The sequence below is a fragment of the Castellaniella sp. genome (assembly GCF_049673105.1).
Classification (GTDB): Bacteria; Pseudomonadota; Gammaproteobacteria; order Burkholderiales; family Burkholderiaceae_B; genus Castellaniella.
The window spans coordinates 1-57,671 of the sequence record NZ_JBATXG010000026.1; the positions used below are offsets into that span (position 1 = coordinate 1).

48 protein-coding genes and 1 tRNA gene (1 of these 49 running past the window's edge) are annotated in these 57,671 nt (G+C 64.0%); 25 read left to right on the forward strand and 24 right to left on the reverse strand.

What is annotated here, in order from left to right; translation table 11 throughout:
• Positions 1 to 178: 178 nt before the first annotated feature.
• Positions 179 to 253 (reverse strand) — tRNA-Arg (locus tag WBF69_RS10650).
• A gap of 205 nt (positions 254 to 458) precedes the next feature.
• Between WBF69_RS10650 and WBF69_RS10655 the strand changes: the two genes are divergently transcribed.
• The 4 genes from WBF69_RS10655 (at position 459) to WBF69_RS10670 (ending at position 3,676) form a co-directional block, all read left to right on the forward strand.
• Positions 459 to 1,361, forward strand: coding sequence for a c-type cytochrome (locus WBF69_RS10655; protein WP_424263955.1), 903 nt, complete (start codon positions 459 to 461; stop codon positions 1,359 to 1,361).
• Positions 1,362 to 1,520: 159 nt separating this feature from the next.
• Positions 1,521 to 2,498 (forward strand): NAD(P)H-dependent flavin oxidoreductase, encoded by a 978-nt coding sequence (locus WBF69_RS10660; RefSeq protein ID WP_424263957.1) that lies wholly within the window; start codon positions 1,521 to 1,523, stop codon positions 2,496 to 2,498.
• A complete protein-coding gene (locus WBF69_RS10665) occupies positions 2,489 to 3,226 on the forward strand; it encodes an enoyl-CoA hydratase/isomerase family protein (RefSeq protein ID WP_424264078.1) in 738 nt (245 codons plus the stop codon). Before WBF69_RS10660 ends, WBF69_RS10665 begins: the two co-directional genes overlap by 10 nt.
• Before the next feature lie 216 nt (positions 3,227 to 3,442).
• A complete protein-coding gene (locus WBF69_RS10670) occupies positions 3,443 to 3,676 on the forward strand; it encodes a hypothetical protein (protein WP_424263959.1) in 234 nt (77 codons plus the stop codon).
• 81 nt (positions 3,677 to 3,757) lie between these two features.
• Here the strand turns inward: WBF69_RS10670 and WBF69_RS10675 are convergent, their stop codons facing one another.
• From WBF69_RS10675 to hemE, 3 genes are all read right to left on the reverse strand, one after another.
• The gene (locus WBF69_RS10675; RefSeq protein ID WP_424263961.1) at positions 3,758 to 5,944 is read right to left on the reverse strand and encodes a UvrD-helicase domain-containing protein; all 2,187 of its coding nucleotides are present in this window, start codon (positions 5,942 to 5,944) and stop codon (positions 3,758 to 3,760) included.
• 1 nt (position 5,945) lies between these two features.
• Positions 5,946 to 8,048, reverse strand: coding sequence for a primosomal protein N' (locus WBF69_RS10680; protein WP_424263963.1), 2,103 nt, complete (start codon positions 8,046 to 8,048; stop codon positions 5,946 to 5,948).
• Between the two features lie 253 nt (positions 8,049 to 8,301).
• Entirely contained in the window at positions 8,302 to 9,369 is a 1,068-nt protein-coding gene (gene hemE / locus WBF69_RS10685) for a uroporphyrinogen decarboxylase (RefSeq protein ID WP_424263965.1), read from the reverse strand.
• Between the two features lie 261 nt (positions 9,370 to 9,630).
• Between hemE and WBF69_RS10690 the strand changes: the two genes are divergently transcribed.
• The 4 genes from WBF69_RS10690 to WBF69_RS10705 all read left to right on the forward strand — a co-directional run bounded on the left by WBF69_RS10690 (position 9,631) and on the right by WBF69_RS10705 (position 16,246).
• Positions 9,631 to 12,912: a TonB-dependent receptor domain-containing protein gene (locus WBF69_RS10690; RefSeq protein ID WP_424263967.1), complete on the forward strand. Its 3,282-nt coding sequence runs from the start codon at positions 9,631 to 9,633 to the stop codon at positions 12,910 to 12,912.
• 75 nt (positions 12,913 to 12,987) lie between these two features.
• On the forward strand, positions 12,988 to 13,866 hold the full coding sequence (locus tag WBF69_RS10695; protein WP_424263969.1) for a Slam-dependent surface lipoprotein: 879 nt from the start codon (positions 12,988 to 12,990) through the stop codon (positions 13,864 to 13,866).
• A gap of 20 nt (positions 13,867 to 13,886) precedes the next feature.
• A complete protein-coding gene (locus WBF69_RS10700; RefSeq protein ID WP_424263971.1) occupies positions 13,887 to 15,377 on the forward strand; it encodes a surface lipoprotein assembly modifier in 1,491 nt (496 codons plus the stop codon).
• A gap of 107 nt (positions 15,378 to 15,484) precedes the next feature.
• Positions 15,485 to 16,246, forward strand: coding sequence for a Crp/Fnr family transcriptional regulator (locus WBF69_RS10705; RefSeq protein WP_424263973.1), 762 nt, complete (start codon positions 15,485 to 15,487; stop codon positions 16,244 to 16,246).
• A gap of 7 nt (positions 16,247 to 16,253) precedes the next feature.
• Here WBF69_RS10705 and WBF69_RS10710 read toward each other — a convergent pair whose 3' ends face one another.
• The 5 genes from WBF69_RS10710 to WBF69_RS10730 all read right to left on the reverse strand — a co-directional run bounded on the left by WBF69_RS10710 (position 16,254) and on the right by WBF69_RS10730 (position 20,990).
• Positions 16,254 to 17,537 (reverse strand): NnrS family protein, encoded by a 1,284-nt coding sequence (locus WBF69_RS10710; RefSeq protein WP_424263975.1) that lies wholly within the window; start codon positions 17,535 to 17,537, stop codon positions 16,254 to 16,256.
• The gene (locus tag WBF69_RS10715; RefSeq protein WP_424263977.1) at positions 17,534 to 18,295 is read right to left on the reverse strand and encodes an ABC transporter ATP-binding protein; all 762 of its coding nucleotides are present in this window, start codon (positions 18,293 to 18,295) and stop codon (positions 17,534 to 17,536) included. The genes WBF69_RS10710 and WBF69_RS10715 overlap by 4 nt, the downstream gene beginning before the upstream one ends.
• Positions 18,292 to 19,098: an ABC transporter permease gene (locus WBF69_RS10720; RefSeq protein ID WP_424263979.1), complete on the reverse strand. Its 807-nt coding sequence runs from the start codon at positions 19,096 to 19,098 to the stop codon at positions 18,292 to 18,294. The genes WBF69_RS10715 and WBF69_RS10720 overlap by 4 nt, the downstream gene beginning before the upstream one ends.
• Complete coding sequence (locus tag WBF69_RS10725; protein ID WP_424263981.1) at positions 19,082 to 20,146, reverse strand: ABC transporter substrate-binding protein; 1,065 nt, start codon at positions 20,144 to 20,146, stop codon at positions 19,082 to 19,084. The genes WBF69_RS10720 and WBF69_RS10725 overlap by 17 nt, the downstream gene beginning before the upstream one ends.
• A gap of 79 nt (positions 20,147 to 20,225) precedes the next feature.
• A complete protein-coding gene (locus WBF69_RS10730) occupies positions 20,226 to 20,990 on the reverse strand; it encodes a helix-turn-helix domain-containing protein (protein WP_424263983.1) in 765 nt (254 codons plus the stop codon).
• 294 nt (positions 20,991 to 21,284) lie between these two features.
• On the opposite strand from WBF69_RS10730, the gene WBF69_RS10735 reads away from it, so the two are divergent.
• Complete coding sequence (locus WBF69_RS10735) at positions 21,285 to 22,604, forward strand: alanine/glycine:cation symporter family protein (protein ID WP_424264079.1); 1,320 nt, start codon at positions 21,285 to 21,287, stop codon at positions 22,602 to 22,604.
• 57 nt (positions 22,605 to 22,661) lie between these two features.
• On the opposite strand, the gene WBF69_RS10740 is transcribed toward WBF69_RS10735, so the two are convergent.
• The 9 genes from WBF69_RS10740 to WBF69_RS10780 all read right to left on the reverse strand — a co-directional run bounded on the left by WBF69_RS10740 (position 22,662) and on the right by WBF69_RS10780 (position 34,278).
• On the reverse strand, positions 22,662 to 23,714 hold the full coding sequence (locus tag WBF69_RS10740; RefSeq protein WP_424263985.1) for an ABC transporter ATP-binding protein: 1,053 nt from the start codon (positions 23,712 to 23,714) through the stop codon (positions 22,662 to 22,664).
• Complete coding sequence (locus WBF69_RS10745; protein WP_424263987.1) at positions 23,711 to 24,751, reverse strand: ABC transporter ATP-binding protein; 1,041 nt, start codon at positions 24,749 to 24,751, stop codon at positions 23,711 to 23,713. Before WBF69_RS10745 ends, WBF69_RS10740 begins: the two co-directional genes overlap by 4 nt.
• Entirely contained in the window at positions 24,748 to 25,581 is an 834-nt protein-coding gene (gene ddpC / locus WBF69_RS10750) for a D,D-dipeptide ABC transporter permease (RefSeq protein WP_424263989.1), read from the reverse strand. Before ddpC ends, WBF69_RS10745 begins: the two co-directional genes overlap by 4 nt.
• A complete protein-coding gene (locus WBF69_RS10755) occupies positions 25,578 to 26,600 on the reverse strand; it encodes an ABC transporter permease (RefSeq protein WP_424263991.1) in 1,023 nt (340 codons plus the stop codon). The genes ddpC and WBF69_RS10755 overlap by 4 nt, the downstream gene beginning before the upstream one ends.
• A gap of 58 nt (positions 26,601 to 26,658) precedes the next feature.
• Positions 26,659 to 28,221, reverse strand: coding sequence for an ABC transporter substrate-binding protein (locus tag WBF69_RS10760; RefSeq protein WP_424263993.1), 1,563 nt, complete (start codon positions 28,219 to 28,221; stop codon positions 26,659 to 26,661).
• Between the two features lie 37 nt (positions 28,222 to 28,258).
• Positions 28,259 to 28,819 (reverse strand): D-alanyl-D-alanine dipeptidase, encoded by a 561-nt coding sequence (gene ddpX / locus WBF69_RS10765; protein WP_424263995.1) that lies wholly within the window; start codon positions 28,817 to 28,819, stop codon positions 28,259 to 28,261.
• Positions 28,820 to 28,880: 61 nt separating this feature from the next.
• Positions 28,881 to 30,458: a glucose-6-phosphate isomerase gene (gene pgi / locus WBF69_RS10770; RefSeq protein WP_424263997.1), complete on the reverse strand. Its 1,578-nt coding sequence runs from the start codon at positions 30,456 to 30,458 to the stop codon at positions 28,881 to 28,883.
• A gap of 188 nt (positions 30,459 to 30,646) precedes the next feature.
• Positions 30,647 to 31,843: an acetyl-CoA C-acyltransferase gene (locus WBF69_RS10775; protein ID WP_424263999.1), complete on the reverse strand. Its 1,197-nt coding sequence runs from the start codon at positions 31,841 to 31,843 to the stop codon at positions 30,647 to 30,649.
• Between the two features lie 11 nt (positions 31,844 to 31,854).
• Complete coding sequence (locus WBF69_RS10780) at positions 31,855 to 34,278, reverse strand: 3-hydroxyacyl-CoA dehydrogenase/enoyl-CoA hydratase family protein (protein ID WP_424264001.1); 2,424 nt, start codon at positions 34,276 to 34,278, stop codon at positions 31,855 to 31,857.
• 231 nt (positions 34,279 to 34,509) lie between these two features.
• Between WBF69_RS10780 and WBF69_RS10785 the strand changes: the two genes are divergently transcribed.
• Positions 34,510 to 35,280: a hypothetical protein gene (locus tag WBF69_RS10785; protein WP_424264003.1), complete on the forward strand. Its 771-nt coding sequence runs from the start codon at positions 34,510 to 34,512 to the stop codon at positions 35,278 to 35,280.
• Positions 35,255 to 35,626, forward strand: a complete 372-nt coding sequence (locus WBF69_RS10790) for a DUF3597 domain-containing protein (RefSeq protein ID WP_424264005.1) — start codon at positions 35,255 to 35,257, stop codon at positions 35,624 to 35,626. Before WBF69_RS10785 ends, WBF69_RS10790 begins: the two co-directional genes overlap by 26 nt.
• A gap of 110 nt (positions 35,627 to 35,736) precedes the next feature.
• Here the strand turns inward: WBF69_RS10790 and WBF69_RS10795 are convergent, their stop codons facing one another.
• The gene (locus tag WBF69_RS10795) at positions 35,737 to 38,040 is read right to left on the reverse strand and encodes a TonB-dependent siderophore receptor (RefSeq protein WP_424264007.1); all 2,304 of its coding nucleotides are present in this window, start codon (positions 38,038 to 38,040) and stop codon (positions 35,737 to 35,739) included.
• Positions 38,041 to 38,123: 83 nt separating this feature from the next.
• Positions 38,124 to 39,005, reverse strand: a complete 882-nt coding sequence (locus tag WBF69_RS10800; RefSeq protein ID WP_424264009.1) for an alpha/beta hydrolase — start codon at positions 39,003 to 39,005, stop codon at positions 38,124 to 38,126.
• A gap of 54 nt (positions 39,006 to 39,059) precedes the next feature.
• Here WBF69_RS10800 and WBF69_RS10805 point away from each other — a divergent pair, with 54 nt between their 5' ends.
• The 5 genes from WBF69_RS10805 (at position 39,060) to WBF69_RS10825 (ending at position 48,623) form a co-directional block, all read left to right on the forward strand.
• Positions 39,060 to 40,115: a FecCD family ABC transporter permease gene (locus WBF69_RS10805; protein WP_424264011.1), complete on the forward strand. Its 1,056-nt coding sequence runs from the start codon at positions 39,060 to 39,062 to the stop codon at positions 40,113 to 40,115.
• Positions 40,116 to 40,133: 18 nt separating this feature from the next.
• On the forward strand, positions 40,134 to 40,916 hold the full coding sequence (locus WBF69_RS10810; protein ID WP_424264013.1) for an ABC transporter ATP-binding protein: 783 nt from the start codon (positions 40,134 to 40,136) through the stop codon (positions 40,914 to 40,916).
• A gap of 35 nt (positions 40,917 to 40,951) precedes the next feature.
• Positions 40,952 to 42,145, forward strand: coding sequence for an ABC transporter substrate-binding protein (locus WBF69_RS10815; protein ID WP_424264015.1), 1,194 nt, complete (start codon positions 40,952 to 40,954; stop codon positions 42,143 to 42,145).
• A gap of 305 nt (positions 42,146 to 42,450) precedes the next feature.
• Positions 42,451 to 47,145, forward strand: a complete 4,695-nt coding sequence (locus tag WBF69_RS10820; RefSeq protein WP_424264017.1) for a glutamate synthase-related protein — start codon at positions 42,451 to 42,453, stop codon at positions 47,143 to 47,145.
• A 14-nt stretch (positions 47,146 to 47,159) separates the two neighbouring features.
• Positions 47,160 to 48,623, forward strand: a complete 1,464-nt coding sequence (locus WBF69_RS10825) for a glutamate synthase subunit beta (protein ID WP_424264019.1) — start codon at positions 47,160 to 47,162, stop codon at positions 48,621 to 48,623.
• Positions 48,624 to 48,648: 25 nt separating this feature from the next.
• Here WBF69_RS10825 and WBF69_RS10830 read toward each other — a convergent pair whose 3' ends face one another.
• From WBF69_RS10830 to WBF69_RS10845, 4 genes are all read right to left on the reverse strand, one after another.
• Positions 48,649 to 49,140, reverse strand: a complete 492-nt coding sequence (locus WBF69_RS10830) for a hypothetical protein (RefSeq protein ID WP_424264021.1) — start codon at positions 49,138 to 49,140, stop codon at positions 48,649 to 48,651.
• Between the two features lie 143 nt (positions 49,141 to 49,283).
• The gene (locus WBF69_RS10835) at positions 49,284 to 49,742 is read right to left on the reverse strand and encodes a Spy/CpxP family protein refolding chaperone (protein ID WP_424264023.1); all 459 of its coding nucleotides are present in this window, start codon (positions 49,740 to 49,742) and stop codon (positions 49,284 to 49,286) included.
• Positions 49,739 to 50,185, reverse strand: a complete 447-nt coding sequence (locus WBF69_RS10840) for an anti-sigma factor family protein (protein WP_424264025.1) — start codon at positions 50,183 to 50,185, stop codon at positions 49,739 to 49,741. Before WBF69_RS10840 ends, WBF69_RS10835 begins: the two co-directional genes overlap by 4 nt.
• 9 nt (positions 50,186 to 50,194) lie before the next feature.
• Positions 50,195 to 50,740, reverse strand: a complete 546-nt coding sequence (locus WBF69_RS10845; protein WP_424264027.1) for an RNA polymerase sigma factor — start codon at positions 50,738 to 50,740, stop codon at positions 50,195 to 50,197.
• Positions 50,741 to 50,926: 186 nt separating this feature from the next.
• Between WBF69_RS10845 and WBF69_RS10850 the strand changes: the two genes are divergently transcribed.
• The 9 genes from WBF69_RS10850 to murA form a co-directional block, all read left to right on the forward strand.
• Positions 50,927 to 51,748 (forward strand): ABC transporter ATP-binding protein, encoded by an 822-nt coding sequence (locus WBF69_RS10850; protein ID WP_424264029.1) that lies wholly within the window; start codon positions 50,927 to 50,929, stop codon positions 51,746 to 51,748.
• Positions 51,745 to 52,533 carry a lipid asymmetry maintenance ABC transporter permease subunit MlaE gene (gene mlaE / locus WBF69_RS10855; protein WP_424264031.1) on the forward strand — a complete coding sequence of 263 codons (789 nt, stop codon included), beginning with the start codon at positions 51,745 to 51,747 and terminating at the stop codon, positions 52,531 to 52,533. Before WBF69_RS10850 ends, mlaE begins: the two co-directional genes overlap by 4 nt.
• 10 nt (positions 52,534 to 52,543) lie before the next feature.
• Entirely contained in the window at positions 52,544 to 53,038 is a 495-nt protein-coding gene (gene mlaD / locus WBF69_RS10860; RefSeq protein WP_424264033.1) for an outer membrane lipid asymmetry maintenance protein MlaD, read from the forward strand.
• A gap of 129 nt (positions 53,039 to 53,167) precedes the next feature.
• Positions 53,168 to 54,001 carry an MlaA family lipoprotein gene (locus tag WBF69_RS10865; protein ID WP_424264035.1) on the forward strand — a complete coding sequence of 278 codons (834 nt, stop codon included), beginning with the start codon at positions 53,168 to 53,170 and terminating at the stop codon, positions 53,999 to 54,001.
• Between the two features lie 91 nt (positions 54,002 to 54,092).
• Positions 54,093 to 54,743: an MlaC/ttg2D family ABC transporter substrate-binding protein gene (locus tag WBF69_RS10870; RefSeq protein ID WP_424264037.1), complete on the forward strand. Its 651-nt coding sequence runs from the start codon at positions 54,093 to 54,095 to the stop codon at positions 54,741 to 54,743.
• An 89-nt stretch (positions 54,744 to 54,832) separates the two neighbouring features.
• Complete coding sequence (locus WBF69_RS10875) at positions 54,833 to 55,624, forward strand: ABC transporter ATP-binding protein (protein ID WP_424264039.1); 792 nt, start codon at positions 54,833 to 54,835, stop codon at positions 55,622 to 55,624.
• A complete protein-coding gene (locus WBF69_RS10880; protein WP_424264041.1) occupies positions 55,621 to 56,412 on the forward strand; it encodes an ABC transporter permease in 792 nt (263 codons plus the stop codon). The genes WBF69_RS10875 and WBF69_RS10880 overlap by 4 nt, the downstream gene beginning before the upstream one ends.
• 6 nt (positions 56,413 to 56,418) lie before the next feature.
• Positions 56,419 to 56,673: a BolA family protein gene (locus tag WBF69_RS10885; RefSeq protein ID WP_424264043.1), complete on the forward strand. Its 255-nt coding sequence runs from the start codon at positions 56,419 to 56,421 to the stop codon at positions 56,671 to 56,673.
• A protein-coding gene (murA, locus tag WBF69_RS10890) for a UDP-N-acetylglucosamine 1-carboxyvinyltransferase (RefSeq protein WP_424264045.1) crosses the window boundary here: on the forward strand, positions 56,666 to 57,671 show its 5' portion. 248 nt of this gene lie beyond the right edge of the window; 1,006 of the gene's 1,254 nt are visible here — the first part of the coding sequence; it begins with the start codon at positions 56,666 to 56,668; its stop codon lies beyond the right edge, outside the window. The genes WBF69_RS10885 and murA overlap by 8 nt, the downstream gene beginning before the upstream one ends.

The window sequence follows — 57,671 nt, forward strand, 5'->3', positions numbered from 1 at the left end:
TCGCGTAGGGCCTACGGCTTCAGAAACTTTGAGAATTACCGCATGAGGGTCTTGGCTCAATGCGGCTGGAACGGTGTCATCAACCGTGTCTGATGGATGCCCATCCCCCGTTAATGGGGTAGAGCCCCTTGAGGCAGTCAGGCAGACGGCCTGGAGGCTACTTCATTTAATCAAGAACTGGCGCGCCCGACAGGAATCGAACCTGTATCAGAAGCTTCGGAAACTCCTATTCTATCCATTGAACTACAGGCGCCAGTACCATCGGCTAAGCAGCCGACACCCCCATATCGTTGCAATCCGGGAGGCTCGACATTGTAGCGGGTTTATCCCATCCCTGCAGTGTGCCGGGGCTGTCGCTATAATCGAAGGTTGAGGCCTGTAACAGAACCCGCCAGGCGGCACGACACTGTCTGCAGTCCAATGGCCGCACTCTATTATCCCAGGACCAGGAACTCATCATGAGCCTTCAAGAACACTCCGAACACGGGCACGGGCACGAAAGTCCCATCAAGACACCAAAACAGCTGCTGATCACGGTCGTGCTTGCCTTTGTGGTGCCGATCGCGGTCATCATCCTGCTGGTGAACCTGGTGGGCTCGTCGATCCGCACGGGTTACGGATCCGACAGCCAAACCGAAGAATCCATCGCCAAGCGCATCCAGCCTATTGCCGGATTCAAGCTGGTCGATGCCGATGCTCCCAAGGTCTTCAAGACCGGCGAACAAGTCTTCCAATCCACCTGTGCCGCCTGCCACAGCAGCGGTGTGGCCGGTGCGCCGAAATTCGGCGACAAAGACGCCTGGGCTCCCTTCATCAAACAGGGTTTCGAAGACCTGCTCAAGAACGCCATTCACGGGATCGGCGCGATGCCTCCCAAAGGCGGCAACTCCTCGCTGGACGACTTTGAAGTCGCCCGTGCGGTGGTCTACATGACCAACCAGTCCGGCGCCGACTTCCCCGAACCCACGGAACCTGCTGCTGGTGACCAGGCAGCCGCGTCGGCGCCCGCCGCCGCTGCGCCTGCCGCTGCCGCCCCGGCGGCTGCTCCTGCGCCGGCTGCTGCCCCCGCTGCCGAGAAACCCGCAGAACAAGCCGCTGCGCCTAAAGCCGAAGCCACCCAGGTATCCGTGGGCGAAAAAGTCTACAAGTCCGTCTGCATCACCTGCCACAGCACTGGCGTGGCCGGGGCGCCGAAATTTGGCGACAAAGCCGCTTGGGACCCCTTCATCAAGACCGGTTTGGACAGCATGCTGGCCAAGGCGATTTCCGGTGTAGGCGCCATGCCGCCGCGCGGCGGCTCGCAGGCGACCGACGACGAACTCAAAGCGGCCATCGAATACATGGTGGACGCGGCCAAATAAGCCCCACCTGACTTCACACCCAAACCCCTCGGCCTCCGCACGGACCCGAGGGGTTTTTCTTGCCCTGCGTAAAGACAAGGACACACTAGGGATACCCCGCATGATTCAAACGATCGTTTGAATTAGAATGAACGGATTACTCAGCAGGAGACCCTCCTCATGCCTCACCCCCTAGCGACCTCGCTGCATCAGAACATGACCCTGCCCGTCATGGCGGCGCCGATGTTCATCGTCTCCGGCCCCGAACTGGTCATCGCGCAATGCGCCAGCGGCATCATCGGTTCCATGCCGGCCCTGAATGCCCGCCCTCAGGAAAAATTGGACGCCTGGCTGACTCAAATCGAAGAGGGTCTGGCTGCCTTGCGGGCGGCGGAACCCGACCGGCCCATTCCGCCCTACGCCATCAACCACATCATCCACCAGTCCAATGACCGCCTGCAGGCGGATCTTGAAACCTGCGCACAGCACCGCGTACCGCTGATCATCACCAGCTTGCGCGCGCCCAACCAGGTCGTAGACGCAGTACACAGCTGGGGCGGCAAGGTCTTTCATGACGTGACGACGCTGCGGCATGCGCAAAAGGCCATCGAAGCCGGCGTGGACGGTCTGATTCTGGTGTGCGCCGGCGCGGGCGGCCATGCCGGGACCTTGTCGCCGTTTGCTCTGCTGGGTGAAGTCCGGCGCATCTTCGACGGCCCCATCTGCCTGTCGGGCGCCATCAGCCGGGGCCAGGATATCCTGGCCGCGCGCGCCATGGGCGCGGACTTCGCCTACCTGGGCACCCGCTTCATCGCCAGTACCGAAGCCAATGCCCAGGCGGAGTACAAACAGATGATCGTCGACACCGCTGCCGCCGACATCGTCTACACCCCCTATTTCACCGGCATCCCTGGCAACTATCTAAAACCCTGCGTGCGCAATATCGGCCTGGACCCCGACCAACTGCCGGCGGCGCAGGGCACGAATTTCGGCAGCGACAGCAAAAAAGCCTGGCGCGACATCTGGGGGGCGGGCCAAGGCGTAGGCAACATCGACTCCGTGCTGCCCACGGCGGATATCGTCGCCCGCCTGCGCGAAGAATATCAACAAGCCGCCCTGTCCGTGCGGGATGGCTTTCTCACGGAGACCTGCGCATGATCCGCCTGGAACATAATGGCCCGACCCTGGAAATCCTGATTGATCGGCCCGAAAGGCGCAACGCGCTGACCGACGCCATGTACCGCGAAATCGACCAGGCCTTGCAGGCCGCCGATGCGGATCCCACCTGCTCCGCCGTCATCCTGCACGGCGCGGGCGGACACTTCACGGCGGGCAATGATCTGGCGGAATTCCAGATGCCGCAAAATAGCCGCGACGTAGGCTCGATCGCCTTTCTGCACACGCTGGCCAGCGTCAATGTGCCGGTCATCGCCGCCGTCCAAGGCCAAGCGGTCGGCGTGGGCGTCACCTTGCTGGCGCACTGCGATGCCGTCTATGCTGATCGCAGTGCGGTTTTCCGCCTGCCCTTTGTATCGCTGGGCCTATGCCCGGAAGGCGCATCCAGCTATCTGCTGCCACGCCTGGCAGGCCCACGCCGCGCCGCCCGGTGGCTGCTGCAGGCCCAGCCCTTTGATGCAGAGGAAGCACTGGCCGGTCAGTTGCTCAGCGACATCCAGGATGATCCCCTGGCCGCTGCGCGCGCCTGCGCTCAGGCGCTGGCCGCACAACCCGTACAAGCCGTGCGCGCCAGCAAACAGCTGTTGCGCGCGCCGGATCGTGACACCGTGCACCAGGTGCTGGATGCCGAAGCAACCGTCTTCTTCGAGCGCCTGAAATCCGCCGAGGCTCAGGCAGCCTTCCAGCGGTTCTTTGCCCGCAAGGGGTAAAGAAAGTCCTTCCACCGGGGCGTGCAAGAAGACAACGCACGCCCCGACAGACATCCCATAAAAACTTGAAAGTTCACAGGATTGGTGGTTTTCACCACACTTTTCCATCTTTTTGCGCTCTAAAACAAGTGTTAGGGTTTACCCCTATCTTTATCCTAGGGTTTACCCTATAATGAACTTGTCGAAAATCTGAAGCTTCTGAAACAGGAGTCAGTTATGAGCTACACCTACACCACCACCCCGAACCTGATGTCTGACGCGCTGGAGCGCGCCTACGCCAATACGGTCCTGACTGAATCGCGACCGTTGTCCCTGATGAAGGGTCTGCGCAGCACGGGTCGTGCTCTGCGCCGGGGAGCCAAGGCTGTTGGGCGCGGCATCACCGCCGTCCTGAATGCCCAAGCCGAAGCGCGTGCACGCAACATGCTGTACAACCGCTCGCCCTGGTAATCGGGATGTGGACCGCCAGTCAGGCGGTCCTGATACGAATTCTCCGTAGGGCCGCATCGTCTTTGTGACGGTGCGGCTTTTTCATCGCTTGAGCAGGTTTTTCAGACTGCTCAGGGCGCGGTCGGGGTCCATTTCGGCGGCGCCCGGCACCGAGCCGTCCGCCTGTGTCTGCAAACCCATTTCAGCGATAAAGCGCGACGGCTCGCACATCGTGTCCTCGCGCCCCCGTCGGCGTTTGCGGCACCAGCTGATCTGCAGGGTGCGCTGAGCCCGCGTGATGCCGACATACATCAGGCGACGTTCTTCCTGGATACGGCGCAGTCGAGCAGCCACCGCCGCCTCGCTGACATCGCCCTCGTCGTCCCCGCCGCGATGCGGCAATAGGCCTTCTTCCACGCCGATCAGATAGACATGGGGGAACTCCAGGCCTTTGGAGGCATGCAAGGTGGAGAGTTTGACGGCATCGGGCTCATCGTCGTCCGAGCGCTCGAGCATGGTGACCAGCGCCACGTGCTGCACCAGTTCGAGCAAGGTCATGTCGTCCTCGTCGGCCTTGCGCTTGAGCCATTCCAGCAATTCCAGCACATTGGTCCAGCGTGTCTGGGCCTGGCGCTCGTCGAGCGTATCGTAGAGATGACGCTCGTAGCCCATAGCCGCCAACAGGTCATCAAGCACCCTGGCGGCATCGTCTCCGCGCAAACCATCGATGCCCACCGCCGCGCCGTCCAGGCCGACCGATGTCTGCGGCGCCAGCTGATTGTCCGGCGCGCCGAATTCCGCCCCGGCGGTCGACGGCGCAGGGTCGGGATCGAAAGCCAGCAGATCCCCCTGGACCGCCGCCCCCGGCAAAGCAGGCACCGCCCCGCCGCGCCGCGCCGCGCGCGCCTGGAAATGCTGAATAAGATGCACAAAACCGAGCACTGCCTCGCGCTGGCGAGCAGCGGGCAGCAAGGCCTCGGTCGCTTCGGCAGCGACGGCATACAGCGACACCCCCTGCCGCGCCGCCTCGCTGCCCAGGGCCTGCAAGGTGCCCTGCCCGATGCCCCGCCGGGGCGTGGTCGCCGCGCGAATGAAAGCGGGGTCTTCGTCTTCGTTGGCGATCAGCCGCAGCCAGGCCAGCACGTCGCGGATTTCCGCTTTGTCGAAAAAGCTCTGGCCACCCGATACCGTATAGGGGATACGCAGGGTGCGTAAGGCTTGTTCCATGATCCGCGCCTGGTGATTGCCCCGATACAGCACGGCGAAATCCTTCCATTGTGCCTGACGCTCGAAGCGGGATGCCGACAACCGCATCGCGATGGATTCCGCCTCGATCAGGTCCGAATCCATCGGCGTGACGCCAATCGGATCGCCCACCCCCAGGTCGGACCACAGGGTCTTGTCGAAGGTCTTGGGGTTGTGACTGATCACCTGGTTGGCAGCCTGCAGGATGCGCTGCACCGAACGGTAGTTCTGTTCCAGCTTGATCACTCGCAGCTGCGGGTAGTCGCGCTCCAACTGGGCCAGGTTTTCCACCGTGGCGCCACGCCAGGCGTAGATGGCCTGATCATCGTCGCCCACGGCGGTGAGCATGGCCCGGTCGCCGCACAGCAGGCGCACCAGCTGGTACTGGCAGGCGTTGGTGTCCTGATATTCATCCACCAACAAATACTGTACCCGCGCCTGCCAGCGCTGCCGCACGGATTCATCGTCCTGCAGCAACTGCGCCGGCAGGCGGATCAGATCGTCGAAATCGACCGACTGGTAGGCGCGCAATGTGGCTTCGTAGCTGCGATACACGCGCACGGCTTCTGCCTCGTCGGCATCCTGAGCCGCCCGTGCAGCGCCATCGGGGTCCAGCTGGGCGTTCTTCCACAGGGAAATCGTCTGCTGGACAGCGCGCAGGCGGCCACGGTCGGTCGTCGCCAGCAATTCCTGGATGATGCCCTGGGCATCGGTGGCGTCCAGGATGGAAAACCCTCGCTTCAGTCCCAACCCTGCGTATTCCTCGCGCAGGAACCGCAGGCCCAGCGAGTGAAAGGTGCCCACCGTCAGGCCCCGCAGCAATCGAGGATCAACCAAGGTGCGGACGCGCTCGTTCATTTCCCGCGCGGCTTTATTGGTGAAGGTCAGCGCCACCACCTGACGCGCCTGATATCCGCATTCGCGCAGCAGATAGGCCATCTTGCGGGTGATCACCCGCGTCTTGCCGCTGCCGGCGCCCGCCAGCACCAGGCAGGGGCCGTTCAGATAGCGCACCGCTTCGTGCTGGCTGGGGTTCAGATCCATCTCAGATTTCCTGGGGATCGATTTCGACCCCCCAACGCACAGGCCGACCGGAGGCCAGCGCATCGGCCTGCGGCAGCAACACCCGCAACAGACCATGCAGGGCGCTACGACGAGGCGATTCGAGCAGCAGCTGCGCCCGCTCGACCCGCGCCACCCGCACGATACGCAGGGGCACTGCATCGTACAGGCATACCCCTGCCGATTCAGGCAAGGCATCGGCCTGCGCCCTGACGGCTCGCAGGAAATCCAAGGCATCGGCCAGGTGGGTCGCCTGCGCCGTCAGCAAGGCCTGGTTGGAAAACGGCGGCAGCCCCAGATCCTCGCGCTCAGCCAAGGCAGATTCAGCGAAACGGCGGTAATCATGCCGGCACAGGGTCTGATAGACCAGCTGATCGGGGTAGTCCGTCTGGACCAGGACTTGTGCGCCGCCCGAGCGCCGCCCGGCCCGACCGGCGACCTGCATCAGCTGAGCAAACAGGCGTTCCGGTGCGCGAAAATCCTGAGCGAACAGCATGGCGTCGGCATTCAACACCCCGACCAATCCCAGGCGCGCAAAGTCGTGGCCCTTGGATACCATCTGGGTGCCGACCAGAATATCGGCCTGTCCGGCATGCACCTGGGCAAAGAGCGCTTCGGCGCTGCCCTTGCGACGTGTGGCATCGGCATCGATACGCAGGATTCGCGCCCGGGGAAAGTATTCACCCAGGAATTCCTCGACGCGCTGCGTCCCCCGCCCCATGGGCTGCAGATCCTGATCGCCGCAATCCGGGCAGGCGCGAGGCGCTGGCTGAGCATCGCCGCAATGGTGGCATTGCAGCACCGTCCGCCGGCCCCCAAGCCGGTGCAGCACGGTATGCGCCGTACAGCGACGGCACTGACTGACCCAGCCGCAGGACACGCACCGCAGCACCGGGGCATAACCCCGCCGGTTCAGAAACACCAGGCTTTGCTCGCCCTGTTCCAGCCGCGCAGCCAGGGCCTGCAACAGCTGCGGCGTAAAGCCTTGCTCCAATTGCGCCCGGCGCGTATCGATCAGGCGAATATCCGGCAGCGCCTGGGCCTGGGCGCGATGCGGCAGGGATACCAAGCGGTAGTCCCCACGCTGGGCGCGGCGCCAGGTTTCCAGGGACGGCGTCGCCGAGCCCAGCACGACAGGGATCCCCAGATCATGCCCCCGCCAGACGGCCAGATCGCGCGCCGAATAGCGCAGCCCGTCTTGCTGCTTGTATGAAGGATCGTGCTCCTCGTCCACCACGATCAGGCCCAGGCGCGGCAGGGGCGTCATCAGCGCCAGGCGGGTACCCAGCAACAACACGGCCTGACCACGCGCCGCCCGCAGCCAGGCGCGCAGGCGTTCGCCTTCGGACAGCCGGCTGTGCAGCACGGCCAGATCACCCGGCGACTGACACAATTGCGTCCGGACGATATGTTCCAGTTGCGGCGTCAGATTGATTTCCGGCACCAGGATCAGGACCTGCCGCCCCTGATCCAACACCTGACGAGCCAGACGCAGATAGAGTTCGGTCTTGCCGCTGCCGGTCACGCCATGCAAAAGCGCGACTCCCTTGCCCGCAGCCAGCAAGCCCTGCAACTGATCCAGGGCAGTTTGCTGCCCTGCCGTCAGCGTGACCTGGGTCTGGACGGACTCATCACGCTGGCCAAGCCGCGCCGTACCGGGCCGGCGATCCGCCCGGCATACCGGCCCGCCGGCTGAACGAGCGCCCGTATAGGCAGCAGGCTTGCGCAAGGGCGGCGGCAGCACCGGCAACAGCACCTCGCCCAAAGGGCGGTGATAATACTGCGCTGCAAAATCCGCCAGCCGCAACCAATCAGCCGGCATGGGTGGCAGGTCGTCCAGCACCGCCTCGATCGGGCGCACGCGGTCGGCGGACACAGCGGGTTGTTCCCGCACGGCCCACACCATGCCCACCATGGCCCGACGACCGAACATCACCCGCACCCGCACCCCCGGCGCCACCGGCGTATCGTGGGAATAGTCAAATAGACCGGGCAAGGGTACATCCAACGCTACCGCCAAATAAACGGGCGCTGCGGCGCCAGGGACCGCGTCTGGCTCAGGGGAAGAAGCTGCTAAATCAGGCATCAGGACGGAATGCTCCAGCCTGTGGATAACTTTGTGGAGAAAGAGAGAACAAAACGGTGAACACCAGCTCTCTCGGCGAGTCAAGATTTACAAAAATACCGAAATTTCTGTATTTTCTGTTATATAACAATAGCTTATGAATAAAACCCAGATTTTTTCCAGAAAAATCAGTGTTAACCCCGACTCGGGCAAAATTGTGCATAAGCACAAAAGTCAAGCGCTCCGGATCATCAAGACCCGGAGCGGCCCGCCATCAGGTATGGTAGGCGCGGCTGGCGGTATGGACCTCGTCCACCAGGGACAGCACCGCCTCGGGCGGGGTGAACTGCGAGATCCCATGCCCCAGATTGAACACGTGTCCGCCTGAACCGACCTCGCCGAAATCCGCCAGTACGCGACGAACTTCGGCGCGGATGGCGGCATCGCCGCCAAACAGCGTCATCGGGTCAAGATTGCCCTGCAAGGCGACCTGGTCCTGCACGGTGCGTCGCGCCTGCGCCAACTGGGCCGTCCAGTCCAGCCCCACCGCATCACAGCCAATCGCTGAAATATCCTGAATCCACTGGCCGCCGCCTTTCGTGAAGACAATGACGGGAATGCGCTGCCCCTCGTGTTCGCGCAGCAACCCATCCAGCACACGCTGCGTATAGTGCAGGGAAAACTGCTGGAACAAGCCATCGGCCAACACGCCGCCCCAGCTATCGAACACCATGACGGCCTGCGCGCCAGCGCGAATCTGGGCATTCAGATACACCTGAACCGCCTGGGCGTTGATATCCAGAATGTGACGCAACAGGTCGGGGCGTTGATACAGCAGGGTTTTGATCTGCCGGTAGTCGCTGCTACCCTGGCCCTCGACCATATAACAGGCCAGTGTCCACGGGCTGCCCGAAAAGCCGATCAGCGGCACGTCGCCATTCAGTTCCCGGCGGATCAAAGAGACGGCATCGAACACATAGCGCAGGCGGTCCATGTCGGGTACCTGCAAGGCCGCGATCGCGGCTTCGTCGCGCAGAGGGCGCTCGAAGCGCGGCCCTTCGCCGTTGACGAACTGCAGGCCCAGGCCCATGGCATCCGGCACGGTCAGGATATCGGAAAACAGGATGGCGGCATCCAGCGCAAAACGGCGCAGCGGCTGCAGCGTGACCTCACAGGCGTATTCCGGGTTCTGGGCCAGCCCCATGAACGAACCGGCCTGAGCGCGGGTCTGCCGGTATTCCGGCAAGTAGCGCCCGGCCTGGCGCATCATCCAGATCGGGGTGTAGGGAACGGGCTGGCGCATCAACGCGCGCAGGAATACATCATTTTTCAACTGGGTCACGGCAAACTTCCTGTAGACGGATCGCGTGGTCCACGCGATGGCGACTGGATCGGAGGAGAAGCCTGGATTTTACCCGACCCCCCCGCAGATTACCCCCCTGATGAGACAGGCCATGAACAGCGCTTGAAGAAGTGCTCGCGCCTCGCTCCATCAACAATTGATAATTATCATTCTCATTTAGATTGCCTGGCTTGCAAGATACGTTGCGCCGTCCCCGATCCGGCGTCGTACCGCTTTCACCTCCATTCCGTGGCAATCATCATGTTCTTCAAGCATCCAGGGTTCGCGCCCGATACCACCGGGCCGATCATCGTAGCCGCCTTGACAGCTGCCCTGAGCCTGACCCCCCCTCTTTCCAGAGCGCAGGCCCATCCCTCGCCCGGCAGTAACGACCGCATAGAAAGCCGAGCGGATACCGACAATGCACGCGACACGGCAGCTACCGATCGGGATGAGCACATCAACATGTTGACACCGGTTCGCGTACGTGGCCTGAGAGACCCTGATGCCCAGGGATACGAGAACGTATTCACCAAGAACGTCACCAACCTATACGTCGATCGTAAAGAGCTGAACCGCTATCAGGTCACCAACCCGGCAGATCTCTTCAAGGGCATGAACGGCGTCTACAGCATGGACTCGCGCAACGGATCGTCGATCACCCCGAACATCCGCGGCCTGTCGGGCGAAGGCCGGGTACCACTGACGGTGGACGGCACCGAGCAGTCCGTCAACGTCTGGCTGCAGGTCTACGGCGCCGGCAACCGCAACTACGTGGATCCCGCCCTGTTTCGCAGCATCGAGGTGGAAAAGGGCCCATCGTTGAGCCGGGGCATCAAGAGCGGCATCGGCGGCGCGGTGAATGTGCGCACCATCAATCCATCCGACATCATCCCTGATGGCGACAGCCTGGGCCTCGAAGTCAAGCTGGAAACCTCCGGCAACACCATCGCGCCCGCCGTCGATGCCAACAGTTATTTCGGCAAAGACTATCGCGACATTCCGGGCGCGACGCTGGGTTCGGATTACGCGGTCAACATCCCCCAGCCCGTGCCGCGCAATCGCAGCGCCGGGGACGCCATGAACTTCCAGGACAAGAGCTTCATGTTCGCCATCGCGGGGCGCAACGACCACACCGACGCCCTGCTGGCCTACAGCTACCGCAAGCGGGGCAATTATTTCGCCGGCAAGAACGGCGCCGACGCCTACGCCAACAACGACGCCTACGCCAAGGACACTTCGGCCTATTTCCCTAATCTGACCAAGCTTTACCACCCCGGCAACGAGGTGCTGAGCACGGCCAGCAAGACCGAAACCCTGCTGCTCAAGAACCGCTGGTACCTGCCGCACGACCAGCAGATCGGCCTGAGCTTCATGCGCACCAACCTGGATTTCGCGGAAACGTCCACCGGACAGTCGATCATGATGATGGGCATCGCCGAGGAACTGACCAAATCCCCGCAGGGCCTGCCCGGCCAGCTCGTCGCCGAATATCCCCGCTCGAACGTCCAACTGGACACGTATAAGCTCGACTACGAATGGAGGCCGGAAGGTTCGCGCGTAGTCGACCTGGAAGCCCATCTCTGGATGACCAGAACCGACAGCGAACGCCACCAGAGCGGCAGTGGCGCCTATTACATCGCCCGCAGCGGCGCGCTGGACGCCTACCAGATCGTCAAGGCCGACTGGGATGCATGCCGGGGCAATCCGTTCGCCAACCCGACCCTGCCCAGCGGGGCGGCCAACTTCACCTGCTTCACCAACCCGGTCCTGAACCCTGCTCTGGGGGGCACCGCACCCGTCGAACCCGACCACGACGGCCACATCTTCGCCGGCAGCGCGCAGTGGACCAGCCACGACCGCAAGGGCTTCGATTTCAGCAACCGCTTCACCCTGACCGACCGGCTGCGCCTGACCGTCGGCGGCGAACTGCAGCACGAAAAGCTGGACGAGCGCGTCGTCAACCTGGATCTGACCGGCGGCATCGGCGTTGGTGGCGCCGCCCTGGCCGAATCCACCGTCAAGTTCGGTCCGCGTTCCGGCACCCGCCGGGAATGGGCCGCCACCATGAACCTGGAATGGCGGCCCACGGACTGGCTCACCCTGACCGCCGGCACCCGCTACAACGAATACTCGGCCTACGACGACGGCCTGGCCGAACGGCGCGCGAACCGGATGGCGGGAGCGCAGATCACCGGACAACGGACCGGGCTGGCGCTGGAGTACGGCCAGTTGATGACGAATGCGGAAGTGGCTCAGTGGACGACGCTATCGGACTCGCAGACTGCGGCGATCAGCAATCTCAGTACTTCCGACTGGGAGCAGCTCGTCGACCACAACGTGACGACGCCCGCCATGCAGGCATTTCACGATGCCAAAGCCGCCCTTGACACCTACATCTCGGCGCATGGAGCGACAACGACCGCTGCCAAGCCTCCGATCACCAGCACGGGGGACACGGCCATGTACTGGAAGAAAACCGTCGTCGTACCCGTCGTGGACGGCAAGGTCGATGCCTCGCAAAGTCCCTTCGCCGGTGGCGGTATCGATCCCTCCCAGACGGCGACCAACCCTCAAGGCAAGACTGGAGAATTCCAGGAAATCATTCCGGTCGGCACATCCACCGTCTACGCCACCCCCGCCGTCGGCCAGGAATGGGCGCCGCCCAAGCGGCAGTACGGCCACGCCTGGTCGCCGGTCTTCTCCGCCACGACGCGCGTCACCGACACCATCAGCGTCTACGCCCGCTACGCGCAGATGACGCGCTTTCCCAGCATCTTCGAGATCGCCTCCACGACAGTCGGCCTGGGCAACACCTATTACCTGGGCAGCGGCGCCGGCAAGCCGGAACGCAGCACCAACTGGGAAATCGGCTATTCCCAGGACCTGGCCCCGTTCCTGCCGGGCCTGCGCCAGGCGGACGTGCGCCTGAGCTATTTCGACACCACCATCCAGGACTTCATCGACCGCGATGCTTACCTGAACGTGATCCAGTTCGACCGCAAGAAGACCACCGGGATCGAGTTCCAATCGCGCTTCGACAGCGGTCGGTTCTTCGGCGGCCTGGGCGCCACCTGGCGGCTCAAGCAGGAACTGTGCGACAAGGATTACGCCTACGGCCTGGACCCCTTCTACAACCGCATGCCGGAATGCATGACCGGCGGCTTTCCCGACATGCTGACCGCCACCAGCCTGCAGCCGCGCTATTCGATCAATGCCGAACTGGGCACCCGGCTGCTGCAGAACCGGCTGGAACTGGCGCTGCGCGCCGTCTATCACTCGAAGGCGGAAAACAAGCAACTGGACGACCTGCTGAACACCCCCTACGGCCCATCCATCTGGAAGGAAAACAGCATGCGCCAGCTGTACTGGCACCCGGTCATGCTACTCGACGCCTCGGCCCAATGGCGCGCCACCAAGAACGTCACGCTGAGCCTGGGCGTCACCAACATCACCGACCGCTATTACCTGGACCCCATGGCCAAGATCCCCGCCCCCGGCCCAGGGCGCACGATCACCGTCGGCATGCGGGCGCAGTTCTAGCAGTCCCGAAGTTCCAGGGTTTCCTGGCTTTCCCTGAAAACCAGGTTTTTCCATCGTTTTCTTCAAGGAGTTGATATGAAACGATCCCTGTCCCGCGCCCTCATCGGCGCCTCCCTGGCCCTGATCGCCTCCCAGGCGTCAGCCGCCACCGTGCTGGGTGGCACGTCCAACGCCGCCAACGTCAATCCGGCGTCCTCGACGCTGTTCGGATCGGGCAACGCCGGCCTGATCTTCAACGGCGGCTCGGCCGCGATCGATCTGGCCGGCGGTCCCATCGCCCAGTCGAACAACGCCATCAGCCGCGGCCCCGACGCCAGCGGCAACACCTACCTGAAAGGCAGCGACATCAACTTCTTGGCCGGCCTGATCCTGGGCGACACCCAGATCGCCCAGGTATGGCGCAACGACGTGGTCTACAACGGCGGCACCACCACGATCAACAGCGTGCGCCAGATGATCGTGCCGCCGCTGCCGTTCATGCCCGACTTCGGCGGGCTGGTGATCGGCAAGGTCGACGGGTCGCCGGTCTATTTCGGCGAATGGGCGCCCAAGGGTCCGAACTATTCCAATCCAGATAGCTCTGATCTGAACATGGGCAGCGCCGACCGCACGGTGTGGTACGTGGGCGAAAACCCCACCGCGGCCATGCCGACCCTGGTCAGCGCCCAGTACAACGTGATCGGCATCAATCAGCACAACCCGGAAAACCCCAGCGTCTACCAGGGCGTGCTGACGGCCAACTACGGCGGAAGCAGCGGAACGCTGGCCGGCAGCATCGTACGCGGCGCCGATGCCGTGAATTTCGCCGGCACGACGATCAACTCCCAAGGCGCGTTCACCAACACCTCGACGATCTCCGGCCAGTTCTACGGCTCGCAAGCCGAAGCCCTGGCGGGGATCTACACGGGCGCGACCCCGCAGGATCACGTCGCCTTCGGCGGCGCGCGGCAGTAAGCGGGGATGGGACCGGCACGATGACGATCCGCTGGACGCAGCTTCACTTCCTGCCGGCCCTGCTCCTGGCCTGCGCCCTGCTGCCGTCCCCGCCCGCCCGGGCGGACGAGGACGACACCCGCTACCTGCTGGACCAGGCCGGACGCATCGGTCGCCAGCGGGACGGCGGGGCGGGGGCGCTGGCCCCGCACCCCGAAGGCCTGGTCCTCACCATCGAGGGCCGGGCCTACCGGGTCAAACCGACCTTGCAAGACCTGGAGCCGGCCTTGTACGTGGCCATCAACCGGGGCCAGTGGGGCGAGGCGCGCGCGCTGGCGGATTCGTACCGCCGGCTGGCGGGCCACAAGCCGCACCTGGTCCTGCTGGCCGACGGCCTGGCGGCGCGGGCCGAAGGCGACTATGGTCGGGCCATCGGCCTGCTGGAAGACGCCCGCGACGATGCTCCCGGCGATGCGCGCACGCAGATGGAACTGGCCCGCGCCTACGCCGAGGACGGCCAGGACCGGGAATCGCGCGCTCTGTTCGAGCAGGCCATCGGCAACAGCCTGCCGCCCGACACCCGCCAGTTGCTGCAAAGCTATGCGGACGCCGTGGATCGGCGCGGCGACTGGCAGGGGTCCATCGCCGTGGGCCGGGGCCACAATGACAACATCAACCAGGCCAACGGCTTCGAGCACTGTTCGATGTATTTCCTGACTCTGTGTCTGGCGCGGCTCAAGCTACCCGACCCGATCGCATCGACCTTCACCAATTACGACCTGGTGCTGAGCAAGCGGATCGCGCTGGCCGGCCATCACAACCTGCTGCTGCGCCCCGTCAGCTACGGGACGTCCTATCAGGAGACCGCCCCGGAAGGGCGCGCGATTGAGGACTACAGCCAGCAGACCCACGTGCTGTACGCCGGCTACCAGTACGCCGATGTGCGGCAGAAAATCAGCCTGCTGCCGTTCATGGAACTGTACGCCCGCGACGGCCACACCAACTACCAGGCCCCCGGCCTGCAGGCCGAATGGAGCCGGGCACTGACGCCAAGCCTGCGCCTGACGGCCCAGGCGAGCGTCAAGCGCTACGCCTACAAGGCACAGGACAGCCGCTATTTCAGCGACTACACGCAAAAGGCCGCTGGGCTGGGAATCGCCTGGATGCCCACGGCGAACACCAGCCTGCAGGCGGGCATCGACTTCACCCGCCGCAAATACCCCATGCCCACGGAAAGCGGCAAGGACCTGGCCGTGCGCGCCGGGGTGTACCACGCCTTCGGGCAGTCCGGCGCCTTCGTCAACCTGCTGGCCCTCTACCGCGTCAGTCGCAACGACGAACGCGATTTTTTCCTGGGCGCCCGGCGGCGCGACGAACAGCAGCTCTACATCGCCACCCTGGGATCGACGCGGCTGTCGGTCTGGGGAGCCTACCCCGAACTGCGTTTCAAGCACGTCGTCAACCACAGCAATTCGATCTTCTACGGCTATACGCAAAACGAGGTCTCGCTGCAGTTGCGAAGAAATTTCTGAAGGCATACCCGAACACCCGACGGACCACCTAAAACGTATTGATAATTATTCTCATCAAAAATACAATGGACTTTCCAGTCGTCACGTCCCACGGGCCCCGGACCACCATGTCTTCCACCTTCCTGGACAAGGCTTTCGCGAGCTTTCCTGCCTTCCGCCACGCTGACCCCGATGGCCTGCGAATACTGTCAGGCGGCGCCCGCCGCATGGTGTTGTCGGTCCGCCAGCATTTGTTCCATCTGGGCGAACCAGCCGATCATTTCTTCTGGATCGAATCCGGCAGCGTCACCCTGTATCTGCCCAGCTACAACGGTGACGAACGCGTCTTCCAGGTTCTGGGAAACGACTGCCTGGTGGCCGCGACCGTCATGTTTGCGAACGACCGCCGCTACCCTGTCTCAGCCCAGGCGAACGAACGCACCGTGCTGCATCGCCTGGACGGCGCACCGCTGATTGGCATGGCGCAACGTTCATCGGAATTTTCCTGCGCTCTGCTGCGCATCGTGGCCGGCCAGATGACACAGGCGATCGGTCGCATCGACCTGCTGACCATCGCCAATTCCATGCAACGCCTGGTCACCTACCTGGTGACCCTTTACATCGAGCAGGGCAGCGCCTGGCTGACCTTGCCAACCCATCACCGCGTGCTGGCGCGGCAGTTGAACATGACACCGGAAAACCTGTCGCGCATGCTGAGCGGTTTTCGGCGCGATGGCCTGATCGGCGGACGCAACCGCGATCTCGTTCTGCTCGACGTAGAAGCTCTGTGCAAGCAGGCCCGGCTGCCGCCTCCGGATATGAAAAAAATCACCCCGTCCTCGGGGCAATCTCAGGACGAAACGCTGTTCAGCTGCTGCACGCTGCACTGATTCCCCGTCAACAGCCGGATTCGGGGCCCGAGAACGGGCTGGGCGTCTTGCCGGCCGGCTCAGCGCAGCCTTCGCGCCCATCCAGCCGCCGGCCCGCCAGAACCGGCCAGGCATGCCACAAATAGGCAGCATAGGCGCCCACCCACAACATGCCAGCCGTCAGGATCAGCCACCACGACCAGCGCGCCAGCTCCGGCAGTCCGACCGACGCTCGGATCAGGGCGGCCAACGCCAGGACGCCCGCCGCCGCAGGCAGCCATGGCCGGCGGTCCAGCCATCGTCCCGTATGGATGCGTCCCGCCAAGCTCATGATGGTGAACACCGACAGACCCATGGCGCCGGCTGTCAGCAGATGGCGACCGCTCGACACAGGCCAGACACCCGCCAGCCAGGCCAGGCCCATGGCCCCGTAGCCCAGGGCGATCAGCCAGAAGCAGGCATATAGCATCAACGCCCAGCGGGTGAGCAGCGCCCGCCCGACATGCCAATCATTGAGCACATTCAGCATGGCGGCGCAGGCGGCCAGCGCGGCCCAGCCGGCCACCGGGCCGCCGCCCAGGACTGCCTGCGCCACACCGCATGCACCAATGGAAAAGACCGCCAGATAACGACGCGGCGGGCGGGCCAGATAATGATCCGATGGCGACGGTGCGCCCGGTCGACCTGCCTCGATATAGCCATTGAGCACGCTCATCGACACCCGACTGCCCGCCAGCAGAATCAGGACCATCGTCAGATCGATCGCGCCATGAATCCAGGGCAGCCCATCGTATCCGGCAAACAGCGCAACGAAGAACCCGGTCTGCGCCAGCAACAGCCCAGCCAGCGTCCAGGCAAAACCCAGATGCGCCCGGCGCGGATCGCGCCACAGCGCCGGCGCCAACCGGATCAGCAAGACAGCCGTGAAGGACACATTGCACAGAACCGTCAGCCCAAGCCCCGTCCCGAACGGCAGCCACTGCGCCAACGCATATGCCGCCCGTGCCATCAACCATAGAGCAACCAAGCCGGTCAGCGGGCGGACGGCAATCGGCGCTGCCCCCGTGAATTCCGGGATGGCGGTCAGCAGAAAGCCAGCCGCTGCCGCCAGGCCGAAACCAAACACCAGTTCATGCGCATGCCACAACAGCACACCCCCCGGCGGTCTCCAGCCAGACAGGGCAGCGCCATTCAGAAACAGCATCCAGACAGACAAGAACACCACGGCGCTCGCCGATGTCAGCACGAAAAATGGACGAAATCCGCAAGACCATAAAGGGTGAACCGCTGAACCGCCATGCTGCGCCGTCATGAGGACTCTCCATCCAAGGCCACTGCCGAGACCAGCCCAAAGGATTCCCGCACGATCGGCGCATCCATCAAGCTGGCTGTCATCCGATGGCTCCAGGCCTCGGTACGCTGGGACTGCGATCGTTCCACCACGAATTCGCCCAACATGCGCCCTGGCCCGGACGCCATGACGACGATGCGGTCGGCCAGCCGGACGGCCTCCATCAGATCATGAGTGATCATCAGCACGGCGGTCCCGGCGTGTTCCACCTGCTTGCGCAGCAGACCATAGAGTTCCTGCTTCAGTCCTACATCCAGAGCTGAGAACGGCTCATCCAGCAGCAGCAGATCCGGCGCCACCGCCAGTGCGCGGCCAAGCGCTACCCGGCTTTGCATCCCGCCGGACAGTTCATGAGGATATTTACACGCGTCCGCTTCGGTCAGGCCCATACGCGTCGCCCACTCCATCGCCCGGCGTCGGCGTGCGACAGCGGGCAGCCCCAGGCCCTTGAGTCCCAGGGAAATATTGTCCGCCGCATTTTTCCAAGGCATCAGCCGGGGCTGCTGGAACACGCAACCCACTCCCCGGAATGTGGAGCGCACCCGTCCTTCGGACGGTTCAAGCAAGCCCGCCGCAATATGCAGCAAGGTGCTTTTCCCGCAGCCGGACGGCCCCACCAATGCCACGGTCTCGCCGGCATGAAGGTTCAGCGAAATACCTGACAGCACAGTCGTCAGCCCAAAGCGATGGCCCAGTTGGCGAAGGCTCAATAGACTCATGTGTCCGCCGTCCGCCAGCGCTCGATGGCGCGCTTGATCGGCTCCAGCAGCAGATACTCAGCGGCCAGCAGCAATCCCAACACCGCTGCGATCCAGCCCAGCGACCCTGCCATATCCAGTTGCGCCCGCGACACAGCCAGTGCCGCCCCCGCGCCATCCGACGCCGCCAACAGCTCGGCCATCATGACCACTTTCCAGGCAATGCCCAGGGCGGTAATCCAGGCCGGCAGCAAGTATGAAACCACGTGCGGCAGATGCACATCCAGCAACATCGCGTACCACGTCAGCCGATAGACACGCGCCACATCCATGAGCTGCCCATCCAGCGTCCTCGCCCCCTGCATCGCCCCCGCAAAGACCAGCGGAAAACAGGCAAGCACGACAGTGAACACAGGTGTGGCATCGCCCATGCCGAACCAGATCATGGCCAGCACCAGCCAGGCAATGGGCGGCATCCCCAGCAACAGCGTCACCAAGGGCCGCGACACCAGCGCAGCAGTCAAAGACCGACCGGCCAGCATTCCGAGCACAGTCCCCGCCAGCACGGCAATCCCCAGCCCCAGGAAGGCGCGACGAGCGGAAATCCACAATTGCGGCGCAGCCAGACCCGAGGCCAGCAGTTCACCCAGCCGGCCCAGCACCGCCGAGGGCCCTGGCAGAACCAGCGGCCCATGGTGCAAGGCACCCCATTCCCAAAGGGCACAGAACAGCAGCAGACTGGCCACCGCCCCCCAGCCGCTCCAGAAATAGGCCAATACAGCACCCAAGCGCCGCCATCCGGGCGCGTCAGGCATAGAAGTCATGATCCGGCAATCGCCCGCCGATCAGCGCGGCGTGATCCGCCAACAAGCACTGAAAGAAGAACTCCAGTTCTTCTCGCGCATCTACGGCATCCACCGCGCGGTCGCGCGACTGCACCAGAGAATCCGCCACGGCGTCAGGCGTCAGCATAGGGATATGGCGCGCCACCAGCTCGCCGCATTGCGTGGGGTGCGCCAGGCACCACGCCAAAGAATCCGCATACTGGGCACGCACCCGGCAGGACAGGCCGGTATCAACGCTTGATTTCCCCACGGCTGCTATACCCGCCTGCGGAATGCGTGGCTCACGGCCCAGTACCCGGCCCCAGGCCTGCGACAGGTTGACGCCGCGATACAGCGTAGGCGCCACGACCGACACGGGGAATGATTCGCTCTTGCGCAACACCATGGACACGGCGGGTTCCGGCAACAGCGCGTGATCCACGCGACGGAGCAACAATTGCTGAATGGCATCGAATGGCGTCGGCACATAGCGCAAGAAGAAATCCCGCCGTTGATCCAGCCCCAGACGAGACGTCAGCAAGCCAAACAGAATGTCCGGCATATCCGCCCGAAACGGCATGGCGATTTCCAACCCTTGGAAATCGTCCAATGCATGCAGCGCCGGATCGCGGGTTACAAGCCACAGCATCCCCCAGGTCGCCACGTTCAACAGCCGCAGGGGAACTCCCTGAGCGTACAGATTCGCCGCCACATTTGATGGCATCGCCATGAAATCCGCGCCGCCGCCCACTGCCCAGGCCCGCAGCTGATCCGGGTTCTGCCACAACTGAAAACGGCTGCCCGGCGCTACGTCGTCCAGGCTGCCGGAATCCGTCATATGGATCAGGGGATACGACACGGTGGCTGGCGGCCCCGCCAGCACAAGCGGTCGCATACCGGCAGCCGCCGCCGACACACCTGCTGCAGATGGCACCGCCGCCATCAGCCCCCAGGCAGAGGCCAGGCCCAGCAGCGCGCGGCGCCGAACCTCGGGAACTGGCGGATGACAAGCGGACGATGCTGACGGCGCGGTGAGTCGAAAAACCATGGCGATTGCCGGCGTGAATCTTGTAAACCCTGGAATTGTGGGTGGATCACCATGTAAATGCAAATGATAATTATCAAGTTTAACTATGCTCGTCAGATCGATACGGAGCAGGATCAATATCATGCTTGCGCATCAGCGCCCAGAAAGCCCGGCGGTGTTTTTGCGCCATGCGCGCGGCCAAGGTGACGTTGCCGCCATGACGCCCCAGGGCTGCACGGATATAGGCGCGTTCAAAGCGGGCGACGACCTGGCTTTTTGCCTCGCGGAAGGAATCCTGCGATGTGGCGCGCTGCATGGCGAGGGCCACGGCATAGGCTTCCAGTTCCGCCCCGGAACGATCCAGGATGGTGTGACAGAGTTCAGCTTCGGTCGGCCCTTGATGAGCCGCCACCATCATGCCGGAGATGACCGCGCCGCCATACAGCGGTTCAGGCTCTGCCACACAAGCCGGCGCCAGCCTGCCCAGGGCGCTTTCCAGGCGGGCGCGCAGTTCTTCAGGGCAAAACGGCGGTTGCAGAAAGTCTGACGCCCCCAGCGCAATCAGATCATGCACAGCCTGCGCCCGCAGCCCCACCGCGTAGACCAGCAGCACCGCCGGCAGGCGACCGGCACGTGCCGCCAGCGCCGTGCGCCATGCCGGCAAAGACGATTCATCCGCGTACAACAGGCCCGCATCGTAGCGACCGCACGCCAGAGCAGGATCATCGAACAGGGTGTCGATCGCCGCATGAGGCTGCAACAAGGTGTGCAGGTGCAGGCGGCCCCCCAGATAGGGTCCTTTCAGCGCCCGCACCCAATCTGTTTGGTCCAGGGTCAAGAGTGCGCAATCCAACCGTTCTCGCATGCCAGGTCTCCTTGGTCGAAGCGAAGGCCCGCATGACGCGTCCCCGCCGAAACGACAGAATAGGCAAGCAAACCGACACGGCATAGTCGCAAAACTACGCTGGGGATAACCCTTGGTTTACTCGAAACAGCCGGTTTTTAGAAATTTATTGTTGGATTAGGAAAAATTTTAGGAATATTCACTGAAAACGTGGTGATAGCATGGCGCCAATTTAATGCCATAAGCAGGAGACAAGCTTTGGAAGCACTGAATACTTTCGTCAACGACATCAACGGCCTGGTCTGGGGCCCCCCCATGCTGGTCCTGATCCTCGGGACAGGCTTTTTCCTGATGATCCTGTTGAAGTTCATGCCGCTGCGCCGCATCGGCACAGGCTTTGCCATGATCTGGCGCGGTCGCCATCGTGGTGATGCGTCCACGGGGGAAATCAGCCCCTTCGAGGCCCTGATGACCTGCCTGGCAGCCACCGTCGGAACCGGCAACATTGCCGGCGTGGCGACCGCCATCGCCGTGGGTGGCCCTGGCGCCCTGTTCTGGATGTGGTGCACGGCCTTGGTCGGCATGGCCACCAAATATGCCGAAGTGGTCGTCGCCGTCCATTTCCGCGAAAAAGACGAACGCGGCCAACATTCCGGCGGCCCCATGTACGCCATCAAGAACGGTCTGGGCCGTAAATGGCTCTGGCTGGGCGTCGCCTTTGCGATCTTCGGCGGCTTCGCCGGCTTTGGCATCGGCAACATGGTTCAGGTCAACAGCATGGCGCTGGCGCTGGAATCCACCTTCTCGGTACCCACCTGGATCACCGGGGTAGTCACCATGATCCTGATCGGCCTGGTCATCCTGGGCGGCATCAAACGCATCGGCGCGGTCGCGGCATCCCTGGTGCCGTTCATGTGCGTGGCCTACGTGCTGGCCGGGCTGGTCGTGCTGGCCGTCAATGCGGACCGCATCCCCGAAGCGCTGGATCTGATCTTCACCCACGCCTTCTCGCCCATCGCCGCCACCGGCGGCTTTGCCGGCGCCGCTGTCATGGCCGCCATCCGCTTCGGTGTGGCGCGCGGGATCTTCTCGAACGAAGCCGGTCTGGGTTCCGCCGGTATCGCCCAGGCTGCCGGCACCACCAGCAATGCAGTGGAATCCGGCCTGATCGGCATGATGGGGACTTTCATCGACACCATCATCATCTGCAGCATCACCGGCCTGGCCATCGTCTGCTCGGGCGTCTGGACCAGCGGAGCGAGCGGTGCTGCGCTGTCAGCGGCTGCCTTCGAAGTGTCCCTGCCGGGCGTCGGCGGCATCATCCTGACCATCGCCCTGGTGATCTTTGCCTTCACCACCATCCTGGGCTGGAGCTACTACGGCGAGAAATGCTGGGAATTCCTGCTGGGCGCCAAATCCACGATACCCTACCGCATCATCTGGGTCGTCGCCATCCCGTTTGGCGCCATCACGCAGCTGGACTTCGCCTGGCTGCTGGCCGATACCCTGAATGGGCTGATGGCTCTGCCCAACCTGGCCTCGCTGATCCTGCTCAGCCCGGTGATCGTCAAACTGACGCGGGACTATTTCCGGGACCGCACCCAAGTCGGCGAACTGAGCACGCAGACGAAGTAAGCCTCTAAGACGCGGCGCACCGCCATCGCCACGGCAGCCCATGCTGCCGTGGCGTTTTTATTGCGGATCGTGCGACAGTCCTCGCGCGACGTGGCAGCGAAACCGATGCTGCGGGTCCTGCGTATCGTGCACCAACGGCTGCGGCAATTCGCACCCTTGCGTCGCCCAGGGGCAGCGATCCCTGAAAAAACAGCCGACGGGCAAGATGCGATTGCCGGGCAATTCCACTGGCGCGGCGGGCATATCGTCCATCCAGGGTCGGTCCAGGCGCGGCACCGAATCCAGCAGTTCGCGGGTATAGGGATGCCGGGGCGCCCCCAGCACCGCGCCGGCCTCTCCCTGTTCGACGATCTGGCCCAGATACATGACCGCGACCCGGTCGCACAGATGCCGCACGACGGACACATTGTGCGAAATCAGCACATAAGTCAGCCCATGACGGCGGCGCAAGTCCTGCAGCAGATTCAAGATCTGCGCCTGCACCGAGATATCCAGCGCCGAAGTCGGCTCATCCAGGACGATCACGTCGGGCCCGGAGGACAGGGCGCGAGCGATAGCGATACGCTGGCGCTGACCGCCGGAGAACTCATGCACGTAGCGGTCCAGCGTGTCGGGTCGCAGCCCCACCTGCACGGCCAGTTCCGCCGCCCAGGCACGCAGGGCGGCGGCGCCTCGTCGCTGCGCCGATCCCGATCCCGCCCCGCGCCGTCCCCGGACGACCAGCGGCTCGATGATGACCTTCCAGGCGGGCAAACGCGGATCCAACGAAGACTGGGGGTCCTGAAAAACAATCTGAACATTGGCCGGATGGCCATCGACGCGACGCTGGCGCTGCACACTGCCATCGGTAGGCGGCAGCAAGCCCATCAACACCTGGGCCAGCGTACTTTTGCCGCAGCCGGATTCCCCCACGATGCCGAACGCCTCGCCGCGCCGAATCTGCAGATCGATGCCATTGAGCGCATGGGCCGATTGCAAGACACGCCCCCGCCAATCGCGCACGACGGGAAAATGGACGCTGACATCCCGGATATCCAAGACGGAATCCGGCCCTTGCTGATCGGGTCGATCCGCGCCGACACCTGCTGCAGTCCGATGAACGACCGTCATACGCTCCCCCCGGCGGCGTCCGCCTGCGCCGGCGACAAGGGATGCCAGCAAGCCAGCCTGCGGCGGTCCTGTCCAGCGTCACTCGCCTCTGCCGCAACATCCAGGGGCAGCAGAGCAGGCCGCTGGCGACAGGTCTCGTCCGCATACGCGCAACGATCGAAAAAGGGGCAACCCGAAGGCGGATGGCGCATGTCCGGCACCTGCCCCGGAATGGCCGCCAGCGCCGACCCCGGCGGGGCGCCCTCCGGCAAGCCGTCGAGCAGGCCGCGCGTGTAAGGATGACGCGGTTCTCGCAGCACCTGCCCGGTGGGGCCCTGTTCAACCACGGTACCGGCATACATCACGTACACGCGATCGCATAACTGGGACACGACCGCCATATCGTGCGTGATAAACAGTATGGCGGTGCCGCGTTCGCGCGCGTGATGGCGCAACAGCTGCAGGACCTGGCGCTGCACCGTGACGTCCAGCGCCGTCGTCGGTTCGTCGGCAATCAACAGGTCCGGGTCGCAGGAAAAGGCCATAGCCACCATGACGCGCTGCCGCATGCCGCCCGACAGCTCGAACGGATAAGCCCTCAACACCTGGGCCGGGTCGGGAATCATCATGTCGCGCAACAAGGATTCCGCCTGGGTCAAGGCATCGCGCCGGCTGATACGGCGGTGCACGCGCAACACCCCGACCATCTGTTCCCCGATCCGCTGCGTGGGATTCAGGGCCGTCATGGGTTCCTGAAAGATCATGGCGGCCCGGCGACCGCGCCACCGACGGACCACGGGTTCGGAGGCGGCCAGCACATCATCGCCCCCCAGATGCAGGCTGCCTGCCGTGACCCGGTAGCCGCCGGGCGGCAACAGCCGCAGGGCCGCCATGGCCGTCACGGATTTACCGGAACCGGATTCGCCCACGATGCCCACGATTTCCCCCGGCATGACGCGCAGGCTGACGCCATTGAGCGCCCGGACCGCGCCGCCAAAGACGGGGAATTCCAGGGACAGGCCGCGCACATCCAGGACGGGAATGGTGTCCGGACTCATTTCACCCTCGACTTCGGATCGAGCAGGTCTCGCACACCGTCACCCACCAGATTGCAGGCCAGCGCCGTCACCAGAATGGCGCACCCCGGCGTCACGGTGTACCACCACTGATCCAACAGGAAATTGCGGCCCGTGGCGACCATCGCCCCCCATTCCGCCGTAGGCTGCTGCGCCCCCAGGCCGATGAAGCCGAGCGCCGCCGCCATCAGGATCGCGCCGCCCACGTCCAGCGTGGCCTGGACCACGATGGGCGAGGCGGCATTGCGCACCACGTGCCAGCTGACCACGTGGCGCCGGCTGGCGCCGAACGTCCACGCGGCCTGCACATAGGCCATCTCGCGGATACTGAGCGTCTGGCCGCGCGCCAGGCGCACGTAAAAGGGAATCCGCACCAGCGTAATGGCCAGCATGGCATTGAACAGGCTGGGCCCCAGGGCGGCGGCCAGCGCCATGATCAGCACCAACGAAGGGACCGACAGCACGACGTCCATGGAGCGCATGATCAGGCCGTCGATACGACCGCCCAGAATGCCTGAAAAACAGCCGATGATCGCGCCCGTCACGCTGGCGCACCCGGCCACGAACAACCCTACCCCGATGGACTGCTGTCCGCCATACAGAACCCGGCTGAAAATATCGCGCCCGACTTCGTCCGTCCCAAACCAGTGCTGGGCGGAAGGCGCCGCCAGGCGCTGGACCAGATTGATCTGCTCGGGGTCATACGGCGCCACCCAGCCGGCCAAACCGACGGCCAGACCGACCGCCAGCAGAATCAACAGCCCCAAAAGCATCAGGGGGTTGCGGCGCAACTGATACCAGAAATATGTCACCCAACCCCCCGGATACGAGGGTCCAGCCGCCGATACAGCAGGTCGACCAGCAGATTCAACACCACGTAGGCGAAGGACACCACGACGGCAAACCCCATCACCGCCGGAAAATCCAGGGCCTGAATCGAATCCACCACATAGGCCCCCATGCCGGGCCAGCCAAAGACGGTTTCCGTCAGCACCGCGCCATACAGCAGGTCTCCCAGGGCCAACCCCAGGACGGTGACGGAAGGAATCAGGGCATTGGGCAGCGCATGGCGCAACACCACCACCCAGGGCGACAGGCCATAGGCCCGCGCCGTGCGCACATAGTCCTCGTTGAGCTGTTCCAGCATCGAGGAGCGCACCTGGCGGGCCACGACCCCCAGGTGGACGAACCCCAGCGTCACGGCGGGCAGCAGCATATGTTGCAGCGCACTGCGCCACACCGGCCAGTCGCCGGCCAGCGCGGCATCAATCAAATACAGGCCGGTGACGCTGGGCGGCGGCGTCATGCCCTGATCGATGCGCCCGCCCCCTGGCAGCCACCCCAATTGCCCATAAAAAATGACGATCAGGCCCAGGCCCAGCCAGAACGCCGGGGTGGAAATACCAGCGACGGCCAGCGTCCGGGCCACGTGATCGGTCAGGCGGTTGCGATAGACCGCGGACAAAACGCCCAGCGGGATGCCCAGAGCCGTCGCCAGCACCAGCGCCACCAAGGCCAATTCCAGGGTCGCCGGGAAGAACGCGGCAATGTCCTGCAGCACAGGACGATGCGTGCGGATGGAGGTGCCCAGATCGCCTTGCAGCAACTGCCCCATATAGTGCAGATACTGTTGCGGCAACGGCAGATCCAGCCCCAGTTGGCTGCGGATGTGGGCGATGATTTCCGGCGTCGCCCTGTCCCCCGCCACCAGCCTGGCCGGATCACCGGGGACCATATGGGAAATGGTGAAGGTGATGAGCGACACGCCCAGCACCACCCATACCAAGCTGAGCAGGCGCCGGCCCACGACCGGCAACCATGCCCCGCTCATGCCCTGCACCTTTCGGACCCTGGACCATCAGCGACCAGGGCGACGAACGGAAGGCATGTCATTTTTTCATGTCGGCGACGTTAAAGACGCGCTCCAGCATGGGATTGAAGACAAAGCCCTGCACATTGGCCCCCAGTCCGGCCTGATAGTTCTTCTGGTACAGATAGGCGTAGGCCGCGTCCTTGACGACTTGTTCCTGGACTTGCTTGTACAGGGCAACCCGTTGGGACTGGTTGCTGAGTGTGGCAGCCTCGCGCAGCCAGCCGTCGACCTGCGGATTGGAATAGAAGGACCGGTTGCCCGCCAAGCCCTTTTTGTCCGAATCGAACCAGTAGCTGGTGAACATGTAGGGATCCGCGAAATCCGGGCTCCAGTTGCCGATGGAAATATCGAAATTGCCCTGGCCCAGGTTTTCACGCAGCGTGGCGTTGGCGAGTTTTTCGAGCTTGACCGGCACGCCGATCGCCGTCAGATTGGCCTGCACCGTCAAAGCGATCGGTTCCCAGGCCGGGTCTTGGGTGGAATACCGTAGCAACACCGGCGCCTTGACGCCGCCGGCCTTGCCCACCAGGGCCTTGGCGGCAGCCACATCTTGTTTGGGCTGCGGCAGATCGGCATCGTGGCCCCACATGCCTTCGGGAATCGGGCCGCGCATCTGCTTGGCCTGCCCCATCATGATGCCATCGACGATGCCCTTGTAATCCAGCGCATCCACGACCGCATGGCGCAGATCGGCGCTTTGCAAGGGGCCTTTGGCGTTGTTCAGGTACAGATAGGTGACGCGCAACGACGGGAATTCCGCCACCTGCACGGCCTTGTCTTTTTTGAGCGCCTGCAGTTGATCGACCGGCAATTCCTCGGCCACGTCCAGATCGCCCTTTTGCAGCTGCAGGCGGCGGGCGGACGATTCGGGCACGATCTTGACCACGAATTTATCCAGGGTCGGCTTTTTGGAGCCTGCATAATGGGGGTTGCGTTCCAGGGTCAGCGCCTGGCCTTTTTGCCATGACACCAGCTGGTAAGGCCCTGACCCCGCCGTGTTGCCGGACAGCCAAGCATCGGCATCCGGGCGCTGCATCGCCTGGGGATTGATGATGGATGCGCCATTGTTGGCCAGGGTGTACAAAAAGGGCGCGAACGGCTTTTTCAGGGTGAAGCGCACGGTCTTGGCATCCACCGCATCGATCTGCATATCGGCGGGAAAGGCCTCGGACGGCCCTTGCTTTTTGGCCAGCAGCCGCTCGAAAGACTGTTTCACGGCCTGGGCATCTACGGGCGTGCCGTCCGCGAACTGCTGGCCGTCGTTCAGGGTGAAAGTCCACACCAGATTGTCCGGCGACGCGGTCCAGTTGGCAGCCAGATCACCCTCGACCTCGGTCGAACCTTTGCCGTCGACTTGTTTGTAGCGCATCAGGCGCTGATAGGCCGGATAGGTGACGGTCCAGTCGTTATTGTCGATCGTGATCGCCGGGTCCAGCGTCTGGGGATCGGCGGGCTTGCCGATGACCAGCGTGTCGGGCGGCGTCGCCGCCACGGCCCCGCCGGCCAAAGCCAGCGCCCCGACGCCCATCACGGTTGCCATTACGGCCCGGCGCACGCCGGTCTGAATCATGGATTGCATGGTGTGTCTCCGTCCGTCAAATGATCTGCTGGCCCGCTCAGTGTGTGTGGTACACCTGGACCATGTCATGCTCCGGCAGTAACGCATATTCCTGCGCGTTCGGCAATTCGTAATGCCACCATTCCGTCGGAATGGAGCGAAAGCCGGCCTGCAGCATGATGCCCAGCAGCAGGTGGCGGTTGCGCTGGGCTTCAGGCGGCACGTCGTCGCGGTCGTGGTGGGACTGGTCGCGCATATCGTCGAAGCCCGTGCCCATGTCCAGCGGCTGCCCGCCGATTTCCAGCAGGCCCACGTCCACGGCCACCCCGCGCGTGTGGTTGGACCCCAGGGCGGCATCGGCCACGTAACGCGGGTCGGGCAACGCTTTCCAGAACACCGCCTGAGCCCCCGCCGGCCGATAGGCATCGTAGACGACCAGCATCAGGCCGGCCCGGCGAGCCGCCTGCGCGGCGCGGCGCAGGCAATCCGCCGCGACTGGGCGCAAAGCACAGCGAGCCCCTGGGGCATAGATGGGGCGCCCTACCAAATTGTCCGCCGTGGCATACGCCAAAGAAATCTGTATTCCATCAGCAGGCGTCAATTCAACCAGATCCGTCATGGCCACCCCGTATTCGTGTGTTCTTCCGTCACAGCACTGTACCGGAAACCGCCGACACGCATCAGCCCCGCAGCTGCCCGATCCAATGACGGGTCGAGACATCGTGCCCGGCGGCGTCCTCTGCCTGATCGGGGTCCAGCGCCCGCACGATGCCGCGCGCCAGGACCTTGCCGTATTCCACCCCCCACTGATCAAAGGGGTCGATGCCCCAGATCACGCCCTGAGTGAAGACACGGTGCTCGTACAACGCGAGCAGCGCGCCCAGGGAATAGGGGGACAGGCGCGGCAAAACGACCAGATGATTGGGCCGCCCGCCTGGGTGTACGCGATGCGGCGCCAGCCGATCGGCCTGCTCCGCCGATAGCCCTTCGGCCAGACATTCGGCGCGCGCCTGGGCGAGTGTCTTGCCGCGCATCAGGGCCTCGCGCTGAGCCAGGCAGTTGGCCAGCAACTGGCGATGGTGCTGCGCCCAATGGTGATCGGCCTGGCTGCACAGGACGAAGTCCACCGGCGCGCCATCACTGCCCTGGTGCATCCACTGGAAAAACGTGTGCTGCGCATCGGTGCCAGGCATGCCCCAGACGGCGGGCCCCGTCGGCACGCCCACGGGCCGCCCGGACTGGTCCACGGATTTCCCCAGGGATTCCATGTCCAGCTGCTGCACATAAGGAACCAGATTGGCCAACCGCGAATCGTAAGGGGCGATGTTCAGGGAACCCTGCCCCAGAATGCTGCGGTTGACGATGCCGGCCAGCGCCATGCGCACGGGCGCGTTGAGCGACAGCGGCGCCTGGGCAAAGTGGGCGTCCATGGCAGCGGCCCCCATGCGCAAGCCCGCCAGCACATCCGCGCCCACCGCCAGCGCCGTGGTCAGGCTGACCGCCGACCAGATGGAAAACCGACCGCCGACCCAATCCCACAGGTGGAAAATCTGCGTATCCGGAATCCCCCAGGCACGGGCGCGGTCGGGCTGCGCCGTCACTGCCGCCACGTGATCGGCGGGGTCCAGGCCGGCGGCCAGCAGCCATTCCCGCGCCCGCGCCCCATTTTCCAGTGTTTCGGATGTGGTGAACGATTTCGACACCAGCACGATCAGGGTGTCGCGCGGGTCCAGGCCGGCCAGGCCGCCTTCGATGGCGTGACCATCGATATTGGCGACGAAGCGCACATCCCGCCAGGTGCCGGCATATCCAAAGGCGGACACCGCCAGACGCACCCCCCAGTCAGATCCGCCGATCCCCACGTGCACGATGTGGCGCCAGCGACGCTCGGTATCCGCCCGGCGCACCCAGGCATCCACACGTTCGCGTTCCGCCAGAACATCGGCGGGGGCCGTGGGCGCGCGCAGCGCGGTATGCCAGGCCGCGCGATTTTCCGTGACGTTGACGACTTCGCCCGCCAGCAGGCGGCGGCGCTGTTCATCAAATCCACGCGCTTGCAACAAGGCCTGGCCCGCGACCAGCAGTTCCGGCGAGTGACGCTGCCCGCTGGCATCCAGCGTCAGGCCGGGCGCCTCGACCAGGTCCAGACCATCGGTCTGCGACGGGCAGGTTTGCGCCGCCACGACGAAGCGTTTCCATTCGGGAAGCTCGGTCAGGGTGGGCGATGTATCGGCAACAGCAGCAGGATGGGAAGCCATGGGAATGTCTGGAGCAGTAGATTCGCCGCTCATTATGTCGCGAATCGGTCGTGCTGGGGACATTGCGGCGCAGACCGCTTGCCGACCGGCTACCAGCCGCAAAAGCCAAGCGGCCCCAAAAGGGGCCGCTTGGCGATCAGATCCGCCCAGAAAACCAGCGGTGTCCAGTCAGACAGGAAAACGTCTGATCAGCAGCGCTCGTAAATCCCCGCCGCCCCCATGCCGGTGCCCACGCACATGGTCACCATGCCGTATTGCAGATTACGGCGGCGCATGGCGTGGATCGTCGTCGCCGAACGGATGGCGCCCGTTGCGCCCAGCGGGTGGCCCAAAGCGATGGCGCCGCCCATGGGATTGACGACATCCTCGTTCAGCCCCAGGTCGCGGATGACGGCCAGGGACTGGGCGGCGAAAGCCTCGTTCAGTTCGATCCAACCCATCTGATCCAGCGTCAGGCCGGCCTTCTTCAGCGCAGCCGGGATGGCTTCCTTGGGGCCGATGCCCATGATGTCGGGCGGCACGCCGCGCACGGCAAACGACACGAAACGCGCCAGCGGCGTCAGATTGTGTTCCTTCAGCGCACGTTCGGACACCACCAGCAAGGCGCCCGCGCCGTCGGACGTCTGCGAGCTGTTGCCCGCCGTCACGCTGCCTTTGGCGGCGAACACCGGTCGCAGGCGCGCCAGGGCTTCCAGGCTGGTGTCGGCGCGCGGGCCTTCGTCCAGGGACACGGTATGACGGGTCTCGCGCACTTCGCCCGTCACCAGATCCGGCAGGCGGCGGACGATTTCCACCGGCAACATCTCATCGGTGAATTCGCCGGCCTGCTGCGCCGCCAGGGCGCGCTGATGCGAACGCAGGGCAAAAGCATCCTGATCGGCGCGGGAAATATCCCAGCGCTCGGCGACCTGTTCCGCCGTTGCACCCATGCCGTAGGCGATACCAATATTGTCATCGTTCAGGTAGACATCGGGGCTGAAGGACGTGTTGATGCCCATGGTGGGTACCAGGCTCATGGATTCCGTGCCGCAGGCCAACATCACGTCGGCCTCGCCCACACGGATGCGGTCCGCGGCCATGGCCACCGCCGTCAGACCGGAGGCGCAGAAACGGTTCACCGTGACGCCGCCCACCGACTGGGGCAGGCCCGCCAGCAGGACGCCGACACGCGCGACGTTCAGGCCCTGGGGGCCTTCGGGAATGGCGCAACCGACGATGGCATCCTCGATCGCAGCCGGATCCAGATTGGGCGCCTGGGCCAGCACCCCCTGGATGGCCTTGGCCAGCAGTTCATCGGGCCGGGTGTGGGAATACATGCCGCGCGGGGCCTTGCCGATGGGTGTGCGCGTCGCAGCGACGATATAAGCTTGTTGCAGAGCAGTCATCGAAGGTCTCCTTAATTGCGGACGGGCTTGCCGGTTTGCAGCAGCCCGGCAATACGTTCTTGTGTTTTGGGATTGGCCAGCAGGCCCAGGAAGGCCTGGCGTTCCAGCTTCAGCATCCAGGCCTCGTCCACCAGACTGCCGGGATCGACATCCCCGCCGCAAATGGCCGTCGCCACTTCCAAACCAATATGGAAGTCATAGTCGCTGATGTAGCCGCCCACGTGCATGTTCACCAGTTGCGCCCGCAGCGTGGCGATGGCGTCGCGCCCCGCCACCGGGAAGCGCGCGGCAACCGGCGGACGATAGCCCTGTTCCGCCAGATTGGCGGCTTCGCGCACGGCCACATACAGCAGCTCGTGGCGGTTCATGACGATAGGATCGGAATCGCGCAGATAGCCGATTTCGCGTGCCTCTAGCGCGGATTTCGATACCCGCGCCGTCGCCACGGCCAGGACGAAATTCTTCACATAAGCCAGCAAGGGAGCGTCCGGGGCGGATTGCGCCTGGATTTCCGCTGCCCGGCGGGCGCTGTAGGTGATCCCGCCGGCGCCCGGCACCAGGCCGATACCGACTTCCACCAGACCGATATAGCTTTCCAGATGCGCGACACGGCGGGTGCAATGCACGGACAATTCGCAGCCGCCGCCCAGCGCCAGACCGGCCACCGCCGCCACGACCGGCACCTGCGCGTAACGCAGGCGCAGCACCATGTCCTGCATTTCCTTCTGGATGGGCTCGACGGCCTTGACGCCGCCCGTCATGAAGGCCGGCAACATGGCCTTCAGGTCGGCGCCAGCCGAAAACGGATCTTCCAATTGGCCGATGACCAGGGCCTTGTAACCCTGCTCCGCCAGATCCACGGCGTGCACCACACCGCGCACCACATCGGGGCTGAGGGTGTGCATCTTGGTCTTGAAGGATGTGATCAGCACATCCTGGGGGTGCGGCGCGGGCAACGTCCAGCACAGCACGGCGTCGTTTTCATACACGACCGCAGGCTGAATGGCCGGACCTTCGCCCACCAGGCGCGGGGCGCCGATCTGGCGCTGATAGACCGCCAGCGTGCTGCGCGGCACATAGGCATTCTGCGCGGGGCTGAAGGACCCTGCCGGCGTATGCACGGCCTGCGATTCCCACACCGGGCCGCTGGTGGCCCACGCCGGCAGCGGCGCCGACGACAGCGCCTTGCCGGCGGCGATGTCCTCGTTGATCCAGCCGGCCACGCGCTGCCAACCGGCGGCCTGCCAGATTTCAAAGGGTCCGAAGCTGTGGCCGAAGCCCCACTTCATGGCCTGATCCAGTTCGCGGGCGCTGTCGGCGATGTCGCCCAGATGCACGGCGCTGTAATGAAAGGTGTCGCGCAGGACCGCCCAGAGGAATTGGGCTTGCGGATGATCGGAATCATGCAGGGCCTGCAGGCGTGTGGCGGGGTCGCGTTCCTTCAGGATTTCCTTGACCTCGTCGTCGGCCTTTTCGCCCGACGGCACGTATTCGCCGGCCTTGGGGTCCAGACGCAGGATCTGCTTGCCTTCTTTTTTGAAGAAGCCGGCCTTGGTCTTCTGGCCCAGCGCGCCCTGTTCGATCAGACCGGCCAACACGGGCGGGATCGTGAAATGCGCATGGAAGGGATCGCCGGGCAGCTGGTCCTTCATGGTGTTGATGACGTGCGCCAAGGTATCCAGGCCGACGACGTCCGCCGTGCGATAGGTACCCGATTTGGCGCGGCCCAGACGCACCCCCGTCAGATCATCGACCAGCTCGTAGGGCAGGTCGAACGCCTGGGTATGGTGAAACACGGACAGGATGCCGAACACCCCGATCCGGTTGCCGATGAAGTTGGGCGTGTCCTTGGCACGCACCACGCCCTTGCCCAGCTGCGACACCAGGAAGGTTTCCAGATGGTCCAGCAGAGCCGGTTCGGTGGAGGCGATGGGGATCAGTTCCACCAGCGGCATGTAGCGCGGCGGATTGAAGAAGTGCACGCCGCAAAAGCGGTGGCGCAAGGTTTCCGGCAAGGCTTCGGACAGGGACGTGATCGACAAGCCGGACGTGTTGCTGGCGACGATGGCATGCGGGTTCAGCGCCGGCGCCAGCTTGTGGTACAGATCGCGCTTCCAGTCCAGGCGTTCGGCGATGGCTTCGATGACCACATCGCAATCCGCCAGCAAAGCCAGGTCTTCGTCGTAATTGGCCGGGGTGATCAGTTCGGCCAGTTTGTCCACGCCCAGGGGCGCAGGGTTCAATTTTTTGAGCTGGGCGATGGCGCGGCCCACGATGGCGTTCTTGCCGCCCTGGCCGTCGTCCTTGGATAGATCGAACAGCACCACCGGCACGCCGGCATTGGCGCAATGGGCTGCAATCTGCGCCCCCATGACCCCGGCGCCGCACACCGCCACACGGCGGATGAACAGGGGGGCTGACTGACTGGTTTGCATGATATGGTGTCCTCTCACAGTGATGGAAGGTTCCGGATGGACGGCTCCTTGGCGTCTCAACCCCTGAAAGCGGGAAGCTCTATCCGAAAGCCGATTTCTGATTGTCGCTGATTTGAAATCAAAATTCAAACGATCGTTTGAATACGGATCTGCGCCACGGCGGCTGCAAGCAAGACTTCTATAATAAGAGCTTGATGGATACGACAGCCAGACACGGCGCTCAACACACACATGGCCCGCCTTCCTCGTCTGTATGCCCCCCGCATCCCGCAATTGGTGCATGCGCGGTTCGCCCATATGCTGGCCCCTGCCGATGCACCGACACCCGCAGCGGCATTGGACAAAATCGCCGGCTGGCTGGCCGAAGAAGCCGCCCGCGGCGCCAAACCTCATCATCTTGCGGCCTTACGGCCCGCCCGACCAGGCTCTGCGCCATCCGGCCCCGACATGGCGACTCTCGCCATTCATGCCTGGATAGCGCTGCCCGACCAGATCACCCTGTTGGCCACGCCGGGCGACGCCCAGGCCCTGCCGCGCCTGATGCAGGCGCTGGGGCGGCGGATGGGGGCCGGGCTACTACGCACGCGCGTTTACACGGGCCGCTACCATAATGCGCTGCTGGAACCAGGGCGCTGGGTCCTGCCCGCCATGCTCTGGGTGGAATCGCTGGCCGTCAGGACTCAGCAGGTCGCCGCTGCCACCCAGTGGCCCTGGTCCTCAGCCGCAGAACACGCGGGACACGCGCCCAGCGCCGCCTACCCTGCCGGCTGGCTGCTGGATCACCCCGACTACTGGCACGAAGGCGACACGCCATTCGCCCGCCAGGCGGCCTGGCGCAAGCGCCTGGCCGTCGGCCTGCCTGAATGGCAAAGCCGGCAGATCGAAGCCGCCCTGCACGGACAATGGGCGCTGGGGGAAAGGATTTTCCTGACGCATCTGGGACGCCTGGCGTCCCGGCGCGTCAGCCCGGCGCCGCGTGGGCGGCCCCGGAAAGTCTCCTAGACGTGTAGTCACGACTGCGATATCCGGGCAACATCCAGCGCCGCCCAATCAGGCAATTTCCGTCGTGGACATAGTCGGCCAATTGGAACAAAAAGCCAACGCCAATGCCCAGAAGCTGAACTGGAAAACATCCATCGTCGACCTCATGAAGCTGCTCGACATGGACAGCAGCCTTAGCGCACGTAAAGAACTGGCAACCGAACTGGGCTGTCCCGCAGACAAGATGAGCGACTCCGCGCAAATGAACATGTGGCAGCACAAGACCGTGCTGGCCCGATTGGCGGAAAACGGCGGCAACGCGCTGGACGACATCCTGCGCATGGTGGGCAAAACAGATTCCCGTTAAGCTCTGCGCTCGCAAGCACCGAGAGTAGCGAACCCGTTTCAAGCCACTCAAACGTCCCATGCCTCCCGGACCAGAGGACATGGGACTTATCAATCCCCCGTACGGATCGATCAGAACGAGCTGGTCACTTCCATGAAAAAGCTGCGGCCAGGCTGGTTGTAGGTGTAGGCGCCGGCGCCGTAAATGTAGTTGGCATTGTCCATGTTCACCCCGATAGCGTTCCCGCGGCGGAAGATGCGCTTGTCGAACACATTGTCCACACCCGCCGTCACCCGCAGGTGCTTGTTGACCTTGTACTGCGTGCTCAGGCCGAACACGGCATAAGGCGGAATCTTGTCCGTCGCGCTGCCGGTCAGAGGCTGGCCGTAGTAATCGTATTTCGGCCCTTCCTGCTCACCATAGACCGTCGCTTTGGCGCGCAACGACCAGACTGACGTCACCGACCAGTCCAGTGCGCTGTTGATCGTGTATTCGGGGATGGTGGACAGGTGCTCGCCCGTCTCCTTGTTCTCCGATTCGATCATGTAGGTGAAATTCGTGGACCACAGCCAGTCCTGCGCGAAAGGCCAGGTCAGGTTGCCCTCGATGCCCTGCACGACGGCGCGGGGAATGTTTTCCCATTGGAAGACGTTCTGCTTGAGCTTGGTGCTCCCGACGAAAGAATCGATAGCGGTGCGTCCCGCCTCGATCTTGTCACGATAGTCATTGTGAAAATAGGTCAGGCTGGCGCCCAGCCCGTCCGGGCTGCGGAATTCGACGCCCAGTTCCTTGTTGATGCTGGTTTCCGCCTTCAGATCCGGGTTCCCCAGCAGGAAGCAGCCTTCCGTGCCCCCCGGCGCATTGCCCCAGCAGCCATTGCCCGCGCTGTACAACAGATATCCGGCATTGCTCTGGTACAGGTTAGGCGCCTTGTACGCCCGGGCGATTCCGGCCTTCACCGTCCACTGGTCGTTGACCATGTAGGACAGATTCAATGATGGACTCCAGTTGCTGCCCTGGATGCTGTGATGGTCAAAGCGCAGGCCGGGCGTCACGGTCCAGCGGTCACCGACGTACAGATTGTCTTCGGCGAATACGGAATAGATGTTGGCATGCACCTTGGGGTTGTACGCGAAGGGCACCTTGGGCATCTTTGCGCTCGGACTGTTGCGCGCGGCCAGATCCGATGCCTGGTCCTCCAGATCCTGGCGCACCCATTCCAGACCGAAGGTCCCCATCTGCTCGATGCCGCCCCAACTCAGGCGCCGGTTCAGTTCGGTATGGGCGGTCAGCGTGCGCAGATCAATGTCGCCGTAACCGCCGTCATTTACCTTGGGATTGGCGGGGTCGTTGAACGCGCCTTCGGTACCGCCGGCCAGACCTTCCAGCAGACGGGTATTGCGGCTCTGTTCATACTGCAGATAGCTCAGCGTGTGCGTGTCCGCATTCCAATCGCCATTGTGAGTAATGGAGTAGGCCTGACGATAGACGCGATTCGTCTCGCCGCCCAGTTCACGCTTCACCATGTCATTGGTGTTGGTGTTCTGCGTATCGCCCACATAGATGTTGCCCTGACGCCCGTAGCCGGCCTCGAAGTCGATCTTGTGACCGGCGGCGGGCTTCCAGCTCAGCACGCCATTGACGTCACGACTCTTGAAGCCTTCTCGACCGGCGGGGAAGGTCCCCTTGTTGCTACCCCCGCGTAAGGAAGCATGGTCCTGGTTGATGTCGTACGCATCCCCCTGGAAATTCGCCATGCTGCCGCCCAGGCGGAAATCCAGGCTGTCGGAGATCGGGCCAGTCAGGCTGAAGGTCGTGCGACTGGTCGAGCCCTCGTCGCTGTGTTCGGGCAGGTTGCCATAGACGGACACAGACCCGCTCAACTTATCCGCAGGCGGCTTGGTGATGATGTTCACCACCCCGCCCGCTGCACCGTTGCCGTAGCGGGCGGCAGCCGGTCCGGGCAGGACTTCGATGCGCTCGATCTGTTCGGGCGGCACCCAGTTGGTGTCGCCGCGTGTGTCGCGTTCGCCGCGCCAGCCGAAACGCACCGACCCGCGCGAGGACACGGGTTTGCCGTCGATCAGGATCAGGGTGTTTTCCGGCCCCATGCCGCGGATGTCGATCTGGCGGTTGTTGCCGCGTTGGCCGCTGGATGAATTGCCGGTCAGGTTCACGCCCGGCATGGTGCGGATAATTTCCGACACGTCGGTGGCCGGCGGGGATTTCTGGATGTCCTGGGCGGTGATGGTGGACGCGCCCAGTGTCTGTTTCAGTTCCTGTTCGGCCTTGACGACGACGCGATCCAGCTGGGTCACGTCCTTGTCTGCCGGGCTCGTAGCGGACTGCGCTTGCGCGGCAGTGCTCAACAGTCCTAGCGAAAGACATAGCCCCAGCGTCGGCAGCGCCTGGGTGGAACGACTTGAAAACGGCATGAAACTTCCTTGCGATGCGAATGAGGATTATCAAGATTCGTGAGAATATAAACGACAATAGTTCTCATTTGCAATCTAGTATTTCAAGGCATTGATGCTGATCCGCGATCTTCACTATCCAGCAGCCACCGCCACCCCGCCGCCAAGGCATCCTGCGGCGCAGTCCGGTGAATATGCCCCGATAGCACCACGTGGCGCAGCCGCAGATCGGGGCAGCCAGCCAGATCATCCGCCAGCGCCTGCACACCATCGACCATCGCGCGGCGTTGGCGCTTGAGCAACTGCCGCTCGCGCTCTTCCGCGCCCAGGCTTATTTCCGCCGGGCTGAGACCTTGCTCATATTCCCCTACCGTCAAGGACAACCCCAGTCCCGGCAAGCCCTGCCGTTCCAGCCAGCCCAGACGTCGGCGCACCAGACGCCGGGCGTAGCCCTGCCCCCACCATACCGACGGGCTGGACAACACATAGCCCTCAAAGGCCTGCGGCCTGTGCAGCAGCACATAGAGTGCAAATAAGGCCCCCAGCGAGTGGCCCGCCAGTACCTGGCGGCGGGGGTCCAGGCGAAAATCGCCCGCGACCCGGGCGCGGACCTGGTCCAGCGCATGCAGCCAATTGGCTGCCCCTGCCTGTACGCCAGCCGGCAGCGGACCTGGCCCCTGGAACCCGGCTGGCCCCATTGGCGCCTGCACATCCACCGTATCGTCGGCGACCAGTGGTTGCCGCCAATACCGGGGCGTGTAGTCCCAGACACGCTGCGCCGGCACCTGTGGCGCCATTCCCACCAGGATGCCTGGCAAGCCATCCGCCCCGGCAACCCGGCGCATCGTGTCAAACTGGTTAAGATCCAGCACATAGGCCACCGGCCAGCCACCCGACGGCATCAAGCCGGGCGGCACGGCCAACCGCACGACGCAACGGCGATCACCGGGCAGGGGCATCTCGAACTCGGCGGAAACTGTCGTCATGACGGAGCCATCATTGATCCTCTATACTGGCACGATTGTAAACGGTTCTCATTCATGAAACCTCCTCAAACCGCCCTTCCCGCCACACTGGAAAACTACCGGCAGCTCCTCCGGCGTCGCTGGCTGCTGGTCGCTTTGCTGGGGCTCGTCATCCTGGTTTCCATCCTGGCCGACTTCATGCTGGGGCCTTCCGGCCTGGGATGGGCGGAACTCAGCCACGCGCTGTTCCAGCCAGCCCAAGCGGATCCGACCACCCGCGTGATCGTCTGGGACATCCGTCTGCCCTATGCGCTGATGGCCGTGGCCGTAGGCCTGGCGCTGGGTCTGGCGGGCGGCGAAATGCAGACCATCCTGAACAACCCGCTGGCCAGCCCCTTCACCCTGGGAATCTCGTCAGCCGCCGCCTTCGGCGCCTCGCTCGCCATCGTGCTAGGCCTGTCGTTCCCCGGCGTGCCACAGTCCTGGATGGTGGCGGCCAATGCTTTTGTCTTCGCGCTGATATCCGCTCTGCTGCTGGATCTGGTCGCCCGCTGGGGGGCCATGAGCACATCCGGCCTGATCCTGTTTGGTATCGCTCTGGTGTTTTCTTTCAATGCCGCCGTCTCGCTGGTGCAGTTCGTCGCCAGCGCCGAAGCGCTGCAGGGTCTGGTGTTCTGGACCATGGGCAGTCTGGCCCGGTCATCATGGCCCAAACTGGGTATCCTGCTGCTGGTGATCGCCCTGTTGCTGCCGCTGTCGCTGCGCGATACCTGGAAACTGACCGCGCTGCGGCTGGGCGAGGACCGCGCCGCCAGTTTCGGCATCGACGTGCCGCGCCTGCGACTGATCTCGCTGCTGCGCATCAGCATTCTGGCGGCATTGGCGGTGTCCTTCGTCGGCACCATCGGTTTCGTCGGCCTGATCGCCCCTCACATCGCCCGACGCCTGTTCGGCGAGGATCACCGCTTCTACCTGCCGGGCAGCGCCCTGGTGGGCGGCACGATCCTGTCGCTGGCTTCGATTGCATCGAAGAACATCGTGCCGGGCATCATCGTACCGGTGGGGATCGTGACTTCGCTGGTCGGCGTCCCGTTTTTCCTGTCCGTCGTGCTGCGCCGACAGGTGAAATGACATGAAAGCCCGCTGAATATGCTGCAGATCCAGGATCTCTCGGTCGCCTACGGCCATCGCTCCATCATCCGCCAACTGACCGCCGGCCCCCTGGCACCTGGCCGGGTGGTCTCGCTGCTCGGCCCCAATGGCAGCGGCAAGTCCACCCTGCTCAAGGCCATCGCCGGCCTGCTGAAGGCCGACGGCCAGGTGCTGCTGGACGGTCAGGATCTGACCCGCCTGTCTTTTGAACGTCGCGCGCAGCAGGTCGTGTATCTGCCGCAATCCCTGCCTGCCGCCGTGCATCTGCGGGTGTTTGAATCCGTGTTGGTGGCCGCCCGCGCATCCGATCTGGCGCCGCAAGCGCAGGATGCCAGCCCGGAACGCATCCTGCACGTGCTGTCGCGGCTGGGCATCGAACACCTGGCGATGCATTACCTGGACGAACTGTCCGGCGGGCAGAAGCAGCTGGTCGGACTGGCGCAGGCCCTGATCCGCACCCCGCGCCTGCTGCTGCTGGATGAACCGCTATCGGCCCTGGACCTGAACTACCAATGCCACGTCATGGACCTGCTGCGCCAGGAAACGCAGGAACACGGCCTGACCACCTTGATCGTGCTGCACGACCTGAACATCGCCCTGCAGCGCAGCGACGACGCCCTGCTGATCCAGGCGGGTGAGCTGGTCGGCCACGGCAGTCCCGAGACCGTCATCACCCCCGACGCGCTGGCCCAGGTCTATCAGGTCGAGGCGCGCGTGGAGACGTGTTCGCGCGGACTGCGGCACATTCTGATCGACGGGCTGTGCCAGCCTGCCGCCTGACCGACAAACCCCTTGGCCTCAAGGCGACCCTCACCATGTCCTTCCCGGATGACCGCCGCACAGTTCCCTTGACCCAGTCCGGCGGGCGGCCCGCAGCGCGGCTTGCAGGCGCGCTGACCGCACTGCTGCTGATGCTGGCCGCCCCCTTCATCGCACCGGCCAATGCCGCGTCCATCCAGGTCACGGACGTTCTGGGCCGCACGGTGACGCTGCCTGGCCCCGCACAGCGCGTGGTGCTGGCTCAGGCCCGGCATTTTCAGGTGCTGTCCCTGCTGACTCCGGATCCGGCCGCCATCCTGGCGGGTTGGTCCGACGAATTCAAGACCTCGTTCGCGCCGGACTACCAGGCCGCCCTGCAGCGTTTCCCCAGCCTGTCCACCGTCCCCGTCGTCGGGCGCCACGCGGCGGATTCGTTCTCAGTGGAAAGCGCGCTGGGGCTGCGACCAGATCTGGTGGTGATGACAGCCTCCTTTGCCGGTCTGAAGGCAGGGCAGGCCGCCGATGAATCCCCCCTCATCCGCCGCTTCGAAAGCGCCCAAGTCCCGGTCATTGTGATCGACTTTTTCATACACCCCCTGGACAACACCATCCCCAGCCTGCGGGCTTTGGGCAAAGCCATCGGCCACGAAACGCAGGCCGAGGATTTCATCCGCTTTTACAAGCAGCACATGCAGGCCATCGCCCAGCGCCTGGCCGATCTGCCGGAAGGCCGGCATCCGCCCGTCTTCGTCCATGCCCACGCCGGCAGCACGGACTGCTGCAACTCGCCCGGCGTGGGCACGTTCAACGAGATGGTTCGCTATGCCGGCGGTCGCAACATCGGCGCCGACGTGCTGAGAAGCGCCACCGGCAAGCTGAATTTCGAATATATCAACGCCAGCGCGCCGCAGGTCTATGTGGCGACCGGCACAGGTTCCCGCGCCGCCAAAGGGCTGGCCATCGGCGCAGGGGTGGACGAGAACGAGGCCCGCGCCAGCCTGCAGCGCCTGATCGATTCCAATCGCCTGGGGGCTCTGCCCGCTGTGCGGTCCGGCAATAGCCACGGCGTCTGGCATGCCTTCAACGATTCGCCGCTGCATGTGGTGTTCATCGAAGCGCTGGCCCGCTGGATCCATCCCGACCGTTTCCAGGACATCCAGCCAGCCGACACGCTGCGCGACATCAATGCGCGTTTCCTGGCGGTCCCCCTGCAAGGCACCTATCTGGTGAATCTGCGACCGCAGCCGTGACGCCGCGTCTGGCAGGGTCTGGCCCAGGACCGCTCGCGCTACCTTGAATCAGGGATAAGAATTTTTAGCGCCTCTCAATCAGGGTTTTCCCGATAAAGAAACCGATTATCGATAAAGATGTTAAGTGTTTTCATATTATTTGATACGACCCCATTTTTAATATAAGAAATATCAAAGCAGAATAAATAGGGACACATCAAATAAAAACCTATTGTCGGCACGGGTTTGTCAGCGTAATTTTCTGATTCCACCCAGATTCCACCCACTAGGGGTGGCATCTGCGATTCAGCCCTGCGAGCCCTGCCATGACCTACCCTGTTTCCCGCCTCCCCGGCCTGCCCGCCGCCCAGGGTCTCTACCGCCCCGAATACGAACACGATGCCTGTGGCGTCGGCTTCGTCGCCCAGATCGAAGGGCACAAAACCCACACCATCATTCAGCAAGCGCTGAAGATCCTGGAAAACCTGAATCACCGGGGCGCAGTGGGCGCAGACGAACTGATGGGCGATGGGGCGGGCATCCTGATCCAGATTCCCGATCAGCTGTACCGCGAAGACATGGCCGGCTTGGGCGTCACCTTGCCGCCGCCGGACGACTACGGCGTCGCCATGGTCTTTCTGCCCAAAGAAACCGCTTCACGGCTGGCCTGTGAGCGCGAGCTGGAACGCGCCGTGCGCGACGAAGGCCAGGTGGTGCTGGGTTGGCGCGACGTGCCCATCGACCACACGATGGACATGTCACCCACCGTGCGCGCCTGTGAACCCGTCATCCGCCAATTGTTCATCGGTCGCGGGCCGGACATCATGGTCCCCGATGCACTAGAGCGCAAACTCTACGTCATCCGCAAGACCGCCAGCCATGCCATCCAGCGCATGCAACTGGCTCATGGTCAGGAATATTTTGTGCCGTCGATCTCGGTACGCACCGTCGTCTACAAAGGCCTGCTGCTGGCCAGCCAGGTGGGTGTGTACTACCGCGACCTGGCCGATACGCGGGCGACGTCCGCGCTGGCGCTGGTGCACCAACGCTTTTCCACCAATACGTTTCCCGCCTGGCCGCTGGCGCACCCGTACCGCATGATCGCGCACAACGGCGAAATCAACACGGTCAAGGGCAATTTCAACTGGTTGCGGGCGCGCGAGGGCGTGATGACATCCGCCGTGCTCGGCGAAGACCTGAGCAAGCTCTACCCCATCGTCTACGAAGGCCAGTCAGACACGGCGACCTTCGACAACTGCCTGGAACTGCTGGTCATGTCCGGCTATTCCCTGGCCCACGCCATGATGATCATGATTCCCGAGGCCTGGGAACAGCACGCCGACATGGACGTGTCGCGCCGCGCCTTCTATGAATATCATGCGGCCATGATGGAACCTTGGGACGGCCCCGCTGCCGTGGCCTTCACCGATGGCCGCCAGATCGGCGCCACGCTGGACCGCAACGGCCTGCGTCCTGCCCGCTACCTGATCACCGACGACAATATGGTGATCCTGGCCTCCGAGGCCGGCACGCTGCCCATTCCCGAACACCGCATCGTCAAGAAATGGCGCCTGCAGCCCGGCAAGATGTTGCTGATCGACCTGCAGCAGGGCCGCATCATCGAAGATGCGGAAATCAAATCGCAGCTCGCCAACGCGCACCCCTACCCGCAGTGGATCGAACGCCTGCGCATGAAACTCGACGATCTGCCGCCCCTGAAGGCCGACGATCTGCCCGTACCCGGCGCCAGCCTGCTGGACCGTCAGCAGGCATTCGGCTGGACGCAGGAAGACTTCAAATTCATCCTGGAGCCCATGTCCGCCACGGGCCAGGAGGCCATCGGCTCGATGGGCAACGATGCGCCCCTGACCGTCCTGTCGGACCGCGCCAAGCCCTTCTATCACTACTTCCGCCAGATGTTCGCGCAGGTGACGAACCCGCCGATCGATCCGATCCGCGAGCAGTTGGTCATGTCGCTGGTGTCCTTCATCGGCCCCAAGCCCAACCTGCTGGACATCAATAACGTCAATCCGCCCCTGCGCCTGGAAATCAGCCAGCCCGTGCTGGATCAGGCCGCGATGGCGCAGTTGCGCCATATCAGCAGCCAGACCAACGACAAGTTCCGCTGCTGCGAACTGGACATCACCTACCCGGTCGCCTGGGGCCGCGAAGGCATCGAAGCCTGTCTGGCGTCCCTGTGCGCCACGGCAGCCGATGCCGTGCGCAGCGGCAACAACATCCTGCTGCTGAGCGACCGCAAAGTGGACGCCGAGCATGTGGCCATTCCGGCGCTGCTGGCCACATCCGCCATTCACCTGCATCTGATCCGCGCGGGGCTGCGCACCAAGACCGGCCTGATCGTGGAAACCGGTTCGGCGCTGGAAACCCATCATTTCGCGCTGCTGGCCGGCTACGGCGCCGAGGCCGTGCACCCCTGGCTGGCGCTGGAATCGCTGGCGGGGATGGCCGATCCGGCCAAAGCCACGGACAACTATATCCATGCCATCGGCAAGGGCCTCAAGAAGGTCATGTCCAAAATGGGCATTTCGACCTATATGTCCTACACCGGGGCGCAGATCTTCGAGGCCGTCGGCCTGCATAGCAGTCTGGTGAAAAAATACTTCACCGGCACGCCCAGCAACATCGAAGGCATCGATATCTTCCAGGTGGCGGAAGAAGCCCTGCGCACGCATCAAGCCGCCTTTGGCAACAACCCCATTCTGGCCGACCGTCTGGACGAAGGCGGCGACTACGCCTTCCGCATCCGGGGCGAAGCGCATCTGTGGACGCCGGATTCCATCGCCAAGCTGCAGCATGCCACCCGCGCCAACAACTATTCCACCTTCAAGGAATACGCCCAGCTGATCAACGACCAATCGCGCCGCCACATGACGCTGCGCGGCTTGTTTGAATTCCGCGTCGATCCGGCCCAGGCGATTCCCTTGTCCGAAGTCGAACCCGCCAAGGAAATCGTCAAACGCTTCGCCACCGGCGCCATGTCGCTGGGCTCGATTTCCACCGAGGCCCATGCCACCTTGGCCGTAGCCATGAACCGCATCGGCGGCAAATCCAATACCGGTGAAGGCGGCGAAGACGCCCTGCGCTATCGCGCCGAAATGCGCGCCGGCAAACCCACCGTGCGCAAGGGCGACTCGATCGCCTCGGTCCTGGGCGAGGACCGCATCGTGGCCGACATTCCGCTGGCGGCGGGCGACTCGCTGCGCTCGCGCATCAAACAGGTGGCGTCCGGACGCTTCGGCGTCACGGCTGAATACCTGTGCAGCGCCGACCAGATCCAGATCAAGATGGCCCAGGGCGCCAAGCCTGGCGAAGGCGGCCAGCTGCCAGGCCACAAGGTCACCGACTACATCGCCCAGCTGCGCTATTCCGTGCCGGGCGTGGGGCTGATCTCGCCCCCGCCGCACCACGACATCTATTCCATCGAGGATCTGGCCCAGCTGATCCACGATCTGAAGAACGTCAATGAACGCGCGTCTATTTCCGTGAAGCTGGTCGCCGAGGTCGGCGTGGGTACGGTCGCCACCGGTGTGGCCAAAGCCAAGGCCGACCATGTCGTGATCGCCGGCCACGATGGCGGCACGGGCGCATCCCCGGTCTCGTCCATCAAGCATGCCGGCATCCCCTGGGAACTGGGCCTGGCGGAAACCCAGCAGACGCTGGTGCTGAACCGCCTGCGCAGCCGCATCCGCGTACAAGCCGACGGCCAGATGAAGACCGGGCGCGACGTGGCCATCGCCGCCATGCTGGGCGCCGACGAGGTCGGCTTCGCCACGGCGCCGCTGATTGTCGAAGGCTGCATCATGATGCGCAAATGCCACCTGAATACCTGCCCGACGGGCGTGGCGACCCAGGACCCGGTGCTGCGCAAGAAATTCAATGGCAAGCCCGAATACGTCGTGAACTATTTCTTCTTCGTCGCCGAGGAAGTCCGGGAAATCATGGCCCAGCTGGGCATTCGCACCTTTGACGAACTGATCGGTCGCGTGGACTTGCTGGACATGCGCAAAAGCATCAGTCACTGGAAAGCCCACGGCCTGGACTTCAGCCGCATCTTCCATCAGGTACAGACGGACGATCCCGTGCATCAGACCCAGGCCCAAAATCACGGCCTGGAACACGCTCTGGACCATCAACTGATCGAACGCAGCAAGGCCGCCCTGGAACGCGGGGAAAAGGTGTCCTTCATCACGCCGGTGCGCAACCGCAACCGCACCATCGGCGCCATGCTCTCGGGCGAGGTCGCCCGGCGCTACGGTCACGAAGGCCTGCCCGACGACACCATCCACATCCAGTGCAACGGCGCGGCGGGCCAGAGCTTCGGCGCTTTCCTGGCGCACGGCGTCACCCTGGACCTGGTCGGCGAAGCCAACGACTACGTCGGCAAGGGTCTGTCGGGCGGACGCCTGATCGTGCGCTCGCCCAATGACTTCCGCGGCTTCGGGCCGGATCACATCATCGCCGGCAACACCGTGCTGTATGGCGCCACCGGCGGCGAGGCCTACTTCAACGGCGTGGCGGGCGAACGTTTCGCCGTGCGTAATTCCGGCGCCGTCACCGTCGTCGAAGGCACCGGGGACCACGGCTGCGAATACATGACGGGCGGCACCGTCGTCGTCCTGGGCGAAACCGGGCGCAATTTCGCCGCGGGCATGTCCGGCGGCGTGGCCTACGTCTGGGACCCGGAACAGGCCTTCGCACGGCGCTGCAATCCGGACATGGTGCAGCTCGAGCCCATGAGCACCCACCAGGCTCAGCAACAGGCGGGCGACGTCCAGTTCTGGCACCACCAGAGCCACGACAGCGAACGTGAAACCGACGAAACCATCGTGCGCCGTCTGGTGGAAAACCATTTCCGCCACACCGGCAGCTTCCGCGCCCGGGAAATCCTGGACGACTGGAATCAGGCCCGCCGCGCCTTTGTCAAAGTCACCCCGACCGAATATCGCCGCGCCTTGGGCGAGCTGTGGCAAGCCGCCCAATCCCGCGCACTGGCAGCCTGAAGGAATACCGCATCATGGGAAAAATCACTGGTTTCATGGAATTTGACCGGGTCAAGCCGGCCTACGAAGCGCCCGCCAGCCGTCTGCGACACTGGAAGGAATTCATCTCGCCGCTGACAAACGAGGAAGCCCGCATCCAGGGCGCCCGGTGCATGGACTGCGGGGTGCCGTTCTGCACCCACGCCTGCCCGGTCAACAACATCATCCCCGACTGGAATGACCTGGTCTACAAACAGGACTGGAAGCGCGCCCTGGACACGCTGTTGTCCACCAACAATTTCCCGGAATTCACGGGCCGCATCTGTCCCGCGCCCTGCGAGGCCGCCTGTACCCTGAATCTGAACGACACCGCAGTGGGCATCAAGTCCATCGAACACACCATCATCGAACGCGGCTGGCAGGAAGGCTGGGTTGTCCCTCAGCCCCCGGCCCGCAAGACCGGCAAAAAGGTCGCCATCGTGGGATCGGGGCCTGCCGGCCTGGCCTGTGCCCAACAGCTGGCGCGCGCCGGCCACAGCGTGTCGGTCTATGAAAAGAGCAATCGCATCGGCGGCTTGCTGCGTTACGGCATTCCCGACTTCAAGCTGGAAAAGACCCACATCGATCGGCGTCTGGCGCAGATGGAATCCGAAGGCGTGGAATTCCTGCCATCCACCTATGTGGGGCGGGCTGAAGACGCCGACGACGGCCTGACCGTCATCACGCCCGACGAGTTGCTGGCCCAACACGACGCCGTGGTGCTGGCCGGCGGCAGCGAACAGCCCCGCGACCTGCCGGTCCCCGGACGTGAGCTGCGCGGCGTGCATTTCGCCATGGATTTCCTGCGCCAGCAGAACAAAATCAACCACGGCGACCGCATCGCCAAGCCCATCAACGCCAAAGGCAAGCACGTGGTGGTCATCGGCGGCGGCGATACCGGGTCGGACTGCGTGGGCACCAGCAACCGTCAGGGTGCGGCCTCGGTCACGCAATTCGAACTGATGTTCCGCCCGCCCGAAGAAGAAAACAAGATGCTCACCTGGCCGTACTGGCCCATCAAGCTGCGCACGTCCTCGTCCCACGACGAAGGCTGCCAGCGCGACTGGGCGGTCGGCACCCAGGCCTTCGAGGGCAAAGGCGGCAAAGTCGAAAAGCTGGTGGCCACCCGCCTGGAATGGCTCAAGGACAAGGCCACCGGCCAGATGAAGATGCGCGAGGTCAAGGATTCCCGCTTCGACATCCAGGCCGACCTGGTGCTGTTGGCCATGGGCTTCGTCGCGCCGGTGCGCGCGGTGCTGGATGCCTTCGGTGTCGAGGTGAATGGTCGCGGCAATGCACAGGCCAACACCGATGACTACTGCAGCTCGCAGACCAAGGTCTTTGCCGCCGGCGACATGCGGCGCGGTCAATCGCTGGTGGTCTGGGCCATCCGCGAAGGCCGTCAATGCGCCCGCTCGGTAGACGAATATCTGATGGGTTCCTCGCAACTGCCTCGCTAAGGCAGGCAGCTGCGAGGGCGGCGGATTAGTGCTGCGGAATGCTGACGTCTTGCCAGCCGGGATGGTCGAAATACTCGCCGTAGCGGTTCAAGGCCTGCGCCAGCTGCACCACGCCGGAGGCGCGGGATTGCCCGGCCTGCTTGCCGCTCACCGCTTCGGTGCCGCTGATCATGTCGGCCAGGATAACGTGCAAGGCCGCGTCCGCTTCGGGGGCAAGCTTGCAGTGTTCAACGATGTAGGCGAATTCCTGATTGGCCTGCGCGCCCAAGGCATCATATTGCGCATCGCTAAGCCTGCCGGCGTGCGCCGCCGGCAGCGCGGTGCCGACGGCTTGCGTCAGCTTGCCCATCGACAGGCGCAGGGGGGCGTCGGTTTCCCACTTCTGGCCGTGGTTCAACGTCAAGGGGGCAGCGGAGGCCGCATCATGATGATGGGCATCGGCGGCGAAGGCAGGCCCGCCCGCCACGGGAGCAACCAGCGCCAGTATCAGGGCAAGGCGGGAGAAGTGCGTTTTCATGAGTCGATTCCTGTCTGAATGGATGGAAATGTCGAGATGACATCTCTATCAACGCGCCGCACCGAAAAAAGTTCCTCTTCCCCCGCCTCCTGCCTGGCATTCCGCATGTTTCGCACACGCAGGCATGCAAGGGCGCGCGGTGCTCAGCGATGCAGGTGTTCCGCCTGTGATGCCTGCTCGCCATACTCCTGCAGCAGCAGGGACTTCAGCGCAGACCGCTGGCCGGCATTCAGCACCTCGCGCTCGGCCAGCAGTTGGGCAATCACGCGCTTTTGCTGTCCATCCTGCAAAGCCGCGATGCGCGCCTGCAACGCCGCCAGCTTGCGCTCATCCGGATGGTCCGCGAAAACTTCATCCAGCAAGGTCTGGCGCAACACGCGGATATCCGCCCAATTGGCCGCGAGATCCTGCAAGAACGGGGACTCCAGCGCCTGCCAAGCAGCCCGCTGATCCGCATCCAGCGCCAAGCGATCCGCCAGCGAGGCCGGCGCTGGCTGCGCCGCCCCGACCGCCGATCCGTACCGGTAAGCAGCCATGCCGATGAACCCCACATTCAGGGCCAGGGACAGGACGCACAGCATTTTTATCATTCGGCCATTCATGATCGTTCCTTGGGTGTGCCACACAGTTCCGCGGCGGCGCACAAGCCGCCAGGCGGCACCGGGTTGAAAAGACTCAGCCGCATATCCACCGCCGCCGGTCGAGAAGAAGCAACCGGCGTCCAGGACACATCCGCCAGGCCAACGCCCACCAGCAGCGACGCCGCCGCCGTCAGGCCCAGCGGCATCCAGGCGACCCAGCGCCGTCCGATCCAGGACCAGAGATCATGCCGGGCTGGTGGCGGCGCCGTATAGGGGCGGGAAAAATCGTGCTCCAGCACGGGCGAGGGCAAGGCCTGCAGATCTGCGGACAGAGCTCGCAGGACATCCAGTTCCGCCGCGCAGAGGGGGCACGTCTGGACATGCCGGGTGATCAGCTGACGGCGCGGCCCGGTCCATTCCGGATCCAGGCAGGCCGACAACAGGACGGTTCTGGGGCAAGGCATGGGGTTCTCCTAATGATGACGCAAAACGGCCAACAAGGCCGCTCGCGCGCGAGCCAGGCGGGATCTGACGGTGCCAGGGTTCAATTCCAGAGTCTGTGCGATGTCCTCGTAGGACATGCCCTCGATCTCTCGCAACAGCAGGATTTCACGGTGCGCCGCCGGCAACGCGGCCAGCGCCGTCTCCAGCTGCCGTATCCGCTGTTGGGCTTCCAGCTGCTGCTCGGGGCCGGGCGCCGGGTCCGGGGTCTCCAGGCCGTCATCCAGCGGCTCGAACACCACGCGCTTCGCCCGGCGCAGATGGTCCAGCGCCAGATTATGCGCAATGCGAAACAACCAAGTCCGAAAACGCGCCTCCGGGCGCCAGGACGGCATCGCCCGGAACGCGCGCACGAACGTATCCTGCGCCAGTTCGCGCGCCGTCTCTGGAAGCCCCGTCATCCGCGCCAGATAGCGGTGCACGGCCCCCTGATGGCGCTTGACCAGCCAGGAAAAGGCATGCTGGTCCCCTGCGCCGGCACGCAGCGCATATTGGGTCTCGTCAGGGTCGGCATCCATACTCACATATGCTCCAACGCACGGCGCCGGGAAAAGTTCCCTGCACCAGCGATGATAGCGGTTGCAGCCGCCGGGCACGCCGCACCAGACGCCTCTGCCGCACCCGGTCGCGTGAGCCGGCAGCAGCGCAAACGCTATAGCAGGTACAATTCTTTCGATAGGAAAAAAGAGGCCAGACCCATCCTTATGACCACGCCCCCCGATCCTCTCGTGACCTTCGCCGGCGTCTCGCTGGGCTACGGAGAATTCACGGTGCTGCGCGACATCGACCTGCAGGTCATGCCGGGGCAAGTCGTGGCCATGATGGGCGGCTCGGGCTCGGGCAAGACCACGCTGCTGCGAGCGGTCACGGGTCAGCTACCGGCGCAAGCGGGTGACATCACCGTCTTTGGCCGCAGCATGGCCGCCCTGCAAGGCGAACAACTGCGCAAAATCCGCCAGCGCATGGGGGTGCTGTTTCAGGGCGGCGCGCTCTTCACCGATCTGGACGTCTTTGAAAACGTCGCCTTCCCTTTGCGCGAGCACACCTGCATTTCCGAACAACAGATTCTCGAACGCGTACTGGACAAACTCCAGGCCGTCGGCCTGCGCCATGCGGCGCATCTGCGCATCGCGGAAATTTCCGGCGGCATGGCGCGGCGCGTCGCCCTGGCGCGCGCGGTGGTGCTGGAACCCGAGCTCATCCTGTACGACGAACCCTTCGCCGGTCTGGACCCGATTTCTCTGGGCATCACGGCGCAGCTGATCCGCGACATGACGGACAAACTGGGCTGCGCCTCCATCCTGATCACGCACGATGTAGCGGAATCCTTCGCCATCGTGGATCAGGTCTATCTGATCGGCCAGGGCCGCCTGATGGCCCAGGGCGCCCCAGCGGAACTGTCCGCTTCCCAGGACGACTATCTGCAGCAGTTCCTACAGGGTCGGCCAGACGGCCCGATCGCCTTTCACTATCCGCTGACCCCTGCTTTCGAACGCTGGCTGGCGGCCCGACGGGGGATGGCATGAACGCGCTGTCGCGCCGCATCGCGACCCTGGGACATGGCTTCATCGCCATGCTGACGGGTCTGGGGGCCTTCGCCCGCCTGTTTGGGGCCATTCTGGCCCGCAGCAGCATCCTGTGGCGCCGGCCCAGGTTGACCATCCAGCAGGTGCACTTCATCGGCAACCATTCTCTGTTGATCATCGGCGTCTCGGGCCTGTTCGTGGGCTTTGTGCTGGGGCTGCAGGGCTATTACACCCTGAACCGCTACGGCTCGGAAGAAGCCCTGGGCCTGCTGGTGGCGCTGTCACTGACCCGCGAACTGGGGCCGGTCGTCACCGCCCTGCTGTTCGCCGGGCGCGCAGGCACCTCGCTGACCGCCGAAATCGGCCTGATGAAAGCCGGCGAGCAACTGTCCGCCATGGAAGTCATGGCCGTCGACCCGATCCGCCGGGTACTGGCGCCACGCTTCTGGGGCGGCGTCATCGCCATGCCGGTGCTGGCCGCCGTCTTTTCCATGGTCGGCATCCTGGGCGGCTGGTTCGTCGGGGTGGTGCTGATCGGCATAGACCCCGGCGCCTTCTGGTCGCAGATGCAAGGCGGGGTGGACGTCATCAGCGACGTCCTCAACGGGGTCATCAAGAGCCTGGTCTTCGGCATCGTGGTCACGCTCATCGCCCTGCACCAGGGCTGGACTGCCTTACCCACCCCTGAAGGGGTATCACGCGCCACGACGCGCACGGTCGTCAGCGGCGCACTGGCCGTGCTGGGGCTGGATTTCCTGCTGACGGCGCTGATGTTTGCGCACTAAGGATCATTTCATGACACGCGAAAAAACCGATTTCTGGGTTGGGTTGTTCATTCTGCTAGGCCTGATCGCTCTGGTGTTTCTGGCCTTGCGGGCCGGCAACATGAGCTCCTTTTCCTTTGCTCCCACCTACCGGATCCAGGCCCATTTCGACAATATCGGCGGCCTGAAAGTCCGCGCTCCCGTGAAAAGCAGCGGGGTCGTCGTCGGGCGCGTGGCCTCGATCGGCTTCGACAATCAGCGCTTCCAGGCCACGGTGGCGCTGGACCTGGAACAAAGCTATCAATTCCCGACCGACACCTCGGCATCCATCCTGACCTCGGGACTGCTGGGCGAACAGTACATCGGCCTGACGCCGGGCGGCGAGGACAAGAACCTGGCCGATGGCGGCGCGATCCAGTTCACCCAATCCGCGGTCGTGCTGGAAGACCTGATCAGCAAATTCCTGTACAACTCGGCTGAAAAAGAAGGTTCATCGGCCGCGCCTGCGGCTGAACAAACCCACTGACACTGCCTCCAATCGCCCTATTCCCGCGCCGCAGCGATCACGCAACAGATGCGTCCGCCCGGATAACAAAGGTTACAATGCGGACGCAGTCAGCCGGACCGGCTGCCTCCCTACCGTTCTCGATCCCACATGACCACGACTGCTCCCTCGCATCCGCCTCACCTCCATAGACCCCGCAAGGCGCGTACCGCGCTGGCCTTGGCAGCCGTGGCATTGACGGCGGGCTGCGCCCAGGTGCCCCAGCCCTCCCCCAACGATCCGTGGGAATCCTATAACCGGGGCATGTACAGCTTCAACGACACGTTGGACCGCGCAGTGCTCAAGCCGATCGCCACCGGCTACGAAACCGTCACACCGCGCCCGGTGCGCACCTGTGTCCACAATATCTTCAGCAACCTGGGCGATGTCTGGTCCGGTATCAACAGCCTGTTGCAAGGCCGTGGCCGCGACTTCGTCGACACCTTCGGACGCGTGTTGTTCAACACCACGGCCGGCCTGGGCGGCTGTATCGACATTGCCTCGATGCACGGCGCGCGCAAGATTCCCAACGACTTCGGCATGACGCTAGGCGTCTGGGGTTTCGGTCAAGGGCCGTACTTTGTCCTGCCCTTCCTGGGCCCCAGCACGGTGCGCGACAGCGTCGGCACCGCCGTCACCCTGACGGCGCCTGTGACCCCGACCGCCGCTGTCTTCGCCATCGATAATGTGCCGGTTCGCAACTCCCTCCTGGGCCTGTACATCGTCGACACACGCGCCAATCTGCTGGAAGCCGACCGCCTGGTAGACCAGATCGCGCTGGACAGATACAGTTTCATCCGCGATGCCTATTTGCAGCGTCGCAAGGCTATGCTGGATAGCCGTGCACAGGGCGAACGCGCCAGCACCGAAGACACGCTGAATCAAGCCGATCCTGCTGACAACCTGCCCGTATACGACGACCCGGAAGTCGACACCGCCCACTAAGCACCCTGCCGGTCAGACCCCGGTCTCGTCGGCGGGTCGGCAGAATACAAGCGCTGGAGACCCTTCCCGACGCCCCCTGGAGCCTCGAACGATGACCTTTTTTTCTTTCTCCAATCTGCACCGCGCCGCCCGCATATCTTTGCTGGGCATCTGCCTGTCTCTGGGGCTGCTGCCGGCTGCGCAAGCCCAACGCCCCGTCGATGCCAAAGCAACACCCGACGTATTCCTGGGCGCAGTGGCCAATAATATGCTGGACGCCGTCAAGGCCGACCCAAAAGCCCTGCAAGGCGATACCAGTCACATCACCGCGCTGGTGCGCCAGTATGCGCTGCCCTACGTGGACATGAACAAAACCACCCGGCTCGCCGCCGGTCGCCACTGGCGCCAGGCCTCGGAACAGCAACAAGCCGACTTGGTCAAAGCGTTCACCGGCACGTTGATCCGCACCTACAGCGGCGCGTTCACCCGCGTGACGCCCAGCACCACCATCACGCTGCTGCCCTTCCGCGGCGACACACAAAGCAACGACGCCGTCGTGCGCACCTCCGTTTCTCAGCCCAATAGCCCATCGATCGGGGTAGACTACCGGCTGGAGCAGACCGACGCGGGCTGGAAAGTCTATGACCTGAACGTCGAAGGCATCTGGCTGATCCAGAACTACCGCAACCAGTTCGCGCAAGAAATCGGCCGCAGCGGCATCGACGGGCTGATCAAGGCCTTGAACGCGAAAAGCGGACAATAAGGCGGCTGGCCGACACGCCCCGGACCAGGTTCCGGGATCACCGCTTATAATGTTCAATGGCGCTCATTTCGAAGCGCCGTTGCCTGCACATGCCCGCTCTCGATCTGCAACACGTCTCCAAAATCTACGCGCCCGCTCGCCCATCCTTGCGCGACCGGCTCACAGGCCGCCCTGCACCCACTGGATTCCAGGCGCTGCACGACGTCACCCTGACCGTCGAACATGGTGAATTTTTCGGCCTGCTCGGTCCCAACGGCGCCGGCAAAACCACCCTGATTTCCATTCTGGCCGGCCTGGCGACAGCCACCACAGGCAGCGCGCGAGTCTGCGGCTACGATGTCGTCAAAGATTTCCGCCTCGCCCGTCAATCCTTGGGCGTAGTCCCCCAGGAAATCGTCTACGACCCCTTTTTCACCGTGCGCGAAACGTTGCGCCTGCAATCGGGGTATTTCGGCCTGCGCCACAATGACGACTGGATCGACGAGGTGCTGGACAACCTGGGCCTGCTGGACAAGGCCGACACCAATATGCGCGCCCTGTCGGGCGGCATGAAGCGCCGCGTGCTGGTCGCGCAGGCGCTGGTTCATCGCCCGCCCGTCATCATCCTGGACGAACCCACGGCGGGCGTCGACGTCGACCTGCGCCGCACGCTATGGGACTTCATCACCCGCCTGAACCAGGCGGGCCACACGATCCTGCTGACCACACACTACCTGGAAGAAGCCGAATCCCTGTGCGGGCGCGTGGCCATGCTGAAATCCGGCCACGTCGTGGCGCTGGACACCACCCAGGCCCTGATGGCCCGGTTCGGCGGCGCCGACCTGGAAGACGCCTTCGTGCACATCATGCACGACGATTCCCTGCTGGAAGCCGAACTATGATCCGCCCCGTCACCCAGACCCGCCCCGCGATGGGATCAGGGTTCCCGACGCTGCTGCACAAGGAACTGATGCGCTTCTGGAAGGTCGGCACACAGACCATCGCCGCCCCGGTCGTGACGGCCTTGCTCTACCTGCTGATCTTTTCCCACGTGCTGGAAGACCGAGTGCAGGTCTACGGCAGCCTGTCCTACACCGCCTTCCTGATTCCCGGCCTGATCATGATGAGCATGCTGCAAAACAGCTTTGCGAACCCCTCATCCTCTCTGATCCAAAGCCGCATCACCGGCAACCTGATCTTCGTGCTGCTGCCGCCCTTTTCCCATCGGCAGATTTTTGCCGCCTATCTGGTGGCCGCCGTCGTGCGCGGCCTGGCCGTCGGCGTCTGTATCTGGGCAGTGGCCCTGTTCTTCATGCGGCTGCCGGTCACAGAACCCGTCTGGCTGCTGGTCTTCGCCATCCTGTCCTGTTGGATCCTGGGTACGCTGGGGCTGATCGCCGGCCTGTGGTCGGAAAAATTCGACCAGCTGGCGGCGTTCCAGAATTTCCTGATCGTGCCGGCCACCTTTCTGTCCGGCGTGTTCTATTCCATCCACAGTCTGCCGCCTTTCTGGCAGGCCGTGTCGAGCTGGAATCCCGTGTTCTACATGATCGACGGATTCCGCTACGGCTTTTTCGCCGTATCCGACGTTTCTCCCTGGCACGGGCTAGCCGTGGTGCTGTCCGTTGCCGTGGTCCTGAGTCTGTTCGCCCTGCGTCTGCTGGCGCGGGGCTACAAATTACGGAGTTAAGCAGCCATGCAGCCGACCCCCGATCACGTCCGTCAATACATCGCCGACCACCTGGATTGCGAACACCTGGAAGTCTACGGCGACGGCGCCCACTTCGAGGCCCTGATCGTCAGCAAGGTCTTCGAGGGTCAGAACACTCTGGCCCGCCACCGCACGGTCTATCAGGCTCTGGGCGATCGCATGCGCGCAGAAATCCACGCGCTGTCGATGCGCAATCTCACCCCGGCGGAATATGCCGCCGCCCAGGAAAACAATGGATAAACTCATCATCCAGGGCGGACGCCCGCTGCACGGGGAAATCACCATCTCCGGCGCGAAAAATGCCGCCCTGCCGATCCTGTGCGCCGCGCTGCTCACCGATGAAGTGCTGGTGCTGGACAATATCCCGGCCTTGCGCGACATCGGCACCACCCTGACCTTGCTCGAACGCATGGGGATGCAGACGCACCGGCCAGGCAACGAGCAGGTCACGCTGCAGGCCGACCAGATTCACAGCCAGGAAGCGCCCTACGAGCTGGTCAAGACCATGCGCGCCTCCATCCTGGTGCTGGGGCCGCTGCTGGCGCGCTTTGGCCGCGCCAAGGTCAGCTTGCCGGGCGGCTGCGCCATCGGCCAGCGCCCGGTGGACCAGCACATCAAGGGGCTGGCCGCGATGGGCGCCCGCATCCGCATCGAGCACGGCTTCGTCGTGGCCGATGCCGACCGCCTGCGCGGCGCCAACATCCTGACCGATATGGTCACGGTCACGGGCACGGAAAACCTGCTGATGGCCGCCACCCTGGCCGAGGGCCGGACCGTGCTGGAAAACGCCGCCTGCGAACCCGAAGTCGTGGATCTGGCCCGCCTGCTGATTGCCATGGGCGCCCACATCGAAGGCCACGGCACCGACCGCATCGTCATCGAGGGGGTGGAACGCCTGCACGGCGCGCATCACCGCGTGGTGCCCGACCGCATCGAAGCCGGCACCTTCCTGTGCGCCGTCGCCGCCACGGGGGGCGACATCACGCTGCGCCGCGCGGCCCCCGACACCCTGGGCGCCGTGCTGGACAAACTGCGCGACGCCGGGCTGGACATCACCACCGGCCCGGACTGGATCCGCGCCCGCATGACGGGCCGCCCCCGCGCCACCGGCTTTCGCACCAGCGAATACCCCGGCTTTCCCACCGATATGCAAGCGCAACTGATGGCGCTGAACACCCTGGCCGACGGCACCGCCGTCATCACTGAAAGCATCTTCGAGAACCGCTACATGCACGTGC

Bases quoted from the DNA above. Each gene is read 5' to 3' on its own strand.
- WBF69_RS10700 (WP_424263971.1), top strand. From the start codon at position 13,887: ATGACGATCCGCTGGACGCAGCTTCACTTCCTGCCGGCCCTGCTCCTG.
- WBF69_RS10755 (WP_424263991.1), bottom strand. From the start codon at position 26,600: ATGAGCGGGGCATGGTTGCCGGTCGTGGGCCGGCGCCTGCTCAGCTTG.
- WBF69_RS10830 (WP_424264021.1), bottom strand. From the start codon at position 49,140: ATGAAAACGCACTTCTCCCGCCTTGCCCTGATACTGGCGCTGGTTGCT.
- mlaE (WP_424264031.1), top strand. From the start codon at position 51,745: ATGAACGCGCTGTCGCGCCGCATCGCGACCCTGGGACATGGCTTCATC.
- WBF69_RS10735 (WP_424264079.1), top strand. From the start codon at position 21,285: ATGCTGGTCCTGATCCTCGGGACAGGCTTTTTCCTGATGATCCTGTTG.
- WBF69_RS10705 (WP_424263973.1), top strand. From the start codon at position 15,485: ATGTCTTCCACCTTCCTGGACAAGGCTTTCGCGAGCTTTCCTGCCTTC.
- WBF69_RS10740 (WP_424263985.1), bottom strand. From the start codon at position 23,714: ATGACGGTCGTTCATCGGACTGCAGCAGGTGTCGGCGCGGATCGACCC.
- WBF69_RS10875 (WP_424264039.1), top strand. From the start codon at position 54,833: ATGCCCGCTCTCGATCTGCAACACGTCTCCAAAATCTACGCGCCCGCT.
- WBF69_RS10675 (WP_424263961.1), bottom strand. From the start codon at position 5,944: ATGGATCTGAACCCCAGCCAGCACGAAGCGGTGCGCTATCTGAACGGC.
- WBF69_RS10805 (WP_424264011.1), top strand. From the start codon at position 39,060: ATGAAACCTCCTCAAACCGCCCTTCCCGCCACACTGGAAAACTACCGG.
- WBF69_RS10880 (WP_424264041.1), top strand. From the start codon at position 55,621: ATGATCCGCCCCGTCACCCAGACCCGCCCCGCGATGGGATCAGGGTTC.
- WBF69_RS10840 (WP_424264025.1), bottom strand. From the start codon at position 50,185: ATGCCTTGCCCCAGAACCGTCCTGTTGTCGGCCTGCCTGGATCCGGAA.
- WBF69_RS10655 (WP_424263955.1), top strand. From the start codon at position 459: ATGAGCCTTCAAGAACACTCCGAACACGGGCACGGGCACGAAAGTCCC.
- WBF69_RS10810 (WP_424264013.1), top strand. From the start codon at position 40,134: ATGCTGCAGATCCAGGATCTCTCGGTCGCCTACGGCCATCGCTCCATC.
- WBF69_RS10800 (WP_424264009.1), bottom strand. From the start codon at position 39,005: ATGACGACAGTTTCCGCCGAGTTCGAGATGCCCCTGCCCGGTGATCGC.
- WBF69_RS10835 (WP_424264023.1), bottom strand. From the start codon at position 49,742: ATGAATGGCCGAATGATAAAAATGCTGTGCGTCCTGTCCCTGGCCCTG.
- WBF69_RS10715 (WP_424263977.1), bottom strand. From the start codon at position 18,295: ATGAGTCTATTGAGCCTTCGCCAACTGGGCCATCGCTTTGGGCTGACG.
- WBF69_RS10825 (WP_424264019.1), top strand. From the start codon at position 47,160: ATGGGAAAAATCACTGGTTTCATGGAATTTGACCGGGTCAAGCCGGCC.
- WBF69_RS10870 (WP_424264037.1), top strand. From the start codon at position 54,093: ATGACCTTTTTTTCTTTCTCCAATCTGCACCGCGCCGCCCGCATATCT.
- WBF69_RS10730 (WP_424263983.1), bottom strand. From the start codon at position 20,990: ATGCGAGAACGGTTGGATTGCGCACTCTTGACCCTGGACCAAACAGAT.
- WBF69_RS10775 (WP_424263999.1), bottom strand. From the start codon at position 31,843: ATGACTGCTCTGCAACAAGCTTATATCGTCGCTGCGACGCGCACACCC.
- ddpX (WP_424263995.1), bottom strand. From the start codon at position 28,819: ATGACGGATCTGGTTGAATTGACGCCTGCTGATGGAATACAGATTTCT.
- mlaD (WP_424264033.1), top strand. From the start codon at position 52,544: ATGACACGCGAAAAAACCGATTTCTGGGTTGGGTTGTTCATTCTGCTA.
- WBF69_RS10780 (WP_424264001.1), bottom strand. From the start codon at position 34,278: ATGCAAACCAGTCAGTCAGCCCCCCTGTTCATCCGCCGTGTGGCGGTG.
- WBF69_RS10745 (WP_424263987.1), bottom strand. From the start codon at position 24,751: ATGAGTCCGGACACCATTCCCGTCCTGGATGTGCGCGGCCTGTCCCTG.
- WBF69_RS10815 (WP_424264015.1), top strand. From the start codon at position 40,952: ATGTCCTTCCCGGATGACCGCCGCACAGTTCCCTTGACCCAGTCCGGC.
- WBF69_RS10885 (WP_424264043.1), top strand. From the start codon at position 56,419: ATGCAGCCGACCCCCGATCACGTCCGTCAATACATCGCCGACCACCTG.
- WBF69_RS10670 (WP_424263959.1), top strand. From the start codon at position 3,443: ATGAGCTACACCTACACCACCACCCCGAACCTGATGTCTGACGCGCTG.
- WBF69_RS10760 (WP_424263993.1), bottom strand. From the start codon at position 28,221: ATGCAATCCATGATTCAGACCGGCGTGCGCCGGGCCGTAATGGCAACC.
- WBF69_RS10710 (WP_424263975.1), bottom strand. From the start codon at position 17,537: ATGACGGCGCAGCATGGCGGTTCAGCGGTTCACCCTTTATGGTCTTGC.
- WBF69_RS10695 (WP_424263969.1), top strand. From the start codon at position 12,988: ATGAAACGATCCCTGTCCCGCGCCCTCATCGGCGCCTCCCTGGCCCTG.
- WBF69_RS10680 (WP_424263963.1), bottom strand. From the start codon at position 8,048: ATGCCTGATTTAGCAGCTTCTTCCCCTGAGCCAGACGCGGTCCCTGGC.
- WBF69_RS10690 (WP_424263967.1), top strand. From the start codon at position 9,631: ATGTTCTTCAAGCATCCAGGGTTCGCGCCCGATACCACCGGGCCGATC.
- WBF69_RS10660 (WP_424263957.1), top strand. From the start codon at position 1,521: ATGCCTCACCCCCTAGCGACCTCGCTGCATCAGAACATGACCCTGCCC.
- WBF69_RS10785 (WP_424264003.1), top strand. From the start codon at position 34,510: ATGGCCCGCCTTCCTCGTCTGTATGCCCCCCGCATCCCGCAATTGGTG.
- WBF69_RS10720 (WP_424263979.1), bottom strand. From the start codon at position 19,098: ATGACTTCTATGCCTGACGCGCCCGGATGGCGGCGCTTGGGTGCTGTA.
- WBF69_RS10845 (WP_424264027.1), bottom strand. From the start codon at position 50,740: ATGGATGCCGACCCTGACGAGACCCAATATGCGCTGCGTGCCGGCGCA.
- WBF69_RS10850 (WP_424264029.1), top strand. From the start codon at position 50,927: ATGACCACGCCCCCCGATCCTCTCGTGACCTTCGCCGGCGTCTCGCTG.
- pgi (WP_424263997.1), bottom strand. From the start codon at position 30,458: ATGGCTTCCCATCCTGCTGCTGTTGCCGATACATCGCCCACCCTGACC.
- WBF69_RS10795 (WP_424264007.1), bottom strand. From the start codon at position 38,040: ATGCCGTTTTCAAGTCGTTCCACCCAGGCGCTGCCGACGCTGGGGCTA.
- WBF69_RS10820 (WP_424264017.1), top strand. From the start codon at position 42,451: ATGACCTACCCTGTTTCCCGCCTCCCCGGCCTGCCCGCCGCCCAGGGT.
- WBF69_RS10865 (WP_424264035.1), top strand. From the start codon at position 53,168: ATGACCACGACTGCTCCCTCGCATCCGCCTCACCTCCATAGACCCCGC.
- WBF69_RS10725 (WP_424263981.1), bottom strand. From the start codon at position 20,146: ATGGTTTTTCGACTCACCGCGCCGTCAGCATCGTCCGCTTGTCATCCG.